A 57,671-nucleotide genomic window follows, 5' to 3' on the forward strand; every position below is an offset into this window, starting at 1 on the left:
GCTGATTTTGTACACGGCACTCTCATCCGCCTCATCGCTTACCTTGTAGCCAAGCGCATACAGATAGCCGTCCCGAGCATACATGCTGCCGACGCTCGAGTATCCGAGACCTTGCCCGTTGGACGTCCGGTTAATGAGGTAGGCGAATCCAGGCTGCCCGAACGCCTCCTTCTTGCCGGTCTTCAAATCTACTCGGCTCAGATTGTCTTCCATCTTGGCCATCGGATCGAAGTCCGTCAGGTACAAGGCTTCTCCCGATTTGACGTAGTGGATGATGCTGCGGGCATCGACGACTTTAACGATAGTTCCATTATCCACCCGGTATAACGTCTCTGATCCCACCGTCAAGTCTCCTGTATGCAGGATGATGTACAGGTCTTTATCGATCGTCTCGATGCCGGCAACCCAGCCATTCTCCGGCTTCCACGACGGCAGCTTGGCAACGGCATCGGATTTTCCGGAGGCAAGGTCATACGCATGCAGTTCTGCCGACTTATTAACGGTCGTCACATAATAAAGCTTTTGCCCGATGACTTTTGCTTGATCGAATACCGGATTTCCCGGCAGCTCGATGGCTGCCTCTTTTTGCCCGTCCGTTTTCCGGTATAGCTTCTGGATGATTCCGCTGCGCATGCGCTTGAAGTAATACGAGGTATTGCCATGCAGGCCAAGAGGAACGGTATCGCCATAATTGACCGGGCTGCGGGAATCGGCCAGCTGTTCCTTGACCTTGCCGCCGGCCGCGAGACTCCCGGGATCCTTCCAATCCACGATGTTGTCTCCGATGAGAACAAGGCCGTCATGCCAGTCGATCTTCTTGCCGATCGCTTCCGCCGCGCTTCGCAAAGGCAGCATGATCTGTCCGTTCACCTTCTGCGGCGCCTCATCCATGACGCGGACTTCGCCGTTCACGGTCATCGAAGTGCTGTTGACAGTGAACTTGACCGTTCGTTTGAGCTTGCTGCTGTGGAGAACGACCTCATCCGGCTTCTGCTGCTGCCAATTGGCTTCCCAGCCCTGCTGAAGGTCCGCCTGAGTCGCGAGATAGCTCATCAGGCGAATCGGCACGAGGACGCGCCCCTTTTTCTGCGTAAGCTTGAAATCGCCGTAGATGTCCGTCTTCTGTCCACGGATGAAAGCTTTGTTCTGATAGTCATAAGGAAAGACAATCATATTCCCGAACACTTCGGGCAATGGCTTGGCGGCTTCCGATGCCTGCGCCGGAGGGGCCAGAAGGCTCAGACAAAGACTTGACGCCAGTAGAAGCGAGGCTGCTTTCTTCATGTCGGCTCTCCTTATCAGATCATAATATGAACGTCTCTATAGACGCTCAAATCAGGAATATGTTTCCATATACCCGATGGGCCTTTGGCCAAGCGCCTTCCTCAAGTCTTTCATAGAATGAATGGATCTGAAACGAAACGGAGGGGCGAAACTTGGCCAAACCTGGAGTATCGATCGTGGCCTGCACGAACAGGCCCGAATTCATCCCGAACATTCTGAGCAACTATAAGCGGCAGCTCTATCCGAACAAGGAATTGATCCTCATCGTCAACAAGGACAAGGCCGATCTGAAGGCGATCCGGCGCATAGCCTCCGCTCACCGCCATGTCCGCGTCTACTCTGTCCCGGAGAGAATATCGCTTGGCCAATGCTTGAACTGCGGCATCTCCCGAGCCAGGCATCCTCTCATCGCCAAGCTTGACCACGATGATTACTATTCGCCTTATTATCTTCGGGAGCAGGTCAAGACGCTTGCCTTCAAAGGAAGCTCCGTCATCGGCAAGCATGCCTGCCTCGTCTATCTGGAGGGAAGCAAGCAACTCGTCATCCGCTCTCCCGAGGAACAGCATAAATTCGTCGATTTTATCCAAGGGGGAACGATCTTGTTCCGGAGGAGCGTGCTGAAGCACGCGCGCTTCGACGATATCTCCTTGGGCGAGGACGTCCGGTTTTTAAGGAAATGCAGAAAAAAAGGCTGCATCGTCTATGCATCCTCTCCCTACAATTACGTGTACATCCGCAGAAAAAACAAGAGCACCCACACCTGGAAGGTCAACGACCGATACTATCTGGCCAAAAGCCTTCCCATTGCAGTTACCGATAATTATACCGCCTACGCCAGGAAAAAAGCCTGATCGGAGCGAAGGATCGGCCGGCGAACCTGCAGCAGCAAGCTTTTTTCACCGGTCGCTCACGGGTATGGTGAGCAGGAAAGTCGTACCGATGCCCTTTTCGCTCTCGACTTCGATGACGCCCTTCACCTTGTCGATCGTGCTGTAGACCATGAGCATGCCAAGGCCGGTCCCTTCCGCTTTCGTCGAATAATACGGCTTGCCCAGGCGGGACATCTCCTCCTTGGTCATTCCGATTCCCGTATCTTGGATGCTGATGACGATATGCTGCTTTCTCTCGGCCACATCAATGGAGAGGATGCCGCCTCCCATCTCCTTCATCGCTTCAATTCCGTTTTTGTAGAGATTGATCAAGCATTGCTGGATCTGGTTCCGGTCATACCGGATTTGGAGGCTGTTGCTGAAGCTGAATTTCACCTCTACTTCATGGATCGATGCATAAGGCATGATGACATTTTTGGTATACTCCAGCTCATCGATCATGTTGGAGTAGACCATGTTTTCCGACTGCGGCTTGGCGAACGACAAGTAATCGCTGACGATCTTCTCCGCCCGGTTGAGCTCCTGCAGCGAAAGGTCCACGAATTTCTTCTCTTCCGGCGTAATCGTCACCGATTTCTGCAGCATTTGCAGGAATCCGCTCGTTACGGTTAGCGGGTTCCTGATCTCATGCGAGACGCTTGCCGCCAGCTCGCTGACGACATTCAACCGTTCCGACTGGATGATCCGCTCCCTGTTTTTGAAGTTGATCAGAATCTTCTCGATCAGAATCATGATCACGCTTGTCACTCCGACATAAGTCGTCAAGGCATTCAAGGAGAGGATCCGGAATTGCCGATCGGATCCGCCTACGATCAGGCTCAGAATCGCGAGGTAACACCCCATCGTCAGCAAAGCAATGGCGGCTGCCGCGGCAACACGGCCCCGGGAATCCAATTTCAAGAACGTTTTGCTGTAGCAAGGAATCAGAATGAATGCCGCGGTAGAAAACAGGAACGATTCGAGCATTCCTGGCCCCCCAACATAGAAGCGGCATGCGTTCAGGATGATGTACAACGGGAATACATTCTTGTGGCCTCCAAACAAAGCCACGATGATGAACGGGATATATCTTAAATCAAATATATATCCAATATCTAAAATAATTGGTTTTATGATACAAAGAATCATCGTGATGGCGGATAGAACAACAAGGATGTTGTTGTGATAAGGATGGGTTTTGTTTTCAAAAAAGATCAAAAACGTCAAAACTGGAACTAATAAAAACAAAAAATTCAAGAGCAAGGTCTCAAACAACGAATAACTTCCTTTCGATATTTAATGCAGCAAAGGAAATAAACTTCATTTGTAAGCTATATCCTGTCATTTTGCATTTCGTTACACCATTATAATCACAGATTGCTCAATTACTACATCTTCGGGGTAAATATTGACGGCCTTCCTGCCACAACGTATCCGGTGAATCTGTTCCTGATGCGTTCAAAGGGGGCAGGTTATCGGCGCGATTGTAAATTGCCTTCAAACTAACTTTGCCAATCTATCAAGTTGGATGATCCCGGCACAAGCAGCTGAAGTTCGCGATCCTTGTCTTCCGGACAAAGCTGCTTGGCCACCACGACGGCCGACAGGAGCAGCCGCACCCGCGCTTCCGGTTGTTCCGGATATGGCAGCGGCTTCGGTCATCGATGCACCAGTTACTATGGCCAAAACGAAACCCTGCTCCATGAATGAGCAGGGTTTCTTTGAATTTCTACTGTAAACGATGGAGTCGATATTAGTCGTCCCATTTCCTTCCCAGCCGAGCCGCCTTGGCCGCTCCGGAACATGCCCTGTCCATTCGAGCGGCTCCATAGTCGAAAACGCCGCATGGATGGCGGAGTGGCCCTGATTCTTCAGCCTCCGGCAGCTTCCTCGACCAGCAGCCTGTAGTCCTCGTAAGCCAGCTTCCACTCCTCCATGCGAGCTGTCGTTCTCCCGTCCAGCAAGGCGGCGATGACATCCAGACAGACATGCCAGCCGGCCAGATCCTTGGGTGTGTGGCCGGTCATTTTGCGAATCGTCTCGATCAAGACGAGGCGGCATCCGCCGGGCTCCGGATAAAGCTCGAAACGGACGCGGTCCTCGCCCCACGTGTATTCAAGGACAGCATGCTCCTGCAGCTCGAGGATCTCGAGCTCCTTGAACGTGCCGTCCTGCATGTCGAACCGGATCACTCCGCCTTCGCGAAGCTCGTCCACCCGCAGCTCCGGGAACCATTCCGCCAGCTTGTCGTTGGCTGTGAGCGACGACCAGACTTTCTCGGCCGGGTGCTTCAAGCGCCGCTCGAAGCGGGCTTCGTATCCTTCCGTTACAGGGGTTAATGACGCCAACATGATTGGACCTCCTCTATGGGAACGAGGGCCGCTGGCCCCGGCATCCCTGTTTTCGCGCGGACCGCCCTAGCGGTCCTCTTCGTCCAAGTGCTTCTCCAGCGCGTCCAGCTTGTCCGACCAGAACCGCCGATAAGGCTCGAACCAATGGTCGAGCTCCTTCAATGGCTTCGCGTTCAATCGATACCAATGGCTTTGCCCTTCTTTTCGTACCGAGACGAGCTCCGCTTCGCGCAAAATCCGCAAATGCTTCGAGATCCCGGGCTGGCTTAGCGACGATAAAGCAACCAGCTCTCCGACAGAGCGTTCCCGGACGCGCAGGGAATCGAGAATTTTTCTGCGCTGGGGCTCGGCGAGCACTTCAAACAGCTTGTCCTCATTCATGGCTTATATATTACCTTTCGGTTATATTTCTGTCAAGGCATGAAAAGCAGCCGACATACGGCGGGCTCCCTACCAAACAATGCGCTATTTCCATCGGTCTGGAGGTCGTGTACCCTAAAATTCCAAGTATGCTTCTTTGATAAATCCACTTTATAGCGATCGATAGGCCTTAGGCTGACCCATTCTTCCCCTTCGTGCCTTCATGATAGGCCTTAGGCTGACCCTTCTTCACCCGCATGGCGCCTCATATATATGCCCTGAGCTCAGCCTCAAGGCTTTTTTCTTTGGAGCGAATAAAGGAGGCCTCGCGGTGGAAATTTAATCCTTGGACTTGCGCCGAGATCGCCGATCCAACCGCTATTCACAGAACCTAACTCGCTGATGTCAGCGTTGAAGCGCCGGCTGGCTCATAAATTCCAGGTTCACGGCCCTGCATTTATGTTAAAATAGCTGTAGACAAGCATTGGCTGGTCCATTAGCCTTGCCATTCTCATTTTGCCCTCGGGCTCGAATGAGGAGAAACCATCTACAGAAACAGGACACTAGGAGGAGTTACAATGGCACTCGTTTCCATGAAGGACATGCTGAACAAGGCGCTTGCCGAGGGCTACGCCGTCGGCCAGTACAACATCAACAACCTGGAGTGGACGCAGGCGATCCTCGCTGCGGCACAGGAAGAGCAATCCCCGGTCATTCTCGGCGTATCCGAAGGCGCGGCCCGCTACATGGGCGGCTTCAAAGTCGTTACCGCCATCGTAGGCGCCCTGATCGATGAAATGAAAATCACGGTTCCGGTTGCCATTCACCTCGACCACGGCTCCAGCTTCGACAAATGTAAAGAAGCGATCGACGCCGGCTTTACTTCCGTCATGATCGACGCTTCCCACCATCCGTTCGACGAGAACGTCGAGACGACGAAGAAAGTCGTTGAATACGCGCACAGCAAAGGCGTTTCCGTTGAAGCTGAGCTCGGTACGGTCGGCGGCCAAGAAGACGACGTCGTTGCTGACGGCGTTATCTACGCAGATCCTAAAGAATGCTTCGAGCTGGTCAAGCTGACAGGCATCGACTGCCTGGCTCCTGCTCTTGGCTCCGTCCACGGTCCTTACAAAGGCGAGCCTAACCTCGGCTTCAAGGAAATGGCGGAAATCCGCGAGACGATCAAGCTTCCGCTCGTTCTGCACGGCGGCACGGGCATCCCTACGAACGACATCAAGAAATCCATCTCCCTCGGAACGGCCAAGATCAACGTGAACACGGAGAACCAAATCTCCTTCACGAAAAAAGTCCGCGAAATCGTGACGGCTGACCACGAAGTCTATGATCCGCGCAAATTCCTGGCACCAGGACGCGATGCGATCAAAGCGACGGTCATCGGCAAAATGCGCGAGTTCGGTTCTTCCAACAAAGCGTAAGACGCACGAAATCAAAAAGGCAAGGAGGACCTCGGTCCTTCCTTGCCTTTTTTTGCATGCCGAAATGGAACCGATCCTAAATGGCGCATAGCCTCGGGGAAGGCTGAGCCTTCTTGTCCGATCATCGGCTCCACCCGGCAGTCATGTCCCCGCAGCCTCTCTCGTACACTAGAACGAGAATGCTCGTACGAGACCGCTATCGGAGGGATGACGATGAAAATTACTTCCGGGGGAATGGAGGCCGTCTATTACGGCCGCGTATCCGCCTACGGCATGAGCCCGATTGAAATTACGCTGTCGGAGGAAAAGGACCCTCTGACCTTCCATTTCTGCATCGAGCACGATCCGCAGCGGGACGACATCGCGACGGATATCCAGCTGATCCGCTACAACGAAGTCCGAATTTCCTGCATCAACTATCCGCGGGGCAAGCCGACCGGCAATCAGGATCTCATCCATCTCGGCGTTCTCGACAACCGCAGCCTGTCCCTCCGCTATGAGACGACGATCCACTACGACCTGTCGGCTTGGGCGCTTGCCTTCACGTTCTACTCCGGCGAAGGGGGGCCGGGGGATGAATAAACTCGAGATCCAGGACCCCAAGGTCGCCAGCAAAATCATCGCCGCGAACGCGGAAAGCGACAAAAGGAAAGCCGAGCTCGGCTTCCTCGGAAGATTTTACGGCTCCGGCGAAAATGTCCGCCTCTATATCGTGGGCACGATCGCGCTTGGCGTCCTGCTCATCGCCCTCGTCTATACGCTGACGCCCGCATCGTACCGTTCCGCCGACTTCGGGCTGAAGGAGATGTGGACGCTCGTCGTCCTTCCGGTCGAATCGACCATCATCGGGTATTTGATCGGATCGCGTTCCAGGGATTCCGGAGGATGAAGCCGATTCAACAGCTCCAAGTCAGGATAAGCTCAGAGATGTTGCGGAAGCAGGCGAGAATCCTACCCAGTAAACCTTTATAGGAAGGGGCTTGCGATGCATGGAATGCATTGAAGCCCTTTTCCAGCATCTCCGTCCGGCACGCCTTCACTTTGCGATATTGAATGCCGACCGCCTTCCCGAACAACGCCAAGCAGCCGGCCCTTATTGCGGCGGGGCCATCTCGACGTCGATCAGCTTGAACTGCGTCACATCCGCCAGCCCCCGGTTCGTAATCCGGATTTCCGGAATGACCGGCAAAGCGACCAGCGAAAAGGTCATGTACGGAGCATTCAGGGAGCAGCCGATCGCCTTCCAGGCTTCCTCGAGCCCGGCCACCTCGGACACGACCTCCGGCAGGGATTTCTCCGACATCAGGCCCGCGATGGCCATCGGGACCTGCGCCAGCACCTTGCCGTCCCTGACTACGATCATGCCTCCGCCGATCTTCACGAGCTCATTGGCCGCGAATGCCATCTCATGCTCATCCACGCCCATGACGAGCAGGTTATGGCTGTCATGCGCCACCGTGGAGGCTACAGCCCCTCGGGTGATGCCGAAGCCCTGCACGAAGCCCAGCGACACCTCCCCCTTGCCATGATGCCGCTCGATGCAGGCCAGACGGATCGTGTCCTGCCGGATATCCGGCAGGATGACGCCGTGCTCCACGGGAAGCTCTGCGGCAGCCTTCTCGGTCCGCGCGCTGTTCTCGATAATGCGGATGACGTTGACGCGGGCGGCAGCCGCATCGAACCGGCTGGCGAGCCTGAAGTCCTCCGCCGCCAGCTCGCGCCCGACATGCATGGACTTGCGGATATGCGATGGATAAACGAACGCCGGGAAGCATTCCTGGCGCAGCTGTCCTTGATCGTAGACAACAACCCCGTCCGCAAGCACGGTCGACGGCACCATCCGCTCCAGATCGTCCAGCAGCAGAATATCCGCGCAGCGTCCCGGCGCGATGCTGCCGAGATCCTGCTCGCATTTGAAGTACCTCGCTACATTCACCGTCGCCATCTGGATGGCTGTGACGGGCTCCACGCCTTCTTCCATAGCCCGGCGGACGACATGATTGAGATGTCCTTTCTCCATCAGCGTCTGCGGACTGACGTCGTCGGTGACGAGAGAGATGTTGCCCGTCGGCACCTTGTCCTCTGTGACAACCTTGATGACTTCCTTGACGTCATGCCAGGCGGAGCCTTCGCGGATCATGAGATGCATGCCCATGCGCAGCTTCTGCAGCCCCTGCTCCCGGGTGACGGTCTCATGATCGGAGGTGACGCCAGCGGCGAGATAGGCTTGCAGCATGCGGTCATCCTCGCTGGGGAAGTGGCCGGTGACCGTCTTGCCGCTCTTGAGCGTGGCCTCGATTTCTCCGAGCATGACGGGATCCCCATAAACCACTCCAGGGAAGTTCATGACCTCCCCGAGTCCGACCACGTTGTCCCAGGCCAGTCCCTTGGAGATGTCCTCGACGCCCAGCCTGGCTCCGGCATCCTCGAGATCAAGAGTCGCCGGAACGCAGGAGGGAAAGGTCGTGAACACCTTGAGAGGGAGCTGCTGCCCCTCATCATGCATCAGCTTCACGCCTTCCGCTCCGAATACATTGGCGATCTCATGCGGATCCATGAAGATCCCGGTCGTCCCCTTGGCCAGAGCGGCCTTGGCGAACTCGGTCACGGACAGCATCGTGCTCTCCACATGCATATGTCCGTCCAGCAATCCGGGACAGAGGTACCTCCCCGCTGCATCGATTATTTTCGTGCCGCTTCCGATAGCATGCTCCGCGTTGCCCACATACGCGATCCGGCCGGATGCGATCGCAACGTCGACATGCTCCAGCAGCTCCCCGGTATGGACGTTGACCAGAATCCCATTCCGGATGACGATCTCGGCCTCGGCCTCGCCGCGGGCTACCTGGGACAGCAGCCGGCTTGCTTCATACAGCGGCGTTCTTTTTCTAGAGCTCATCCTGCTCCTCCACTCCTTCAATTGGCAATCCATTCTAAATATCTAGCTTAACACGATATCCGCCGCCCTATGCGACCCTCTCGGCCGGGCCCGCTTGGAGGCGCGGGGAGATCGCATGACGGCGGTAAGCCGGCATGCAGCTGCTCCATAGCCATGACGGGCAGCCCGTTCTAAGCCTCCAGCCGTCCCCGCAGATAGGCTGCCAGCTCGCGGGCAGCCTGTTCATGCGCCGCAGCGCCGGGATGGCTCCTTGCGCCCGTCGTCTCGTCCGTCATGGCGGGAAGCTGGAACACCGACACCTTCCGGTCGCCCGAACGCTTGATATAGGCATCGACAGCGCGGTAGATGGCCGGCATCATCGGCGTTCCCAGCATGCCGTAAGCCCAGACGATATGGGCATGCGGATTGCAGGAGCGGATCGTCGCGAGGAAGCTCTCCGCCGCCGCCTCGAAAGCCTGCAGATCCTCCTCGTTGAAGGTCCCGTCCTCGTTCAGACGCTGCTTGTAGGCCCTGCCGGTCTCCTCATCCTTCCACTCAGGCGAGTAGAACGCGCCTCCGTCGTTGGTGCCCAGATTCACGACCACGGCATCCGGCTGCCAGGAAGCGAAATCATAGTCGCGGAAGGCGCCGAGAGCCGCGTTCCTCTCTCCCGTTAGAAGGCCGCATACCTTCCGGTAATGCTGCGGAATATTGCCGTGCGGATTGTTGTCCCAGCTCGTCAGGACGCCCCATCCGCTTTGGGAAATAATCCTGCATTCCGCATTCAGCATTTCCGCCGCCAAGGCTGCATAGGTGCGCGTGCCGCTGAACCACATCGGGATCCAGTCCGCTTCCTCCCTGCCCCCGATCGCTCCCTCGCCGGAAGTGATGCTGTCTCCGATGAACTCGATCTTATAGGGCTTGTCCTCTACGGGCAGGAACTCCCCGTCGAACTTGACCGCATGGATGTGCAGGGAGCAGCGCGGATCGCCGCTCATCGGCTGCACGTCCTTCACGATGCGGACGTTCTTCGCCGTCTCTCCGTCCATGCCCCGGAACAGGCATACCCAGTGCCTGCCGGACGTGACCATTTGCCTGCCGACCGGCACCGAATTGATCAGAATCGTGATCCACGGCTCGTACTGGCCGTAATCGGCCTCCAGCTCCACCCATAGCTCGGACCCCTTGGCTTGGAGCTCAAGAGCGCTTCCGCTCCAGAAAAGAGTAAGCGGGGAGCGCTCTCCCGTCGTTCGGCCATGCACCTTGACATGCGGTAGATCGGATAGTGCCTGTACAGTCAATTCGTTCATCGTCTGATCCTCCATCTGCGGTTCCGTCGTTAGATCCAGTTTACTCCCGGACCCCGCCCGATGTCGCCCTGCAAAAAGGAAAACAACCGCAGCCTGCCCTAATCCGGAGATCACGCGAAGTGCATGCAGCTGCTCGCCGGGCCTGAAAAAACAGCCCCGTCATGACGACGGGGCTGTCAGCAAAGCGGATGCCGCGCCGCATTCGCGGCCGCGGCCATTTTCATCAACCTTACATGACCGGTTGAGGACTAGGGCTCAGTCCAAGCGTCCTTGCCGTGGACTCATGGATGTCGCGGATAAGCTCCGGATTGCCCATCAACGGCAAGCCGTACGAAGGAATCATTTCCTTGATTTTCGGCTCCCACGATTTAATATGCTGAGGGAAACATTTCGCCAATACTTCCAGCATGACGGGAACGGCGGTGGAAGCGCCAGGGGAAGCGCCGAGCAGGGCGGCGATCGAGCCGTCCGCGGCGTTGATGACCTCCGTGCCGAATTGCAGCGTTCCTTTGCCGGCTGCCGTATCCTTGATGATCTGCACGCGCTGTCCGGCTACGAGCAGGTCCCAATCCTCGCTTTTGGCGTTCGGAACGAATTCCCGCAGGGCGTCCATCCGCTTTTCTTTCGACTGCATCACTTCCTTGATCAGGTACGTGGTCAAGGATGCGTTCTTCACGCCTGCCGCCATCATCGTGACCAGATTGTGCATCTTGACGGAAGTGACCAGATCCAGCATGGAGCCGTATTTCAAAAACTTCGGCGAGAAGCCGGCAAACGGTCCGAACAGCAGCGATTCCTTCTTGTCGATGACCCTGGTATCCAGATGCGGGACCGACATCGGCGGAGCGCCCAGCGGAGCTTTGCCGTATACTTTGGCACGGTGATCGGCGACGATTTCCGGCTTCTGGCACACCATGAACAGTCCGCTGACCGGGAAGCCGCCGATGCCCTTCCCTTCCGGAATGCCCGATTTTTGCAGCAGATGGAGGCTTCCGCCGCCGCCGCCGATGAAGACGAACTTGGCCGTGCGGCGTTCGACCGAGCCGCTGTCGACGTTCCGCACCTTGAGTTCCCATAAGCCGTCGCTTGTCCGTTTGATATCGTCGACGTTCTGCTTGTATTTGATCTCGACGTTCCGGCTCTGCAGGTTGGCGAACAGCATGCGCGTTAAAGCGCCAAAGTTGACGTCCGTTCCGGATTCAATCCTGGTTGCCGCTATAGGACCCTTCGTTGTGCGGTCCTTCATCATCAGCGGAATCCATTCCTTCAGCTTCTGCGGATCGTCGGAAAATTCCATTCCGTCAAAGAGCGGATTGGCCGACAGAGCGTCGAACCGCTTTTTCAAAAAGGCGACATCCTTCTCCCCTTGCACGAAGCTCATATGGGGAACCGGCATGATGAAGTCCTGCGGGTTGGCGATCAGCTTGCTTTGGACCAGATAGGACCAGAACTGCTTCGATACCTGAAATTCCTCATTCACGCCGATCGCCTTGCTGATATCCATCGATCCGTCCGGCTTCTCGACCGTGTAGTTGAGCTCGCATAGGGAGGAATGCCCCGTCCCTGCATTGTTCCATTCGTTGGAGCTCTCCTCGCCTGCGGTCGCCCGCCTCTCGAGCACGGAGATGTTCCAGTCGGGCACTAATTCCTTGAGCAGCGCCCCTAAAGTCGCGCTCATGATGCCGGCACCAATTAAGATAACGTCTGTTTGGGTTTGTGTTTTACTCATTTTTACCTTCCTTACACGCTGATATTTGAAGAAAAAATGCAGCTCTTTCGGACAAATTGCATAGCAAGCAAGGCGCGACAGAGTCACACCGCTCTTTTGAACACGATGACCATGATTATCTGCAGATTAAGATATTTACTATTATATAATAATGGGAGGCGATAAGCAGGCCGCTAAATGTGGATTTTGCGGACGGTATTCCCCATCTTAGCTTAGTATTCCAACCCGGGCATTTGAATATTAGATCCCATGTTGGAAAGTTGGCATTGTATACAATTATACGGACTCTCCCAGTAGGAGTCGAGCATAATGTCTATAAAAGAATCCGGCTAATGTTGCAAAATAAGCAGCAGCTTGCAGCACAGCGGCGGGCGACGGCTCCTAATGCCCCGATTCGCGCCATTACGCGCCTCAATCGCCTATGGCTAACGGTCACTTCCTCCTTGCGCCGATAAGAAAAAAATCGCCTCCGCTGAACCAGCAAGGGCGATTGCATTCAGATATGGCCGGTGTGGCGGAGAAGAACCGATTAGAAAGCGGAAGTCCAGCCCGCATCGGCGGTGACGACCGTTCCGTTCAGGAAGCTGGAATCGTCGGAGGCCAGGAACAGAGCCACCTTGGCGATCTCCTCCGGCGAGCCCGCGCGGGGAATCAAGCCTTGAGACAGCTGGGAGCGGCTGATCCCGAACTCGTTCATGTTCTTCATCGAGGACTGGATGTTGGTCATGACCGCTCCCGGAGCGATCGCATTGCAGCGGATGCCCTTCTGCGCGTACATGAAGCCGGTGTTCTTGGTCAGGCCGACAACCGCGTGCTTGGATGCCGTGTAGGTCGCGCCCGCATGCGCTCCGTTGTATCCGCCGGTGGAGGCGGTGTTGACGATGACGCCCTTGCCTTTCTCCAGGAAGATCGGAATGGCTTTGCGCATAGCCCTCATGACGCTCTTGGTGTTGATGTCGAAGATCAGATCCCAACGCTCGTCGGTAATGTCGCCGGCCGGCTCGAAGCCGTCCATGATCCCGGCATTGTTGACGAGAATGTCCAGCGTGCCGTACTCGCTCACGGCGGTGTCGATCATGCCTTCAATGTCTTCCAGCTTGGCTACGTTGACTTGAAGGGCCTTGGCCGTGCCGCCCTGGGCGACGATTCCCTGGGCTACCTGCTCCGCGCCCTCGAGGTTGAGATCGGCGACGATGACCTTGGCGCCTTCCTTGGCGTACAGCTCGGCAATGGCTTTGCCCATGCCGGAGGCGGCGCCGGTTACGACGGCAACTTGATCGTGGAGTTTCATCACATGGTCGCTCCTTTTTATCTGCTAGGGTATCCGGTTGGCGGATGGGCCTATCCATCATTCGCGAATTTGTACACCACCAGTGTAGTCCTCTATAATTTAAGGATCAATATGCAAAAAGCTTCCCGACTGTCGAAAAACGGATGCCCGTCCCACGATCTGTTCATCTTCATGCGCGAAGCAGACATTTAGGCGGTGATCTGTTGCCAGTACCCAACCGGCGTGTGAGCAAGACCAAACGCGAGCTGAAGGACGCCTTGATCCTGCTCATGGAGACCAAGGAGTTCAAGCACATCACCGTCACGGATATCGTCACCCGGGCGGAGCTGAACCGCGGGACGTTCTACAAGCATTATCAGACGAAAGAAGAGCTTCTCGGAGAGCTCATGAGCGATGTCATGGAGGATCTGATCCGGGCTTACAACGAGCCCTATCTGCATACGGATAAGCTCGTGATCGGCGAGCTGACGACTTCCTCCGTGATCATTTTCAAGCATGTCGATTCCTACTCCGACTTTTACCGGATCATCATCAATTCCAATGCGCTGCCCGGATTCCAGGACCGGATCTGCGGGACGCTGAAGCAATTGGTCATGCAGGAACAGGACACGATGGGAAGCGGCGGCAGCAAGATCGATCCGGATCTGTTCGCCAGCTATATCGCCTATGCCCTCTTCGGGCTCATCGTCGAATGGGTCAAGGAAGGCTACAAATATACGCCGGATCATATGGCGGAGCAGCTGATCAGGATTCTGACGTATCCCTATGATCGAGCGGACGGCAGAGCCCCCAGGTTCTGAACCCGGCATGCAGGATCGGAATCCAACCCGAGCTTTCCGATTGAAGCTCGGCTCGGTCAAAATCAAACTCGCCTTCTGAAGAAGCGCCACGAGCCGCTCCTCTTCTGCCGTCAGGCCCATGGCCAGCTTGCGGTTTCTCGCCTAGAAGACGAAGCGGCCTCGTCGGCCAGCCATGATGATGCCACGCGCGTCTACTGAGGCAGTGCAAGCTGCCATGAAACGCCGAACTTATCCACGATCCAGCCGAATTTCCTGCTGAACGGATACTCGCCCAGAGGCATCAGAACCTCTCCGCCCTCCGACAGGCGCGCATAGACGCGGTCCACTTCTTCTTCGGTGTCGCAAGTAATAAACAGGGAGAACGACGGCGTGAACGTAAAGGCATGCTTGACAAAGCTGTCTATGCACATGATTTCCTGGCCCTTCAAGGAGAACACCGCCTGCTTGACGGTTCCCTCCGGGCCGGGTTCATTCGCTCCATACCGGGTGATGCTCTTGATTTCCGAATCCTCGATCACGGAGATGTATGCCTTCATCGCCGCTTCCGCGTTTCCTTCAAACATCAAAAAGGGTGAAACCTTTTTCATGATCCGTTCCCTCCTTATTTTCTTGCAGTCCAAAAGCCAAGACCATTCCTTCGGATCAGCATTCCAACCGCCAATCGATCGCTCCCTTAGTCTTCGCTGTTCATCTTTTATATATTTGTCAAGTATCGGATGAGGATGACTGAATGCCCCTGCCCCTTCACCGCTGAACGGCGACGGCTATAGATATTTGTTCAGGTTGTTCCACACGATGGCATATCCGCTGGGAAGCAGGTGGATTCCGTCAACGGAATACTCCTTCTTTAAGTTGCCCTCCGCATCGGCCAATCCCTCGTTCACGTCGATGAACGCATAACCATGCTTGGCCGCCAGCAGCTCGATGGCTTGGTTCGCTTCCCGAATCGCCTCGTTCGTCCGGTTGCGGAACACTTCTTCCATCGACTCTCGCGGCACGAAAGGAAACTCCGCCTTGGCATTCACGGGATAATAAGCCATGACGTATACTTGGCAGTCCGGCAATCTCCGGGCGATCCGAGTCAAAATCTCGTCGTAGCCGGCAAGCAGACGCTCCAGCTTGTAATCCGGCGCGCTGATGTCATTGGTTCCGATGTTGATGAAAATGTTGGAGGGCTCCAGCTCGAAGATGCATGCTTCCAACGACTCCAGCAGCTCAGCCGTCACGAAGCCGGCTATGCCGCGGTTATACAGGCAGCAGCTGCGATCCAGCGTTTGCTGCAGCTCGTTGATCGGGAAAAACTCCATCAACGACGACCCCGCAAACACCGTTTGCCCCTTCCGGGCCAGCTGGTTGAGCATCGAGTACTTTTTCGCCTTCTCCTTCTTCTCGTCCTGCGCTTCCGGCCGTACAGCCAACGAATCCGCCCACTGGTCGACAGAAATCACCTCTGCCTGGAGAGGGAACACTTTGTCGATTAAAACGCGATGGACTTCGGGATCGGCATCCAGGCATGCATCGGCAAGCACCTTAAGCACAAAGTCCTCGTCTGCCGCTTCCCGCAGCGTCGACAATACGACTCCGCTCGTGGCGATGCCGCTGAGAATGAGCGTATCGATCTCATTGGCGCGGAGGATGACTTCGAGGTCGCTCCCGGTGAATGCGCCGACCCGCAGCTTGGTCACGATCGGCTCGCCTGCCCGAGGCTGCAGCGAGGAGTGAATGTGCATAGCCGCTTCCGGAACGGCACCTCCGGACCTTCCCGCAATGCCGCCGAACATTTTATTGCGCGCACTGATCTCGGGATAGCCCTCTCGAAACGCCACCCGCACGAAAATAACGGGAATCGAGTGGCGGCGGGCGGTTTCAAGAGCTTTTTGGAACGGGAGCAGCTCATTCTCGTGTTCGATGTAACGCGATACGACGCTGTTTTGCATATCCATGACGAGCAGCGCGCTTTGGCTGCGTGAACTGTGCATGAGCTCGGCCTCCTTTTCTCCAACGTATCGAATTCAACCTGCCGATTGTATTTTCCTGCCCTCCGGGCGAAACGCGGATGCAGATTCAACATAAAGGACCATCCCCAGCCGGGAATGGCCCTTCTCCAATCATATGTTAGTTAGCGTTCTGCTGCTTCAGGTCTTCCAGCGCCTTGTCGATGTCGGCCGACAGGCTTGGGTCCAGATATTGCGGAGCCGAGCGTTTGGCCGGGGACGAGAAGTGGGCGAACGCCTCGGCCTGGGCTTCCATCAACAGCACTTTTTCTTCCACGCGGGCAAACCCTTTGGCGACATTTTCCGTTTGGAACGCGACGACGCTCTGGTTCATCTCCTTCAGCGAACCGGCGACATTGACCCGGGACGCCAGCAGCAGACGGCGATGGCTGTATTCCTCGGACTGGACGAGCAGCTGGCCGATCCTCTCCTCCAACAGCTTCGTCTGCTCTTGAATTGCGGCTTGCTGCGCCTTATAGACAGTCAGCTTTTTCTCCAGCAGCAGCTTCTCCTGCAGCGCCAGCCGGGCAATATGCTCCTCGCCCCTTGTCACGGCCAGCTTGGCCTGACGATCTCTTTTCTCCAGGCCGGCTTCGGTGTCGGCAATGAGAGCGGCTTGCCTTTTTTCAATGAACAGCTGGTTGGCATAAGCGCTCTGGCCCTTCGCCACCTCCTGCTCGAACTCGCGGATGTATTGATCGATCATGTGGAGAGGCTGCTCGAACCTATCCAAGAGCCCGTTCGTTTCCGCCAGAAAAGTGTTCTTGATCCGTTTGAAAATACCCATGTCAGTTCGACTCCTTTTTCGTTGTAGTGGTTTGGTTTTGTTCCCATTGGTCCAGGAATTCGGATGTGGAAGGAATTACGGGAGCAGCAAGGGCTGCGCGAGCTCCGGCTGGTCTCTTCCTTCTCTTGATGGCCCAGAGCAGCAATCCGGCTCCGAGAAGGGTTCCGCCGACAACTGCTCCGGCTCCCCAGCCATCATGCTCGCCGCCTTCGCCTCGCATTCCTCTGTCATGACGGCCGTTCGGTCCCGCGAACCCTTTCCCGCCGCCCTGTGCGGACATGAAGGATGTTCTTTCCTTCTGCTTTCCGTGATGATCGTCGGGCCTGTCCATTTTCGAGGCCAGATTGATGCCGACACCGATTACGGCGATGATCCCGGCTGCAAGCAGGATTTTCTTGATCCAAGGTTTACCAGATCTCATGCTTCATCCATCCTTTCGTTGCGTATTTCTTGTCTACATGGCTCACTATAGGCCCGAAAAGTATAAGTACGGTAAAATGAAAAAGAAAAAAGCACCCTTTCTCCGCCAGCCTGAGAAAGGGTGCCGCATTCAGTTGAGGGGGAATTTCACCGCAAAGGTGCTTCCATCACCTAGAGAGCTCTCGACCTCGATCGTCCCCCGATGGGCATCGACAATCCATTTCGCGATCGATAAGCCGAGGCCGGCGCTGCCTTCGTCCCGGGAACGATGCGCCTCCACCCGGTAGAACCGGTCGAAGATGCGCTGCCTGCCTTCCTCGGGAATGCCTATTCCGGTATCCCGTACGGTCAGCACCCATTGCTTGGCGCTGCTGCCCAGCGCAACGTCCACGGAACCGTTTTCCGGCGTGTACTTGATCGCATTGTCCAGCAGAATGTACACCAGCTGCTTGATGCGCTCGACATCGCCCGTGACCTCCAGCACCTCCGGCAGCTGGGCGGTCAATGAGATCCCGTTCTTGTGAGCCACAGCCTCAAACGCCGTCATCCATTGGCGGACCTTCGGCACCATGTTGAACGAAGCCATCTCGAACTCGACCGAGCCGGAGTCGGAACGGGCCAGCACCAGCAGATGCTGCACCATCCGGCTCATCCGTCCCACTTCTTCCTTCATATCCGACACGACTTCACGGGTGTAGACGGAAAAGTCCTCCCCGTTCTCAAGCTCGATGACATCCAGGGAAGTATTCATGATGCTGAGAGGGGTCCGAAGCTCATGCGACGCGTCAGCCAGAAATTGCTGCTGATGCCTGTATGCCCGCTGGATCGGAAGCATCGCTTTCTTGGACATGGAATAGCTCAGCCATACGGCGATGATGAAAAAGAGCAAAAGAATAAAGAGCAGCACAAGGAGCAGATTTTTGAGCACCTCAAGGTAGAAGGTTACATCTTTGGCCGCATAGATGACGACTGCCTGTCCGTCGGCGGTCATGAGCGGACGCGCGCCTACGAAGAGCAGCCGGTCGCTTTCCTTGAATTTCTTGCCGTCATGGCGGTCCCGGGACTCGGGCAGCCATTGCAGGCGGTATTCGGCCTTGCGCGGATGCCACCGGCCGATCTTCTCCAGGCTGGCGTCTCTGTTTTGCGGGAAGGCATCGCTGCCCGCGATCATTTTTCCGCCTTGATCCAAGATATAGAAGAAATACAGATCCTCCCCTCGGGAGTTGGACAGATCCGGGATCGCTATCCTTCCATTGTCCGTCGCGTACATCGTGGACTGGAGCGAATTGCGCTGCTCCTGATAAGCCATCCCCAGAAAGAAAAGGGAAGCGAGAAGCGAGAACAGAATGAGGAAGACGATGATCAGCCAGGCATAAGTGAACGTCAGCTTTTTTTGCGTTTGAACGAACAGATCGCTCTTTGGGCTTCTTTTATTTTTCAAACCGGTAGCCTACTCCCCTGACGCTGTGGATTCTCGCTTCTCCTTCCGCAGCCTCCAATTTGTCCCGAAGCATCTTGACCGTGACGTCCACATTCTTGTAGGACACCTCGCTGCCGAATCCCCATACGCGATCCAGAATGACCTCCCGGTTCAATACATGGCCGCTGTTCTGAACGAATACATCCAGCAGCTGGTATTCCCGCTGGCTGAGGAAAATCTCCTCCCCGCTCCTGAACAACTGGCGCGAGGTACGGTTCAACGTAAACCTCCCGAACGTCAGCACATCCGCTTGGATAGGGGCGAAATTGCGACGCGTGAGGGAACGGAGGCGCGCCAGCATCTCATCCATCTCGAACGGCTTCGTCAAATAGTCGTCCGCTCCGGCATCAAGCCCGAGCACTTTATCCTGCAGGGCGTCCTTGGCGGTCAACAGGAGGATGGCTTGGCCATAATTCGCGGCGCGCAGGCTCTTGCACACCTCGATTCCATCCGTGCGGGGCATCATCCAGTCCAGGATCAGGACATCATAGGAGGATTGCCTGGCATACTCCAGCGCATCCTCCCCTGTTTCGACCCAATCGACATGGTAGCCGCCTTTTTTCTCCAGCATATATTTCACTAGCTTGCCCAGTTTCTTGTCGTCTTCGGCAAGAAGAATGTTCATCTCGGTTTCACCGCCGCTTGGAAGATTACGTCTAGATTATCACAGAAAAAGTATAAACGCGGTAAAGAGAATGGGGATAGGCGTAAAAGGCTTTGCCCGCGCAAGGAGATAATTTGACGGCTCCGACCTCCTGCAGCGAACCCATCTCCTCCAGCTGCTGGATGTAATAGTCGCTCAGCGTGAAAGCGTCCTCCTCATGCAATCCGCCCTCGATCGTTGCCCGGCAGATAAGGGCGATGCCTGTTATCCGATGATGAATTCCATGGCAGAGGTCCTCATCCGCTCCCTCTCCCCGTTCCGTACGTAGTGCATCAGGACACGCTCATGAGCCAGATTCGCATGGAGCAGCCCGCTGCGGTTTCTACGCCAATATCGGAAGAACGGCCTTTCTTGATTAGAACTCCGCACCTCGAATCTGGCTTTGAACATCCTTTCTACATTATAGCTGCTATCGCCCTGTTCATATCGAACAAGGCTGCCGCTCCTTTGGTCATGCCGGTAACCGCATGTTTCGACGCGCTGTAAGCTACAGCTGTCGGCGCTCTCACCAACCCGCCAACGGACGAATTGAACACATTGCCTGGTGCATTAGTTAAAATGTGTTGAATTCACTTGGTAGCTGATATTATTCAAGACATAATTCGACTTATCATTCACCACTCTGGATTTGATTTCCTAGACACAGCAAATCCCCTTCCAAGGTAGATTTGAATGCTTCTACCTTAGAAGGGGATTATTTGAAACTCCACTATTCAGCTCATTTATTTAGGCTTTGTTCAATTTATCAATCAGAGCTTCACGTGCTGATCGTATTCTCCCTGCTCCTGTCGCATAAGCCCCGTCGAACTAATGTCAGGTCACAGTTCCTGCGTGCTGAATTTCTGAAATGGTCTTCGATGTTCATCATAATACTCTTGATACTTTCCATTCGTGTAGGAGTTGACCAAACTACGCCAAAACGCCTGTGCCTTATAATTGTTCCACATTTCGTGAATGAGCCAGTTCCCAGGAAACATATCGAATATGCTCTTGGCCACAGCCTTACCAACACCTTTTCCCCCGAACTTCTCCATCACAAAAAACTCACCAATTTGATTTGGTTCATCAACGGTTCCCTTGATAACGAGTACAAATCCTGCCAATTCCCCATTAACACGTAGAATGAATGGTTCACGATTCGGGTTATCCCAATATTCATCAAGATCGGGAAGCCCATCATAAAGTCCGCTGTGTTCTTCCAACATGATTGCAGGCATATATTTGCTAAACTCGTACAAATAAAACTGTGACAGATTGTGTACGATAGGTTTCTCCGCTAAGAGTGCTTTGGTTAATTCAATGTGCAATCATAACACCTTCCTGACTGTAAATAGAAAAGTCCTCCATATCTTAGTGTCGTGGTACCTTGTGTTGCGCTATCGTCTCCCGTTAATTGAACCATCACTCCGTTTTTCGACGGTATCCCTCTTCAAGGATTTGTTTCAAACCTTCAATTCTTTTTCCAATAAACATATTCCAAAATGTTTTACCTTTTTCAGCCAGTTCTGTGTGTGAATAAATTCCTTCTTCAAACTTTCCCCAGCAACCATCCTGAGTCAGTTTATCCCACCCTAAGTAATCTGCATAAAGGCGGTTTTCGGATGGTATGTCTGAACCCATTGCATTGGTTGTAACCAATTCTGGACAAAGCCACATAGCTGTACAAACGGACAATAAACCACCGTGCATTTCGTTTAAGCCTTGTAAACCTGCCGCTTCGACCGCTTCTTCCCATGCGAGATGATTATTATGGTTTGCGGTAATCAAGATTATCTGAGGATATTTGTAATTAATTTGCTTGACGAAGGCTCCCTCCCAATAGGAACCGCCATGTCCAGTACAGACCAAAAACTTCCTGAATCCTTGTCTTATTAGGTTGCAAATAATTTCCTCCAACATGGCTGTTAAAACATTAGGGCTTACCGTAACTGTCCCCTTGAAATGAGCATGTTCTTCAGAGGTGTTAAACGGAATTGTAGGCAACACGTAAGCATTTAGCTCTCTTCCATAAGCATGGGCATAAAGCTCTGCTATTAGCGTATCCAGATGCATTGGTAGGTACGGTCCAAACTGTTCCGTCGCTCCTACCGATAGAACAGCTGTATCAATCCCACTTTCTGAAAGTTCCATTGTCGTGTTCTTATAACTAAGCATACTTGCACTCCTTAAAAGGCTTGATTTTTTAAATTGTACCATTATTGGATGGTGGAAAACGGCTATAACTAAACTATTCAGACGATTTGTAATTAAACTCTACTGTCCTTTAGCTGAATGCCCTTGCACACCTTAGTTAGCAAGGACAGATCGAGTCGATAATCTTTGACATGCTATAATCAAAATTTTCAATGTATTTCTCTCTGGGAAAGTTGTGGAGGCGTTGCTGAAATCTGTGCCAGTAACAGATCTTGCTGTGAGTGTACGTAATCCAGAGAAAGCTGAAGGCTTGCGGGCAAGGGGAGTCGAAGTTCGGCATGGAGATTTTGATCATTCAGCAGGCTGGTGTTAAATTTATTGCTTATACCAGCATGCCGAATGCAAAGGAAAGTAAGAATCTTTTGGTTCCGACTCATCCAAAGAAGTTTCCGTACAACAGGTGGATGACGCTACTTATGCTAACATCATGAAGGATGCAGGATTACCCGATTTTGTAGTCCGTATCTTCGTAGCCAGCCAACAGGGTATTCGAGAGGGGACATTGGCAATCGAAAGCAATGATTTTGAAAAAGTGCTCGGTCGTCCACTAATGCCAATCAACCAAGCACTTCGTCAAATCATTGGCGAACTTGGGAACAACCGAAAGCTTTTAGATTATGCGAAACAAGCGTCCGATGTTCATTCTGACGCCATCTACATCCAAGCGTTGATTCACCTCCAAAAAATAGAAAAGGCTATTGATGTATGTCTTTATACACCAATAGCCTTTTATGTTTGATTCCTATTCATTTTTTTGTCTCATCCTTCCTGCTCACGACAGTTATATAATAATGTCGTGTGTATTATCATTCCTAAAAACGTTGGATTTTTTATGGCTATCATAGGTTTGGTCAAGGGTTGTTTTTCTGTCCTATCGCGCCTTTCCACTGGTAGGAACCAATTTGCGCATGGTTCAATTGTTCCCATATATTTCCTCGATATGCGAGTCACTTGAGTGTGACAATTATTATGAATCATTGTATACTTTTCTGAAAGTACACACTTATTTGTAAGATAGTATCTTAATATATACTGATAGGGGGTTAAGACTTGGGTGACCAACAATTTAAATCCTCCGTGGAAATGACACTGAAAGTAATCGGCGGCAAGTGGAAGCCGGTTATTCTTTGCCATCTTACCGAGGGAGCCAAAAGATTCGGAGAGCTTCGCCGCGATATGCCGGCCATCACACAAAAGATGTTGACTCAACAATTAAGGGAGCTTGAAGATGATGGCATCCTGAACCGAAAAGTATATACGCAGGTGCCTCCAAAGGTGGAATATAGCTTGACGGAATATGGTCTTACCTTGAAAGAAGTATTGAATGTGATGGCGAAATGGGGTCTACAGCATTTGACAACCGTTACAGACCAGCATGATTTACCACCAACGGAACATTCATAAAAATTGAACAAAAAACTCAAAATAAGAACCTTGGGAAACCGAGGTCCTTTTTTATTTCATCACAGTTTCTTTTTTGACACTACATTCTTTTTAGTGCTTTTTTTGATCGTTAGGTTTAGAATGAAGTCCGATTTACTTAAAACCAACACCAAGGAGTGGCAGAGCATGGAACTTCAATTAGCGCTGGATCTTGTCGACATCCCTCAAGCCAAAGAGGTTGTAAAAGAAGTCGAAGCTTACATTGACATTGTGGAGATCGGCACGCCGGTCGTTATCAATGAGGGATTAAGAGCCGTGAAGGAAATCAAAGACGCTTTTCCCCATCTTAAAGTCCTTGCCGATTTAAAGGTCATGGATGCAGCTGGCTACGAGGTCATGAAGGCTTCCGAAGCAGGAGCAGATATTGTTACGATTCTTGGCGTTGCCGAGGATATGACGATCAAAGGAGCCGTTGAAGAAGCTAAGAAACAGGGAAAGAAAATTCTCGTCGATATGATCGGCGTAAAAAACCTTGAGCAGCGGGCTAAAGAAGTAGATGCCTTTGGTGTGGACTATATTTGCGTCCATACCGGTTATGATCTGCAGGCCGTCGGGAAAAACTCTTTTGAAGACCTTCAGACAATCAAACGAGTAGTCAAAAATGCGAAAACCGCTGTAGCCGGAGGTATTAAATTAAGCACGCTGCCGGATGTCGTCAAATCCCAGCCGGACCTCGTCATTGTCGGCGGCGGCATTACCAGCGAAAAAGATAAAAAAGCTGCCGCTGCAGAAATGCAAAAAATGGTCAAGCAAGGCCCCTCTGTATAATGCAGACCGTACAGTACCTTGCTCACATCCGCAATGAGCTGAACTCAGTCGCGGATGTAATTTCCGATGCTGAGGCAGAGGCACTGATCTCGACACTTCTTCATGCGCGGAGAGTTTATGTAGCCGGTGCTGGCCGCTCAGGCTTGATGGTGCGTTCCTTTGCCATGCGGCTTATGCATTTGGGCTTAGAAGCTTACGTCGTTGGGGAAACGATAGCTCCAGGCTTAGCCCAAGGGGATCTGCTTCTTATCGCTACAGGCTCAGGGGAAACAAAAAGTTTGATTCCCATGACTCAAAAAGCAAAGAGTCTTCAAGCTTCTGTAGCGGCTGTTACCATTTCTCCACAATCGACAATCGGCAAATTGGCGGACATTACGGTAACTATGCCTGGTTCACCCAAAGAGCAACAGGGGAACCAAACCATTCAACCGATGGGATCCCTGTTTGAGCAAACCCTGTTATTATTTTTCGATGCTGTCGTATTACGAATTATGGAGATCAAATCTATAGATTCTCAAACCATGTTAAGTCGCCATGCGAATCTGGAGTAGATCGGACAAAACAAGGCGCTGAAATAGCGGAAATTAGATTTTTTATCAGGGTAAAATGTCGTCAATTGTGATGCATTTTACCCCTTTTTTGCGCATGTCATCTCTGGGACACGGTTTTATGATTTTTGTCTAAAGCATAAAATTTGATTTTGGATGTAAAGTAAAGTAATATAGAGATATCGCAAATTACCAATATCCTTTTGTTCGATTAATTTATACGCATTCCAAGCAAAATAGACTTTAATAAGATCAGAAAGGGGCGGGAACCGTTGAATCGGGAATCAACAATGATAAATGACGAACAGGCAGTCGAAATTTTCAAGGCTCTGTCAAATCAGATAAGAGTAAATATTCTGCAAATGTTGAAAGAACCTGATCATAATTTTTCCCCGCAGGCCCATGTCATCAAAGAAAAAGACTTTGATGGCGGGGTTTGTGTTAGTGATATTCGCAGCAAAGTAGGACTATCACAGCCCACCACCTCCCAGTACTTGTCTATTTTATTGCAAAGCGGGCTGGTGGAAATGAAACGAATCGGACAATGGACTTATTATCGACGCAATGAGGAAACCATTAAACAATTTGAAAAATATATAGGCATAAAAATATAACCTTTTAAGGAGGACCATGAGTGAGTTTTCAAAATCATCGTGCCTATAACAGCATGTACCGGAAAGACAAAATGACACTTGGATTTGTCCTCCCGACTGCCAGGATGTCTAAAAATCCGATTATGGAGAATCAGCTGGAGCTTGCCCGTAAAATTGAGGAATATGGCTTTGCTTCATTATGGCTCCGTGATACTACGATGCAGAATTTGAATATTGATGATAACGGCCAAATGTACGATTTATGGATTTATTTGACGTATCTTGCTGCCTATACGAAGCACATTGCGTTAGTGACAGGAAGTATAGTTCTCCCTTTGCGCCACCCCGTCAGGGTAGCCAAGGAAGCTGCATCAATCGATCGATTGTTTCCAGGTCGATTGATTATGGGAGTGGCATCCGGGGACAGGGAAAAGGACTTTATAGCTTTAGGGATATCCAAGCAAGAAAGCGGTCCGTTATTTAAAGAAAATTTCGAAATTCTCGACCGCCTGTTGAAAGAGGATCAGCCTACAATTCACAGTCACGCCGGGCTGATCGATGGTACAGATATGAGGTTGATTCCAAAGCCAGTATCTTCGATTCCTACCATGGTGACTGGATTTAGCAATCAGTCAATCGATTGGATAGCCAGGAATGGGGATGGGTGGCTTCAATACCCAAGAAGCATTATTCAACAGGCGCAGCTTATTCATGATTATCGTGCTTTAACTGAAGTTCATGCTCCAGGGGATTTCAAACCCTTCTCTCAAAGCTTGTTCATCGATTTATCGGAAAATCCCGATGAACTGCCCGTCCCCATACCCTTAGGCTATTCCGTGGGAAGAAACCGTTTAGTTGATCTCCTTCATCAATTTCAAGAGATTGGTGTCAACCATTTGGCGTTTGTTCTGTATTTTTCCAAGCGCCCTCCAGAGGAAGTAATCGAGGAACTTGGAGAATTTGTCTTACCTCACTTCCCAACCCATAAAGGTACAGGCCAGTTTTAAAAAATTAAATTGTATAAAAGGAGGAAGAATGATGACAAAGAAAATAGAACTTTCAGTACTAGATCCCTCCCCAATTGTCGAGGGAGGATCAGCCGAACTTTCCCTTCAAAACACGCTTGATCTTGCAAAGAAAACAGAGCAATGGGGATATAAACGGTTTTGGCTTGCTGAACATCATAATTGGGCAGGAATGGCGAGTTCAGCATCCCCGATCGTAATTGGACGAGTAGCCTCTGTCACGGAAAAAATGCGTATTGGATCAGGCGCAATGCTTCTTTCCCATTATTCTCCTCTTTCCGTCGCTGAGCAATTTGGAACATTAGAAACCTTCTTCCCTGGCCGGATCGACCTTGGATTGGGGCGGGCACCAGGCACCGACCAATATACAGCAAATGTATTGCGGCAGCGGGTTGCTGGTGAACCTGAATTCGATGCCCGGCTTGAGGAGCTTATCGCATATCTTTATGGTACAGGAACAACCACTAAGAATGGTTCATTTAGCTTTCACGCCATTCCCGGCGAAAAAACAAATGTGCCAATTTGGCTGTTAGGTTCAGCGTTTTACAGTGCACAATTGGCTGGAATACTGGGGTTGCCATTCTCTTTCGCTGGACATTTTGCTCCCGGCAACATGATGGAGGCCATAAAACTGTACCGGGATTCTTTTCGTCCGTCTCAATTTTTGGAGGAGCCTTATGTACTGTTAGCCGTTCAAGTGGTGGCTGCTGATGAGAAACAGGAGGCACAAAGGCTTGCCACTTCGATGTATCAAAAATTTCTTTTGTTAACCCGCGGACAGTCATCGCCCCTTTTGCCTCCTGTTGATAATATGGACGAGCTTGGGAACGATAATGAACGGAGGGCGGTTGAAGAACAGCTTTTCACTTCCATCATCGGGGACCCTGCAGGTGTGAAGCAGCAGCTCCATGAGTTAATAGAAAAAACTGACGCTGATGAAATTATGGCTCATACAGAGATTTTTGATCATAAGGCACGGCTCCGCTCTTATGAAATTTTGGCTCAGGCTGCAGTAAATTAAACGTGTCCAGTCTAATAAAGGAGGTATTTCTGCAGATATTAAATCACTTAAATTATAGGTTTGAACCGACGTAATTTTTAAAGAAAGAAGATGAGCATATGCCTGAAAATAATACAAAACAAATTACGGATATTCCATTCTCGGTCCTGGATCTCTCTCCAATTGCAGATGGAAGTACGCCGGCTGATTCTTTTCGCAATACTTTGGAGCTGGCCCGGCTCGCTGAAAAGCTGGGGTATAACCGATATTGGCTCGCTGAGCATCATAATATTCCATTTATCGCCAGCTCTGCAACATCGGTAGTCATTTCCCATGTTGCAGCAGGAACGTCAAAAATCCGGGTAGGTTCAGGCGGCATCATGCTGCCGAATCATGCACCTCTTGTTATTGCTGAGCAATTTGGCACTCTGGAATCATTATATCCAGGACGTATTGATCTTGGCTTGGGCCGTGCACCAGGCACTGACCAGCTTACCGCACGTGCTTTAAGACGTGACTTGAGAAGTTCAGGAGAAGATTTCCCTGAGCAGCTGGCTGAGCTCCGGAATTACTTTGACCCTTCTCTGGCACAAGGACATAGTCATGTTAAAGCAATTCCGGGTGAAGGATTAAACATACCTGTTTGGCTGTTAGGTTCAAGCGGATACAGTGCCCAGCTGGCAGGAGAGCTTGGACTGCCGTTTGCATTTGCGAGCCATTTCTCGCCGCATAACACACTGCCGGCTATCCAGCTGTACCGCAGTTCGTTTAAGCCTTCTAAAGTACTGGACAAGCCGCATGCAATGGTAGGGCTTAACATCATTGCAGCCGACACAGATCAAGAAGCTGAGCGGCTCGCTACAACATTGCAGCAGCAGTTCTTGAATTTGATGCGCGGGAAGGAAGTCCCATTGCAGCCGCCAGTGGATAATATTAATAATTTAGCGAGAGACTATGAAATAGCTGCCCTTGAGAATCAATTAGGAACTTCGATTGTCGGCAGTCCTCAAACCGTAAAAGAAAAACTGGAAAAGTTTTTGGCTGAAAGCCAAGCCGATGAAATCATGGCAATCGCCCAGGTATACGATCATAAGGCCCGCCTCCATTCCTATGAAATATTGGCAGAAATTACTCAGCTAAAGTAGGTCAAAACTGGCCGATGTTTATGGCGAGCTTTACCCTGTAACAAAACTTGATGTAAACAAAAGGAGAAAAAAGATGAATCCAAAATATGAACCTGCTTTTAAACCATTTACCTTCCGTTCTGGAGTTGAAATAAAGAACCATATTACAATGGCACCCATGACCAATACGGCGTCACATGAAAATGGTGAAGTATCAGACGAAGAAGTTGCGTATTATCAAGAACGTGCCGGTGGTGTAGGAGCGGTAATCACCGCATGCACATACGTCACCAGGAATGGAAAAGGTTTCCCGGGCGAATTTGGTGCCGATTCCGATTCCCTAATCCCTAGTTTAAAACGTGTGGCGACAGCTATACAGGAAAAAGGTTCAAAGGCGATTTTACAAATTTTTCACGGTGGCAGAATGTGCCCGCCTGAAGAATTGCTCGATCGTCAACCGATTGCTCCGAGTGCGGTAGCAGCGGACCGAGACGATGCCGTGGTACCTCGGGAAATGACAGCAGACGAAATCGATGAAATTATTAAAGCATTTGGTGAAGCAACCAGAAGAGCAATCGAAGCTGGGTATGATGGAGTTGAAATCCATGGTGCCAACACGTATTTGATTCAGCAATTCTTTTCTCCCCACTCCAATCGCAGAACTGACAAGTGGGGTGGAACACTGGAAAAACGTATGTCCTTCCCGCTTGCTGTAGTTGACGCTGTTAAAAAAGCAGTTTCTGACCATGCGACAAAACCTTTTATCGTCGGCTATCGGTTATCGCCTGAAGAAAGAGAGAATCCTGGCATCACCATGGAAGATACGTTGCAATTGGTGGACAAGTTAGCGGACCAGGACCTGGATTATCTCCATATTTCTGTCGGCGCCTTTTGGAACGGATCAGTCCGTGATAGTAACGATCAGACATCCCGAGTTGTTATGATCCATGAGCGTATCGGTGATCGTGTTCCTGTGATGGGTGTTGGCATGCTGCGGACACCCGAGGAAGTGATGAAAGCATTTGAAACAGGTGTGCCTTTGATCGCTTTAGGCAGGGAATTGATAATGGAACCTCAGTGGGTACAAAAAGTACAAGCCGGTGAAGAAGACAAAATCCGTACAACTTTATCTAAAAAAGATCAAAAAGAACTGGCCATTTCTGATAAAATGTGGGAGTACTATACAGGCTTCCCTGGCTGGTTTCCTATTGTATAAGGAGTTCGATTCCATCTCTGCTTCTTGAATTGTTCAACAAAAAATGGAATCGTGATGGTTATTGTCCTTGCTCAGCAAGCATAAGAACAACCTTATAAACTTTAAAGAGGCTGTCCCATAAGTGAGCTTATGGGCAGCCTCTTTGCTATCTATCGATTGTACTTTTTGCGTGGATGCCAACAAAAAAGGCAGCTCCCTGATGAGGGATAGCTACCTTCGTTTAAGATTATTATGAACAGGTAGGAGCAGGGCATTCATCAATTCTCATACGAAGTAAACCATATGGTTTTTCCCGCAGGTCTCTTCCATAATGAAATCTCGCCTGCCGATGTAATTGATTCACAATGACATATAAGTATTGATCGGGGCCAATAGAAAAAGTATCCGGCCATAAAATTCTCGGGTCATGTGCGATCGTTTCCATTGTGCCATTCGGCAATATCTTCCGGATACTGTTGTTTTCATAGTCTCCCGCATAAACGGTTCCTTTTGCGCCGGTGATCATTCCATCAGACGCACCTTTTTCCCCCCAATACTGCACATATTGGGATAAATCCATGTCCGGTATCCTTCTGTCTCTTAAGGCTTCTGTTGAGATCGAGAACAGCTGACGGCTTGTTAGCGGAGCGTAAAATAAAACCTTTCCATCAGGAGAAATCGCTAAACTATCGGAAGCCAATCTAAATGGGGAAGTCGAACCGTCCGGGTATCGATTCATCAAGATTTTACCTTCTACTTTCGGTAACATATAGGGATCAGGTGATGTTGACATTGCCCCATTTAACCGCCTAAACGCATTCCCATTTTCTAAATCTACGACGATAACAGCCCCTGGCCCCCTGGTAGAAGAATCCGTTATATATGCATAGCCCGCTCTTCCAACCCGGAAATCCAAACGGACATCATTCAGATAAGTTGTTGGCAAGACAACATCTTCTGTAAAGGTATATACTCTCCTTATTGTATTCGTGCTTAAATCAACAGCAACTAATTTTGCTCCCCCTTGAATAGGTTCAGAAAAATTCGGTGCCCCTGTATCCAGTACCCAAAGTGTTCCTCTTCCATCAGCAACGATACTTTGGACACTGACGAAAGACTTCGTAATATTTTCAGGATTAACCAAATTGGTTTCTAAATTGGGATAAGGCCGCAATTCACCCTCGACAATTTCCGCCACAGTAAATTGAACGTCGTCTCCCCATTTCGGAAAGCATACAAAAATACGACAGGTTTCGGAAACGCTGACACCTGTGGGCATAGCCCCATAAAAAGCATGCACCAGTTCAAACTGTCCAAAATATTTTTCCATAGATAACATAGGTTGCATGATATCCTCCTCATCAAATCCGAACGGATATCACCTATATATGATGAGAATTTTTTGTAGTGCCTGGTTCTTGATAATTTTTCACGGTTTCGCTCGTCGTGGCAAGTGCTCGAATACGCCCCCGTCCCAAAGCAGGGCCGTTAATCACATCGTTTTCCTGTTAGCGCACATAAAAAGAGCAGGTTGCTAGGAGGCGACCTGCTCTTTGTTTATTGAGTTATATGTTCTACACGGTAAATTTGTTTCATTTGCTCCACGGATACTTCCCGAGGGTTGGATGGCGTACAAGGGTCCTCAACGGCTCCCGCTGCCATCTGATCCAAATGCTTTTCGAAGTCCGTGCTTGTCCGTATCGCCGGGCATTAGCCAAGCCGTGCGGGATTTTAAAAATCGCTCCGCTTTTATGAGATAAGCTGTGCACAATCCCAAAAAATCTACCCCTGGTTAATCAATTCACGCATTGCCGCAGCTGCAGCTTTCTTATCCGCCTGGCCAGTAATACCGCCGCCTACAATCACCAGATCCGGCTGAGCTTTAACGACTTCCGGCAGTGTGTCGAGCTTGATGCCGCCTGCAACTGCAGTTTTCGCGTTTTTCACCACACGTTTAATGGTTTGCAGGTCATCGAAAGAATTTTGACCAACAGCTTGCAGATCATAACCGGTGTGCACACAAATGTAATCTACGCCGAACGCATCTACTTCTTTTGCACGTTGTTCCAAATTTTTAACAGCAATCATATCAATCAGGATTTTTTTTCCTTGTTTTTTAGCCTCTTCAACGGCACCTTTAATAGTCATATCTTCAGCCGCACCGAGGATTGTGACGATGTCTGCACCCGCCTCGGAAGCTTTCATCACTTCGTAGCCAGCAGCATCCATTACTTTAAGGTCCGCCAGCACTTTCAAATTCGGGAATGCCTGCTTCATTTCTTTAACGGCCCGAAGACCTTCGTTGATGACAACTGGAGTGCCGATTTCTACGATGTCCACGTATTGCTCTACTTCCTTGACAAGTGCAATACTTTCCGGGATGTTTACTAGATCCAATGCTAATTGAAGTTCCATGTGTTTCGCTCCCATTCCAATATTTCAATTACGCCAGAGTGTAATTGTTTTCTTTACAGTTACTATTCTAATACGTACAAATCATTTTCGAAAGTACGTACTTTAATCATACATAGTGTTTATAAAGTTATATAGTATCTTTAACCATACTATTAGGGAGCTGCTTGTGCTCGTCTAGAGTTAACTTGCGATAAAATAGGTATGGGGGTGAGAAAATGCAACGTGGTTCACATAAAGAGTTTAATTGCGAAAAGGAATTGACACTCTATGTCATTGGCGGAAAATGGAAAATGAATATCTCTTATCCCGGATATCACACAAAAAATGCTGGTCAATTACCTGCGCGAACTGGAAGAAGACCAGATCGTTCATCGAGGGATCGCATTGATTACTACCATATTAAAGGGTTAGAAAAGCATGTGATATTCCCTCTACTCCGTATGGTTTCCCCGCGCTGTTTGTAACGGCTAACAGTGTTTTAATCATTACCTTACAAAGGGTATACTAGTTAAGGAAAGGATGTGGTTTATTATGGCTACAATGAAGGCGGTAGGACTAACCCGATACCTTCCAATTGAAAATCCAGAAAGCTTAGTAGATGTAGTTGTGGAGAAACCAAGAGCGGCGGGTCGTGACATCTTGGTCAAAGTTATCGCTATATCGGTCAATCCGGTTGACACTAAGGTACGTGCGCCTAAAGACAGAGTTGAAGAAGTTCCAAAAATTTTAGGTTGGGATGTTGCAGGAATTGTTGAAGAGGCGGGACCGGACTGCTCGTTGTTCCGTCCGGGGGATGAAGTTTTTTATGCGGGCAGCATTGCACGACAAGGCGGAAATAGTGAATACCATCTGGTTGATGAACGGATTGTAGGGCGCAAGCCAACTTCCTTGAATTTCGCGGAAGCGGCCGCTCTTCCTTTAACCTCTATCACAGCTTGGGAAGCATTATTTACTCGAATGTCGATTTCTCAAGATTCGGGCGCCAACGAAGAAAAATCCCTGCTGATCATCGGGGCAGCTGGGGGTGTAGGGTCCATTGCCATTCAGCTTGCAAAACAAGCGGGGCTCATTGTAATCGGGACTGCTTCCCGGCCGGAAACCGTCGATTGGGTTAAATCCATGGGCGCCGACTATACCATTAATCACCATGACCCGCTCCTTCCGCAGCTTGAAGCAATTGGGTTTTCAAGCGTTCCGTATATTTTCTGCCTGAATGCTTTGGAAAAACACTGGGCCGGCATCAGCGAAGCCGTTTCTCCCCAAGGAGTCGTTTGCGCAATTGATGATCCTACCTCTCCGCTCAACCTCAATTTGCTTAAGCAAAAAAGCGCCACCTTCGTGTGGGAGTTTATGTTTACACGCTCGCTTTATGAAACGGATGATATGATCGAGCAACACTTACTGCTCAATCGGATAGCTGATGCTGTAGATAATCAAAAATTGAAGACAACGCTCGCCGAAGTACTTGGACCGATCTCAGCAGAGAATCTTCGCCAAGCCCACAAGCTATTGGAGAGCAATAGGACGATTGGCAAGGTTGTTCTAGAGAATTTTGTTTAAACACCTGTTCTTGGAAAGCACACAATAGAATTCCCTTGCCCAATAAGCAGGTGATACGTTTATTCGCAAGAAGAAATAAGTTAGAGCCGACTGCGGTTTGTAGTCGGCTACAATTTTGCTATAAGAAAAACTTGAACATATTTATGATACGGTTCTTCATATCATGTATGTTTGAAGCGAAATTGTTAAGTACCCTTGAAAGGGTTCCATATAGGTTTACCGCACGTGCAAAGCACCATTTACTTACTTTTTTCCTTTAACCAACTTTCAAATTCGGAGGCTACAATGCGTTCCCCCGTGATGCCCTCCGCTTCCTGCGAAGCCAAAAAGACAATAGGCTCCGCCATGACCTCCGGCTGCATCAGCCGGAATTTCGCCTCGATCTCGCTGCGCAGATCATCCGGAATCATTCCCGTCGCCGTTGCTCCGCCCGGAAGCAACATGTTGACCGAAATTCCAAATTCCCTTAGATCCTCCGCCATGATTGCCGACAGCGATTCTGTTGCGGCGCGCGACGGACCGTACGGAACAAAACCCTTTCTTTTCATGGTCTCATGATTCATGGAAATGTTGATGATTCGTCCTTTTCCTTGTTCGATCATGAGTGGGGTAAATCCTCGCGCTACCAGAAAATAACCGGTGAGATTGGTTTCGATAAGATCGCGGAACCCTGCCGGCGTCACCTTGTAAAAGGGCTGCGGCTCCGCCAGAAAACGCGGGTTAACCGTTCGCATCCCGATGCCGGCATTGTTTACAAGGACATCAATTTTGCCCCATTCAGTTTTTACCCATTTCACCGCATCTTCTACCGATCCCTCTGATCTTACATCCAGTGGAAGCTCAAAAACAGTCGTATATCCCTTTTCTTTAAGTTTTTTTACGGCTTCTGTTAATTTTGACCCTGGACGGGATGCTACCGCTACTTTTGCCCCTTTATCAAGAAGGGCTTCTGCCATGGCATAACCTAAGCCGTCGGAGGCACCGGTAATGACAACATGTACATTTTCTAATGCTTTTACCATTCTTTCACCTCATTCAAAGGATTAGAGCGCACTCCACTTGATTATAAACAATTATGTGATGAAATCTCCTGTTCCGTTAAACTCTCGTTAATAAATCCCTGCATTTTCAAACCTGACATTCCCCCATTTTCAGTCCTGACCGCCGATTTTCTTTCCGTGGAACAATTTCAAAAACGTTCGCATCGTTTTCGAAAGAGCCGTTTTTCGTTTTTCTCCTTGAGAGCAAGAAAAGAAGCGGAATTTTACCCGCTCCATTCATGGATATACGAATGCCTATGATGACGGGATCGATGCATACCTAAATCGTATGATTCATATCATGTATCGAATCAGTCGAGAGGGAGAGGACGCAGATGGTAAAAATCACTCTGGAAGTCGCCAAAGTGTTGATTCACGCAGCGGAACTCCGGGCAAGGGAGCTCGGGATCGCGGAAGTGATCGCCATCGTAGACGATGGCGGGAATTTCGTTGCTTCTCATCGGATGGACCACGCTTGGCTGGCCAGTGTCGATATCGCCCATAATAAGGCATGGACGGCGGTCGCGCTAAAAATGCCCACGGCGAGCCTTGCTCCGATGGCGGTCCCGAGCGGGGAGCTGTACGGGATCAATACGACCAACCACGGACGCGTGGTCGTGTTCGGAGGGGGGATTCCGTTGTTGTTCGAAGGGAGAATCGTCGGGGCGGTCGGCGCAAGCGGCAGTAAGGTCGCAAACGACATTGAGGTTGCGAAAGCAGCGGTGCGGGCTTTCGAAACCTATCCGAAGGCGCGGATCGGGTCTTCCGGGAGCTTGCTGTAAACCTGCGGTTTTAGCCCTATAACGAAACTAGCTCCCGCCATTATTGACGAAAAATCGGCTAAACACATGGGGCTGTCCCTCAGGGTACAATACCCCGTGGCACAGCCCCTCTTTTCATGCCATTATTTAAGGCTTCAGGACGAATTTAATGCATTCGTCCGCATGGTTGTAAAAGGTATTGTACGCGTTATGCGCCTGATCGAGCGGCACTTTATGCGTGATGATCTCCGTCGGATCGAACTCGCCTGCCATAATTTTTTGGTACAGCATCGGCATGTAATGAATCACGGGCGCCTGTCCCATGGTCAGCTTCACGTTTCGTTCCCAAATGTTTCCGAACATGAACTGGTTGTATTTAGAACCGTATACCCCCGTAATCTGAATCGTGCCGAATTTCCGCACCGCATTCATCGCAATGTTGATCGGGCTGAGCGTTCCGCCAACCAGCTTGGCCTTCTGCTCTTCCTCCTCCAATGGCGTCTTCTTGCCGTCCATTCCGACGCAATCGATGACGACATCCGCACCCCCGCCTGTTATTTCTTTTATATGCAGCCCCATGTCTGTGTAATCTTCAAAGTTGAAGATTTCGACGTTATTCATTTTTTTGGCATGGTTCAGCCGGTACGGGATATTGTCGATCGCGATGACCCGTTTGGCCCCTTTCATCCAGGCGAATTTTTGCGCCATCAAGCCGACGGGGCCGCAGCCGAGCACCACCACCGTATCCCCCTGCTTCACGCCGCCGTTGTCCACGCTCCAATAGGCCGTCGGCAGCACGTCGGACAGGAACAGGAGCTTCTCATCCTCCAATTCGCATGACTCCGGAATAACGAACGGCATGAAATTGCCGTACGGCACGTAAAGCAATTCGGCTTGTCCGCCCGGATAATTTCCGTAACGTTCGGTAAACCCGAAGTAACCTCCCGTATCCACTTGGGGATTGGGGTTGGAGTTGTCGCATTGGCTCTCCATATCATGCTGGCAGTAATGACAGCTGCCGCACGAGACATTGAATGGGAGCACGACCCGGTCCCCTTTTTTGACCCTTGTCACCTCAGGGCCCACATCTTCGACGATGCCCATCGGTTCATGTCCGACCACGTATCCGGGTTGGGCTTGAATCGCCCCTTGGTATATATGGAGATCGGAACCGCATATGGCGGTCGAGGTGATCCTGACGATAATCCCGTCTTTTTTCTGAATCGTCGGATCAGCGACCTGCTTCACTTGCATGTCCTTCATGCCATTGAAAGTTACAGCCTTCATAATCACCCTCCTGTTATGGCATGCCTTGAATTTGCATGCATGCTTCTATTATGGAATTGGAGAGTGAGGATCATACATTCGATGAACGGTGTTTTCGACGAATATGCCAGTGTAGCGAATTTCTGCGCTGTTCATTCGTTCCAATTCATTTAATAGACCCTAAAGCACTGCTTTGTTTTACTATTCTTCCTTCATCACTTTTTAACAACAGGGGCAGTAATGCTTCTGTGATAAAAAATGGCGCGAAGGTGTTTACTTCGAATGCACACCAATGGCATGAATACCTTCGTTTTGCAGTCTACTCGCAGCTTGAAAGCGGGCTTTCCATACGATTGCATTAAAAAAGGAGGGGACGGTACGGGTCTGGGGCTTCTAGGAGAACTAGTAAACGATAGTGGAACGGATAGTTTGACCCCCATACAAATGGCTGGCCTTAGCGAAGGCGTTTCGGTTGCGGGCGGTCAATTTCACCGGATCGCTTCACGCTCGGGGAGACGAGTTGACGGTTCAAGTCGGAACCGACTCCTGGAACATTGGTATCTGGCCGCAGATTCGATTACGGATTATCCGGTCGTCAACGATTCCGTCGTCTTACCGTCCGTTTCAAAGTAAAGGCTGATGCTTCTTCGGGGCCTCATACCTTTACTTTGATAGGAACGAACGCTGACATTAACATGCTGGATTCCAATTTCAAAGTCTATCAAGTGCCATCCATCTAATCTGAACAACCTGCTGCGTTGCCTCCGAAGACGACAACAATCACGTAACGGGCAGAGTGAATATTAGCGGGATCACGCCGGTGGACAACGCCATCGTGGAAACCGGCGGTTTCGGATATCTCGTCACGGGGATTACCGGCTTGAACTTTACAGTGGATCCTAAAAGTCTTGCAAAACGCAAATTCATTCGGAAGCGTCTGCAAAAAGTATCGAACGATTACAGTAAGAACAGCCCCATGATCACAACGACGACAATACCGACCAGACCTTGAACCAATGTCGCCATGGTTTGGGCGCGATATGCGGTATTCAGGTTCATCCCGGAGAACTGGGATACAACCCAGAAGTAGGAATCGTTAACATGGCTCACGACCATCGCACCGCATCCAATCGCCATTACCGTCAGCATTTGCCCGATCGGCACCGATCCCATCATCGTATCGAGCCCCAGTGACGGAATCATTGGCATGACGAGAGTCGATGTGATAACCAGTGCGGCCGTCGAGCTGCCTTGAGCCGTCTTGAGGAGAGCAGCGATAATGAAGACGAAGAGAAGTGCTCCCGCACCGACCATTGCGCTGTTGCCGTCAATAAGCGTCTTAACGTAATCCGCAATCGGGGTTGCGCGGATGACTGCGCCCAATGCGCCGCCTGCTCCCGTAATCATGATGATGATCGCGGAGTCCAGAAGGCCTTCGCTCATCCATTTGGTAAGGGTTTCTTCATTGCGCTTCGGAAGAAGCCAGAACATGGCGAGCAGCAAACCGATAAAGAGAGCGTTCACGGGTGCGCCGGCAAAAGTAAAGAACGTATGGGCAAAACCGCTCATCATCAATTCTTTGTTGCCTTCGGCATCCGTTCCCACAGGGAAGTTGGCGAATGAACCGAGAGCCAGCAAAATGATAGGGACAATCAAAGGAGCGAACGCTGCCGTTGCCGACGGCAGTTTGCCGAAGCGCTGCTTGTACTCTTCGAATGTTTCCGTTGCTTCATCAAGGTTAGAAGGCAGCTTGGAAGCAACTGTACGGGCCCATATGTGGCCTGCCAATGCGACCGGAATGGAAACGATAAGACCGATTACGATGACCCAGAATAGTCCGTCCGGACCGATTCCGACATTCGTTGCGGCCGCGATTGGGCCTGGAGTAGGGGGTACAAGCGTATGAGTGGCGTATAAACCGGTTGACAGTGCAACGCCCAGCGTAACGACACTAACTCCCGTTTTCTTCGCCAACGATTTCTTCAGGGAAGAGAGGATAACATATCCGGAATCGCAAAAGACGGGAATGGATACGATCCAGCCGATAATGGACATTGCAACAGCCGGATGGCGGTCACCCAGCAGCCTAAGGACAACGTCGGCCATTTTCACCGCTGCGCCAGACTTCTCTAGAATTTTTCCAATCATCGTTCCGAAGATGATGACGAGACCAATGCTTGTTATAATTCCGCCGAATCCGCTGGTCAGAGTAGCCCCGATGTCTTTGATCAGAGGACCCTCTATACCGTTCAATTTGGCGACCAGATTCGTGCCTAAGGCCAAGATGTACGTAGCGGCCACGATGGAAATGAAGGGATGGAGCTTCCATTTCGCTGTCGCGTATACAATGAATAGAATACATACGAGTAGAAGGCCTAGTAGAATAGGTCCTAAATTTATTGCTTCTTGAGTAAACCCCTCAGCTCCCACTGATATTACCTCCCGATAGTGTAGATACGAATAAGTTGTTCGGCTTGTTTTTCAAGCAGCTCGGCTGCTTGTTCCATTGCTTCTGAAAGAGACATAGGGCGGTTCATGATGCTGACTACCGCATGGACGCCTTCTTGATACAAGGCATCGATACCCTCGCCTATAGAACCGGAAAGGACGACGACAGGTACGCCGTATTTTCGGGCGATTCTCGCAACACCGCATGGCGTTTTTCCCCGGGCGGTTTGAAAGTCGGTCTGTCCTTCACCTGTAATAACCAGGTCGGACCCTTGTACATATTCTTCGAGGTTGGTCGTTTCAGCCACGATATCGAAGCCCGACTGAAGTTTGCCGCCAAGGACAGCTATGATTGCGCCAGCCACACCTCCGGCTGCACCGGCGCCCGGAACATCGTGGATCGCCACACCGGTAGACGATTTCAAGATGTCGGCGTAATGATGAAGATTGCGGTCGAGTTCGTCTACCATTTCGGCATTGGCGCCTTTCTGCGGCCCGAAAACATAGGAGGCGCCATTCGGACCGATAAAAGGATTATCGACATCGCAAGCTACCGTAAAGGTCGATTCCTTCAGCCGCGGATCCAGATCCGACAAATCGATATGCGCCAAACGCCCTAAACTTCCACCGCCATAAGGCAGCTCTTTGCCGTCCTTGTCGAGCAATTTTACGCCCAACGCCTGCAACATACCGGCGCCGCCGTCGTTGGTCGCGCTTCCGCCGAGTCCGAGTATAAATTTCCGGCAGCCAGAATCAAGACCTGCACGAATCAATTGACCGAAACCATAGGTGGTCGTAAGCATCGGGTTGCGTTCTTCTTCACCAATCAAGAACAGACCGGATGCCATAGCCAGTTCGATGATGCAGGTAACCGTGTCGCCTGAAACTCCGAAGCCCGAACGTATCTCCAAGCCTAATGGATTCAAGACGGTAACCGATACCGTAGTACCGTTCGTCTGCTCGACCAAACAATCCATGGTGCCCTCGCCTCCGTCAGCCATAGGCGTGATGAAAATAGCGCTTTCAGGAAGGACTTTGCGAATCCCTGCTTTTATGGCGAATGCGGCTTCTTTTGCCGACAGGCTGCCTTTAAATGAATCGGGCGCGATGATAATTCTCATTTGATGTCTCCTTGATCCAGTTCCTCCATCAGTTGTTCAATATGCACAACATGTTTGGCGACATCCTGTAGGGCTGCCGATTGATCGTTAGCCGTTAGTTCATTCGCTTTAACTTGCTTCTCGATGTTGCGGAACATAGTTTGCACTTGCGTAAGAGTGTGTTGAATCTCTTTTACGGATTGCTGACTCTTTGCGGCCAGCTTGCGTATTTCGGATGCCACGACCTCAAATCCTCTTCCTGCTTCTCCGGCTCTTGCGGCTTCAATAGCGGCATTCAGGCCGATCAGATTGGTTTGGTCCGCGATTTCATTAATTATCCCGAGAACCTGACCAACATTGTTGATATGCTCGCTGCCAGTCCGTACCTCTTCAGAAGCGGCGGCACTAGCTGTTACGAAGTCCTCTGAGCTTGCTGTGATTTCTTCGATGGAGGCAGCCATATTTTGCAGCAGCGAGAAGGCGTTGGAAGAAGTCCTGTTTCGCGTGACAGCTTGCTGATAATTCCGAAGCCATAGAATAACAGTTCTTACGGCAACTCTAACCACCGGGCGCACTTCTTGCGGATTGCCCGTCATTCCGATGACACCCACACGATTACCATCGAACTCAATGGGGAGATTGCATCCGGGTCGGACGCCCTCCATTCGAAGTGCGTCTTCTTCCGTTATCATAGCTTCATTCAGGAGGCCTTCCATAATTTTTTTGGCGCCTTCATGAACCGTCCCTTTTCTTTCAGGTCTCGTCGTGGATAGAATAACACCCCCAGCACCCATCAGATTAACGTTTTGTCCGGTTTCTTCATGAAGTATCATCACGATCTCATCCAAGAAGCCTTCTTGCTGTGACAAATCATAAAGATTCATACAATAACTTCCTTTCTAATCCGCTGCTCAATTTCATTATAGAATGTGCTGATTTTGTTGCAATATATAGAATATACAAAGAAGTTAGCGCTTTCAATCCAATATTTTATACATTTTGTATGAAAAGTGGTTGCTGATCATTCTTTGAATTAACCTTATTTCATGCGTACGAGAAGAAGCGCCACATGCATCTGGGCCGCTTGATCGAAGTTTCTAGGATTGTTGCTCGATATCTCTTTGATTCGATCCAATCGATACAGCAGCGTATTTCTATGAATGCAGAGCATCTTCGCCGCAGAAGCAATATTTAAGCTGCAGTTGAAAAATGCGTACAACGTCTCCATCAAATCCGGGAAATCGGGAAGAGCGCCCAGCGATCGTTCAATAATATGTGCCCTCGTGGAGGCTGCTGTTTCGGCACACATGAGCTCAAGACCGAGATCGTAAAAATGCTTTACGGCGGCGTCCTCAGGAAACAGCCTGTTTATTTTCAAAAGGGTTAGAGCCTCTTTGTAGGAAACATGCAGGGCAACTGCGCCCGGTGCCTGTCGTCCTACCGTAAGATAAGCTTTGGTGCTCATCCTCTCCGAGATCAATTTCCGGATTTGGTTCGAAATCGACTCAAATCTGCTTCGATCGGCCAAAGGCTGCATTTCCGTAATGATAACCCAACGGTTCCTTTGTACCCGGGAGCACAAGATTTGCCGGGGGTTCGGAAACAGGTTCGATATTTTGCGGACGAGCGATCGATGAATCTCTAACGTGTCTGCTTGTTTATCGGTATTTTCGGTTTGGATAACCCATGCACTCCTTGGAACGGTAAGATCAACGCCAAGAAGCTGGCCTCTGGCTATCACCGCATCGAGCCCACGGTCGATCTGCCCGGCGATTAAATCCTGTACCAGAAAGTCACGCGCCTTCTCCTCGTTGCCGACCTGTTCACTCAGGAAGGCTTGCTGCAGCATGAGTTCCGTCATCATTTGAACCGCTTTACCGAAAGGCTGCACTTGATCCGGGTCGCCGGTTATACCGATGACGCCTATTACTATATCGTCAAAACGTATAGGCATGTTTATGCCTGGTTTGGTTCCTATCATCTTCTGATAGATCTCTTCGGTTATGATCTGGTCTACACCGTTCTGGATAGCCTTTGAGGCTCCTTCGTGAAAGGTACCTATTCGCTCATGATCGCTGGAGCTGATGATAATACCATTAGCGTCCATGACGTTCATATGCAATGCTGTTAATTCCTTTGTTTTCTGAACAATATTATTGGCAAGAGATCGAGTAAGAATCATCAAATATAACCTCACAAGTTGTATCTTGATTTTTACTAATTCCATATACCTAAAAGCAATATTTCAATTTTGTTGACCATTTGCTGGTCGGAAGGTAACCTAAGTCCTAATGGCGGGATTAAACTAGTATCGGCGCATCTACTTCGGCACGAAATCCGCTTGTTGTAGGCGCACCAGTAATTGATTATACAACAAATATTAACATTGCAGGAAGCAATACATAACTTTTAGGATTACTGCTTTTCAATTCTGTGAATCCATCGTTATTTTTAATTTTGAAATACGAGAGGCACGTAGATCACGCACTTTTCAACTCACAGGGTCTACCAGTCGGGTTGATTATTGACCCGAACCTCAGATATTCCGTATACTAACTCACCTCAGCCGGAGTTGGCAAACGCAGTAACATCATATAAGAACTCTCGTTTATCATCACCTGTATTTCCGTGCCATTCTTTTGGACCGCGGTTGAACTCATTCTTATTACAAGTATCTTTCGATCAAAGAGCAGGTAACCTGGTGTGTTACCTGGTATCACCGGGTCTTAGTATTTGGAGAATCGGCTCGACAAAAAACCAATCGGCACACTGTGAAGTGTGTTCGATTGGTTTTTTGTCGAGCGCAATTTTGATGGGAGCGCAAGGTTTCGATGAACGAACGGGCGGAATAACCCAATAAACAAGATATACGGAGAGGGAAACGGAGTCAGCCGGTAAATTCTTGCACCCACTCGCCTTTGAAGTAAGCAATACCGATTTTGGTAAAGCTGCTGTTCAAGATGTTCGCTTTGTGCCCTTCGCTGTTCATCCAATCGTTCATGACTTGCGAAGGACTTGGTTGGCCTTTGGCGATGTTCTCGCCTGCTGCGCTATAAACGATCCCGAACTTGCCCATCATTTCGAACGGGGACCCGTATGTCGGAGACGTATGATCGAAATAATTGTTATTGAACATATCCTGAGCCTTGGCCATAGCCATTTTGGACAAATTGCCGTCCATGCCAAGGGGACTCAGACCTGCCGTAGCTCTTTCTTTATTCACCAATTGCAGAACTTGCTGCTCAAATTGGGATGCATCTACGGTCTGTTCCGCGGGATTCCCTGCCGGCTTTTCCTCGCCTATGAGCCATTTTGGAGCTGCAGCAGGCGCTTGTTTAGTTGATATAGATGTTCTCCGTGTCCCAGGAGCAGCTATTGACGACGCCTGTGTCACGGTAGGTGCCGGTGCAGCAGGATCGGCGGGAGTCTCAACGCGCGCTTGTTTGGGAACCGTTTGATGGTGGGTCATGTTATGATTGGCCGCGCAGCCCGTTGCCAGCAATAGCCCTGCTAATACGATATATTTTTTCAATGTATCCACACCCTCGATGCCGTGATAAACTGATGACGGACAGAACACCTGATCGTTTATTCTGCAGATCCTCAGTTTCCTAGATTATTATTCCCCGGGTTACATTGCCGCTATTCATTATCCATGAGCGTGTCGGCGATCGTGTTCCTGTGATGCTATGTTTAACCATTATGGCTGTCTTTCCTTTCAAGAAGAAGGACAGTTGTGTTTGACTCCTTCCCTGTCTGAATCTGCTTGGTGAGCTAATACGGCCATTTCACAATAATAGTACGATTATGCATAAAATCGTCCGTAAGCGATCATGCTACTTGCTAGTGCTCCCGTGAGCGCTTCAATTACCAGGAGGCGATAAACTAATGGCAAAACCGGATAATCGAGCAGATAATGTTGAGCATTTACAGCAAAGTATTCAAAATACACAGCAAAACCTGAATGAAGCTGAAGGATATTTAAACGAATTTTCCTCTGAAATCAGCAGCGAGGAACGTAACCAAATCGAAGAAAAAAATGAACGCCGTAAAAAAAGTATTAAAGGTTTTCAAGAGGAAGTTAAGGACGAAGCAGAATATAATCAAGAGTAAGAAAACTACGGCGATTCAACCCCACAAATTCAAATGGGGCTGAATCGCCGTTATAACTTTGCAAACTTAGTAAGACACTACTGTACTGACGGTCGAGGTGCTTATCGAACAATATACCGATCTGATTCGGTATTTTCGTTGGAACTGGTTTTGGCAGCCAGTACGACACACTCCTAAATGTGGGGCTATGCAGAAGAAAAAGGGAGGCCTCTTAAGGGCCTCCCTTCCTTTCGCTTGTCATGATTCACTGAGCTGGTCCGGCAAATCAAGCGCGTTCGCTGACGCGTATTTCTCGACATAGACAGAAGACCCTCGACATTAGTGAGCCTGTCTCCACTTGTATCCGAAAAAGAAGGAGAAATCTCTGCCAAGCCTATTTGAGCCAAGACCGTTTTATTGTTGGTCCGGCAGATGTAATGCGTTTGCTGAAGTTTGCGCTTGATCTAAAAATTCCTCTGCTTGGGTCAATTGCTGCCGGGCCGTCTCCAAAGCTTGTGAATTTGTTGCCGCATTAGATTCACTTATCGAGCTTATCGCCTGATTCAAAGCCGTTTGCACCTCAGAAACCGCGTTGGATGCATGCTGCTCCAGCGTATTGCCGCTCGAGTTAAGTGCGCCTTCTGCCGGTTTTTTTGCATTTTCGGTGGCTAGAGCAATTTTTTTTTCATTTGGCAAAGCTAGTCCTCCTCCCTTGAGCAAAGATCATTATTTTTAACAGAAATAAGTATGCGCTTGAGATTTTGTTTATATTCCTGCGACTGCATGGGAATATCCGAATCCCCCATTTCCGGCAATCAATGTATAAAATCCGATGCGTCGGAAAATCTAACGTTGATGAAAAAAAAAGGAGTTGATTTCTCTATGAGTACGCCAACGCTAGCGCCGCACGAATCGATGGAACTGCATGAAGCGTTGAACTTTAAAACGCTCTGCCTCGCTAAGTCAAAACTTATGCAAGGCTTGGTCTTTGACCAAGAGCTAAAAGCTTTAATGCAGAAAGACGTCATTCAATCCACACAACAGATCGCCGAGCTGCAAGCAATCTACGCAAGAGCTCCTTTTCAAGCGCCTGTTCCGAATAGCCCGACACCTATAACACATTAAAGGGGAATGCAAATGAATACCGATTATCTAGACCCGATTAATTCATTAAATATGCCGGAGATGGCAGATATGACTTTTGCAACGGACTTCCTTCTTCGGGCCAAGGAGGGTGTGCGAAATTTGTCCGTCGCCCTGACGGAAACGGCTTCTCCGGATGTAAGAGTGCTGCTGCGCAATCATCTTAAGCAGGGGATTGCAATGCACCAAGAAATCACAGAGCTCATGATTCGCAAAAAATGGTTCCATCCTTATGAGCTGAACGAACAGTACCAGCTCGACCAGCTTTCGGCGAAAAATACGGTGATGATCGGGCAAATGAATTTGTTCCCGGATGATACGTCGCGTAAAGGGATGTTTGATCGGACCCCAGATGAAAATATTGGAGGACATAAAGCATGAAGGCGGTAACGTATCAAGGGATTAAAAATGTCCTGGTCAAAGAGGTGCCGGATCCGAAGATTGTGAAACCGGACGATATGATCGTCAAGATCACCAGTTCCGCCATTTGCGGTTCCGACCTTCACCTTATTCACGGCATGATCCCTAACCTTCAGGAGAACTACGTCATCGGGCATGAACCGATGGGGATCGTAGAAGAGGTAGGCCCCGGCGTGACAAAGGTAAAGAAAGGCGACCGTGTGATCATCCCGTTCAACATCGCATGCGGAGAATGCTTTTTTTGTAAAAATCAGCTGGAAAGCCAATGTGACAACTCAAACGATAACGGGGATATGGGCGCATATTTCGGCTACTCCGGAACGACCGGCGGATACCCTGGCGGGCAAGCCGAGTATCTACGAGTCCCATTCGCAAATTTTACCCACTTCAAAATTCCCGAAAGCTGCGAACAACCGGACGAAAAGCTAAGCTTGATCGCCGATGCCATGACGACGGCATTCTGGAGCGTAGATAACGCCGGCGTAAAGAATGGAGATACGGTCATCGTGCTCGGCTGCGGTCCAATCGGACTTCTGGCCCAGAAATTCTGCTGGCTGAAAGGAGCAAAGCGGGTCATAGCCGTCGACTATGTCGATTACCGCTTGCAGCATGCTAAGCGAACGAACAAGGTTGAGATCGTAAACTTCGAACAGGATAAGAATATCGGCAACAATCTCAAGGAAATGACCAAGGGCGGCGCCGATGTCGTGATTGATGCAGTAGGAATGGACGGCAAGATGAGCGATCTCGAATATCTAGCCAGCGGTTTGAAACTGCAAGGCGGCACCATGAGCGCATTTATCATCGCGTCTCAGGCTGTCCGTAAAGGCGGGACCATCCAAGTCACTGGGGTATACGGCGGACGCTATAACGGATTCCCGCTCGGCGACATCATGGAGCGCAACGTAAATATCCGTTCCGGACAAGCTCCGGTCATTCACTACATGCCGTATATGTACGAGTTGGTTACGTCGGGCAAAGTGGACCCTGGAGACATTGTCACGCACGTCATTCCTCTCAGCGAGGCCAAGCGCGGCTATGAAGTGTTCGATACGAAAACGGACAATTGCATCAAAGTCATCTTAAAGCCTTGAATATGGATAGATACATGGGAGGACAATCCGAATGAATTCCAATTACGCTTTGCATGAGATGCTGGAGGTTCATGAAATGGCTGCGTTCAAGACGGTTTGCATGACCAAAACCAAAACCATGCAAGCTCTGGTAAGCGACCCGGAGCTCATGCAAATTTTGCAGCAAGACACACAATTATCACAGCAGCAGCTTCAGGAGCTCGGTGGAGTGCTGTCTAAATCGACCCTATAGGAGATAAAAACATGAACACAATAATAGAACACATGACAGGGCTTAATTCGCTGACCGATGACGTGATCGCAATGGACTGTTTGATGAACGCCAAGAGCGGAGTCAGAAACTACGCCATGGCCGTGACCGAATGTGCCACTCCCGAAATCAAGCAAATTTTGATGAAACAGCTCGACGAAGCCATAGACTCCCATGAAAAGATAACAACCTACATGATGCAGCGGGGTCTATACCATCCCCACCATATTTCAGAGCAAATTCAGCTCGATCTGAAAAACATTCAGACCGCTATGAACATTCCGTACTGACACCGTATTCGTCCCGACAAAACGCGCAAAACCACCATGGTTTAGCGCGTTTTTGTTTTAACCGAGGGAATTTACTGTGGATCTCTGCTCTCACGTCTACCCTTCTCTATAGGCATTCTTATGTTGCCGATCTTTGCAGATAACGACTGATTTGTGATTTTAAAAATACTCAATCCCCGCGGCATTCTGTAGAATTAATTGAACTATTCTGCGCAGCGAAAAGTGCAAAGAGACTGCCGCGGCAGTCCCCTGCTTTGATGCTTATTGTTGCATTGAAACTTCAGTCTCTCTTGCACCCTGCGCTTTGACGATCTCCGCAACGATTTCGTAGGAGTGCAGGCGCGCCTTATGGTCGGACATGTGAGCGATGACCATAACTTCATCAGCCTGGGTATCGTCCAGAAAGGATTGCAGCTTTTCTTTCACAGTAGTCGTGTTGCGTAAAGACCCGGCTGGACTGCCGCCCGCGACAATCGGGGACAGATCAAGCACAGAGAAGGGGACGTCGCTCAGCCGCTTGTTTGTTTTAATTTCAGACATGTCATCTTCCTCATTTCAGTTGACGACATTGAAGATTTGGCCCCCCACTTAGCCGTTTATGATCAATTCTTGATCCTTTATGTTGGCTTTCGGCCCCAAAATTTCCGGATTAAATTCCCGCAGAGGCTGCCCTGCCGCGATTAGCTTGGGCCAGTCATGATTAGCAAGCGCTCCTTTACCCAAGGTGATAAGATCAGCCTCGCCGCGTATCAAGAGCTGCTCCGCTTTTTCAGGATCTTCGAGATTGCCATTCGCAATTACCGGAACAGTACTGAATTTCTTGGCCAATGCCGCCAGCGTATGTTCGGTTCCTTCAAATGCCGGTTGTGTCGCATCATATTCGGTTACATGGATATAATCCAATCCTACTCTACTCAAGCTTGAAAAAATGATTTCAGCATCCTTTTCGGCTCCGGCCCATTTATGATGGTAATCACTGACTTTCCCTTGCGAGATACGGATTCCTACGACAAAATCAGTCCCAACCGCTTCACGCACAGCGTTAGCGACCTCGATAAGAATACGGACCCGGTTCTCTGTTGAGCCGCCGTATTCATCCGTTCTTTGGTTCATATAATCCGTCAGGAACTCGTCAAGCAAGTAGCCGTTGGCTCCGTGGATTTCTACTCCATCGAACCCTGCTGCTTTTGCTCGCTTGGCAGCTTCCGCAAAACCGCGAACGACCTCTTGGATGTCCGCTTTTGTCATTGGTTTTGGGTTTTTGTAAGGCCCCTCCCCGACATAGAACGGAAGCTGTTCACCTTTTGCTCGTACGTCAGAGGGCGCGATGATCTCACTCTTGTACCAATTTCCTTGTGATTGGGCTCCTGCGTGCATCAATTGGACGATGATTTTGGATCCGGATTGATGTACCGCCTCCGTTACTTTTCTCCATGCAGCGATATGCTTCTCATTTGCAATTCCCGACTGATTCAAATACCCTTGGCTATACGTTTCATCGGGATAGGCACCTTCCGTGATCAAGAATCCAAAACCGCCCTGTGCAAAGCTTTTATAATAGTCCATCATGATTTGGGTTGCTTGGCCATCTTCAGTAGCGCTTATTCTGGTCATCGGCGCTAAGCCGATACGATTTTTTAATGTCAAATGGCCAATCCGAATGTCAGTGAAAAGACGCGAAAACTTTTGTTGGGTATTAGTTGTCAAGTTGATTTCTCCTTTTAACTCGGCTGGTATTGTTATACAAATTATGCACTATGCCTCGAAAAATTATGTTTATATCTATGTATCTGTATTTATATATGGATGATATCCAAGTAGGGTATTCGCCATGAATGTCGGCATCCGGACTATAATTCACCTCTTATATAAAGAGCCAATTCCTGAATAGCCAAGCAGCAAAAGATACTGTGAAACGGTCGATTGAGGTAAGCCTGCCTTTTCCTGAATATGGCTGACACAAACCCCGTTTTTTTACTGGCACCGCCTTCTTGGGTGGGAAAGTTCCATGACGTAGATTATATCGATAAATCCCGATATGTCAATGTTAAGGCTTAGCCTACTCAAGTATAATTTGCGAGTAGGCCCTACTATTTTTCGAAAACGAAAACTTTCTTACTACTCTATGTTGTACTGGAACTATACATCTGTTTCAGATTATAACTATTCAACTCCCCTGCCTGTGCAAGAAACTCCTTGCACTTCCGTCAAAGCGCGTTCCCAGACCGCACAAGCCCGCCTATGTAATGATCTTTCCTCTGATTGTCCACCCCGTCCCCCTTCGGGCATCTTTCCGAGCACCTTGAGTGGTTAATACCAAAAATTTCGCCTCATTTGTGATACGGTTCAGCTTAACGGGTCTATCGGCGAAAAAATCGATGCCTCCTGTCCAGAGTTTAGACCTGACGCATGTAAACTCTACGGGTGCTCCATTCGCTACAAGGCGACGGCATCAGCCAAAAAAAAGCTCTTCGAAGCCCGCCTGCACGCGAGAATTCGAAGAGCATTTCTTAACTCCCTCTCAGGGCATGCTCGATTCGCTTATCCGGCACGAACCAGATCACGGCAACGAGTACGAAAAAGAAGCCGGATATCCAAGGACTCACATACGCGGTCAAGACCGCGATCAAGTAGAGCAAAGGAGATAATTTCCCCTTCCAATCTTTTCCCATCGTAACCATGAATGAGGAATCGCCGGAATGCTGGTTAATAATCGCGCGCTGAAGCAGCCAGTACGAGAGCGCCGCAAGCATTAGAATAATACCGTACAGCGCCGTTGGAGTGGCTGCAAAATGGCTTTCCCCCATCCAAGCTGTCGTGAACGGAATAAGGGATAGCCAGAAGAGAAGCAGCAAATTGAGCCACATTAACCGCCCGTTCATCGTTCGAACCATGTGCAGTAGATGATGATGATTGTTCCAGTAGATGCCGACATATACGAAACTGAAGATATAGCTAAGAATTTTCGGGCTAAGCTCGATTAAATCATACCAATCATGGCCTTCCGGCACTTTGAATTCCAGCACCATGATCGTAATGATAATCGCCAGGACGCCATCGCTGAATGCTTCCATCCGATTCGCTTTCAAAGTATTTCACCTTTTCTCGCTTCTCGCGCTCTTTCAACCCATTTGATACCAGTAAAATCGCATAAAGCCCTTCATCTCGTCAAGAAAAACTTTCACGCATTCAAACAAAGCCGAGATCACTCGCAGGGTCAAGGGGTAATGGTCGACGCTGGATAAATGACCGAAAAAGGGCCGGAAACAAAGATAAAGGAGGCCATCCTTAGCTGGACAGCCTCCTTTTATATTCCGATCCGGTGTTTTTACTTTATGCGTTTATTTAATAATAATCGGATCTTCAGAATTTTAATCCATTGTTATACATAATCTGACCATACGCACCAACAAATATATATTTTCCGTGCGCTTTAACACCGTCCTTCATCATTTCATTGCCGTTGATTTCAATTGAATATTTTTTTGGAACAGGAACCTCATTCCACTTAACGCCGTCTTTCGAAACATAATAAGAATTATATGTGACATAATTCCCGTTTACTTCCGCAAGAGAATCGTTGAAGGCGAAGAAATTTCCGTCAAACGACGTAACAAATTCAAACCGGTCATTTTGGTCCAGATTAACTGCAGACTTCGACCATGTCTTGCCATCCTTCGATACCCACATTTTCGTTGCATCATACGGATAGACGGCCATGTAACGCTCACCGTTCCAAGCCAGATCGGCTTGCTTAACAGCCAGATTCGCCAACTCCGTCCACACCGTTCCGTTCGTGGACTGCATAATTTTCGTATACTGCTTGCCGTTGTTATAAATCTGGAATGCGGCCAACACCCGTTTCCCATCCGACACCATCGAGGTGAGCCAATAGCCCGATTTACTAACACTATCCACTTTAGTCCAGGTAAGTCCGTCCTTGGAAGTATACACACCATACACTTGATCAGACGCGATGAAGAACTTCCCTGTCCATAGTATTTTACTTAAACCTCCGTATTTATCTTTAAATGTCACCTTTGCCGGCTTCCAACTGATTGCATCGGAAGATACATTGACTCCACCGTTGCCGACCGCAACAAATTTATTCGCGCCCCACGCGACATCGAACAAATTCGATCTCCCTAAACCCTCTTTGTATGAAAAAGGATTCGCGCTTTTCCACTGCGTTCCATTATCCGTATAAATGATGCTCCCTTGCAGGCCCACGGCTACCGTTCTTTTCCCACTGGTAGCTACTGCGTTAAAATCCCCGCTTCTGGATGTTCCTGCTAACCGGTAGCTCCATTTAACCCCGTCGCTCGTAGAGATAGCGTAGGTGCCGTCAGGATGACCTTCCATCTTCTTAGAACCAAACCCGGCATACCCGCCATCGACTGGATACATCGTATAGACCGTAACATGGAGATTGGATAAGTCATGCTGCTTCCAATTCACCCCATCGTTAGAGGTATAAGATACTTGCCGGCTGGAAGTGTTAGTTCGGACATCTCCAACTGCGATGTAAGTTTTCCCGTTTGTAAATAGCGATTGCAGCTTGACGTTACTCGGTGATTTACTTTGTTTATTCCAAATCAACCCGTCTTTCGACGTATAAAACCCATTTCCGACCCCCAGGTAATGATCCTTGACCCATATCATAGCTTTAATATTGGCTTTAGTATCTAGAGTATTGCTTGTCCAATTCAGCCCATCCTTAGAGGTATAGACCTTCTTTTCTTCATAACCATAAATAAAATAGGTATTGTTAACATATTCAATCGGATGCGAGCCATACTTAACCCCAAGCGTGAGGGTCTTGGTCCAATTCTCCCCGTCACTGGAAGTAAATACATGCTCCCGTCCCACAGCCACAAAATTGTTTTTTCCCCAAGTGAGATAATGAATCGCTTCACCCGGCTCAAAATCGATCTTCTTCCACTTTAGTCCATCGGTAGACGCAAATACCTCGGAAGACGCATATTGCGCTTCTCTTTCATATTGCGTGTTTGAGCCAAACATAACATATTTCGTTCCATCCCAAGCGATGGTTGTGAGTTGATAGCTTCCAAACTTCGACAAAGCCTTCCAATTCCGTCCGTCCGTTGACCTCATCACGCTTCCATAGGGACCAACGGCAACATATTCCTTATCGCCTTTCGCTAGAGAGTAAGGCGGATTAGAGCTGTATGATGACTCCATAGTCCATCCTTCGCCTATTGAGTAAGGCGCCTCCTGCAGCGTGATAGTGTCAATGCTTTCATAAGATGATGCAGCCGATACTTCTGAATTCACTCTCAAAAAAGGCCATACCAATGCGACACAAATGATCATTACAACCGCTTTTTTCCAGCGCATAGCTTCCTCCTAGTTGTTATCCCACGATGTTGTATTGGGTCAATCCAAAAAAATGAACCTTGTTTAAGGTTCATAAATATTGATCTGAGTCCCTGTCCCCATTATATGCCTTTAGAACCAATTGATTTAATAGGTCCAGAAGACTATATATTAAATAATGGGAGTTTAAATTCGGAGGCTGATATTAATCAGGTGTTGGAGATCAAGGTCCACCCTGTACTATGCGGGAAGTGATTATTCATCGCCGTCCACTTCCTTTGCCATGCCATACTTTTGTATTATATATCGCTATCTGTGGAGGTTGTCTCCAATTGAATTCTGTCCGAACACTGAATCGCACAGGCTGGACTGGATCGCTATCACTACGAACAATTCCGCCTTGAACTTGAAAGGACCACCGACAACGCAAAAATTTCGACTTCACTTATGATACGGTTCACCGCGCTGTCTGAAACGGCAAGTTATTTTAAAAGACCATCGGGACTTGCGTGGGTCTTATTCCGTCTCGACAGGGATAGATAAAAGGCACCTATCGTCCTATAGGACAAAAGTCTTAAAGATATCTGTTAAAATTGACCATCTACCTGTTATTATAGAAATAGAAATGTGCAACTTGTTGCCTATCTATTCCATTCATCATAGGGGTTGCTTCTATGCTTCTAAGAAAAAAGCTGCTGCTTTTTACCACTCTCATGACGCTGATCGGACTCTTCCTAGTGGTTATGGGCTTGAACCGGATCCTGCTGCATCGTTTCTCGGCATTGGATGAAAGCGCCCTCCGTTCGGATATGAATAATATTCTCTATTCCCTATCGGATGAACTTCAGATTATCCAAACAAACATGGTGAATTACTCCGCATGGGATGAAACGTATCGGTTTGTACAGCAACTGCCTAATCCGAACGCCTATGAGGATTCCTACATTCAAAGCAACTATACCAGTGAAACCTTCAGCATTAACAAAATGGATATGATTGCTCTATTGAACGCAAACGATCAAGTTATTTATGGTAGACAATATGATTCCGTATCTAACCAACAAATTTCTCTCTCCGCTGAATTTGCGAACCTGTTTCTCTCAAACAATGCGTCTTTATTGCAATTTTCCGGGCCTCTCGACTCTAATAAGGGTATTGTTCTTGTGGGTGGCGCTCCCATGCTGATCGTATCGTTACCGATCGTCACAACGAATCTTGAAGGCTCTATTCAAGGCACGATGATCGTTGGCCGAATGCTGGATCAAGAGCAGATCGACAGAATAAGCGAACGCAGCCAATCGGAAATCCATGTACAGGACATTTCCGCATTAACGAACGAGAATAGCGGCAACCAGAAAATTTGGTTCCTTAAGCAACCCCGCAATCAAATACAGGTGTTTGCATCCGTAGAGGATATTTTCGGCAATCCAGCCCTCGTCATATCCACGGAGAAACACCGAACAGTTTACGAGAGCGGCCGAGAATCCGTGTATACTTTTGCCGCATTACTCTTTGTATCCGTTATTATCGCTGCGATAATTGGAATCGCCTTTATTAATCGTTCCATCTTGAGCCGAATCACGGCGCTTGTAGAGAACATTCGCAATATCGGGAAAGAGAAGGATTTCTCCCTACGGATTCAAGAGAAGGGGAATGACGAATTTACCGCCCTCGAGAATGAATTTAACCGCATGATGACATCCTTGGAAGATGCTCATGCGGTCTTAAGAGAACGCGCTATCGTCGATCCGTTGACTGGGCTCTACAACCGTTCGTATTTTTACGATAAATTGAATGCAGCGATAGAAGATGCCAAGACCAGGGAGCATCATATAGCCGTTTTATTCATCGATCTGGACAATTTCAAATCCGTCAACGATAAGTGGGGACACGATCATGGCGACGACTTGTTGATTGAGGTAACCAGACGAATCGTATCCTGCGTCAAGCCTTCCGACATCGTTTCCCGCTTGGGAGGAGACGAATTCACCATATTGCTGTCTGCCAACACGACACACGAACGCTTCGTCGATCAGGCCAAACATATTCATCAAGCATTGGCATTCACTTATCCGATCCAAAGCCACCTTATCCCTATTTCCGCTAGCATGGGAATGAGTATATATCCCAATCATGGCGCGGATGCGGAAGAACTCGTTAATAATGCGGATACGGCCATGTTCCATGGCAAAAAAACGGGACGAAAATCAATGTTCACGTTCTCCGATCTTCTAGTGGATAATATGAAGAAAAATACGATTCTGGAGAAGCAACTTCTATCCGCTGTTTCCGTTGGAGAATTCGAAATTCATTATCAACCTATCGTAACCTGCATATCGAACATCCCCATGAAGCTCGAAGCTTTAATTCGGTGGAACAATCCGAGCTTCGGACTCGTACCGCCATCGGAATTCATTCCGCTTGCCGAATCCACAGGCACGATAGGCGATATTGGTGCTTGGGTAATCAACCGGGTATGCTCGGATTTGCGTATTTTCCATGAAGAAGGCATAAAGTTGAAAGCCGCCGTCAATATATCCGTACTTCAGTTGGAACAGCAAGACCTCTTGAATGTTTTTCTGCAAGCAACAACAGAACATCAGATTGATCCCGAATGGATCGAGCTAGAGATCACGGAAACCACCTTGATGTCCAGCGAGAAGGCCTTAACCGTACTACGGCAACTCAGAACGCACGGCTTTGCAGTCTCGCTGGATGATTTCGGGACAGGTTATTCTTCCCTAAGCTATCTAAGGCGTTTTCCCGTTGATACGATTAAAATCGATCGCAGCTTCATTTCGGAATTGGATTATCATCATTCCGACAAAACGCTTGTCAAGACCATCATCGATTTAGGTCACAATCTAGGTTTAAAAGTCGTAGCCGAAGGAGTCGAAGATTCCAAGCAATTAGAGATTCTGAAGCAGCTTGGATGCGATCTGATTCAAGGTTATTTTATCAGCAAACCAATGAATATGAATGAGTTAAAACCGGTTCTCCTTAGATACATGAGTGGAACCCATTCTGGGAAACCCTACTTGGTTTAAAAACCTCCAGATCGTCATCATCGTTTTTTCCCATGATCATGGAAGGACGAAAGATATGCGTATGTTCGAATTCCAGTCTTGACGGTGCCTGCTTTCCAAAACAGATAAAGATCGCAATCCCCTCGGCCAAGATGGTCTTAGGGAATACGATCTTTTATTTTGAGAGCCAATAAAGGGCGGCCTTTTCTCACTATGAATTTATTCTCACCTTACTTGCTCTTCTGAGCCAGCATATTCAACAAAACTGTTACAGCCTCTGCTCTTGTCGTATGAGCTTGCGATACAAATGGATTATTGCCTTTTCCTTGGACAATGCCTGCTTGTTTAGCATAAGCAACACTGCTTCTTGCCCATGCAGGAATAGCTGCATGATCTGCGAAGCCAGTTGTAGCATTCGCTTCTATAGCCTGATTCGAAGCATTAGCAAGACTTACTGCCATCTCTGCGCGTGTAATCTTTGCAAGGTATGAAGTCTTCCTTTTCCCACTTCTTATGCCCCTGTTGCATACCAAGTGAAACATGTATTTCGGAACCTTCGTATGGAGTCTCAAAAATATACGGGGGAAACGGAGCCCCGTTGTGGAGAGTGTTACTTCTTTGATTATAGATTTTCTTTAAAAGTAGAGCTAAATTCTGTTCATCGATCCTGCCGATTTCAGGCCGAGAGGATTCCTCCTGCGCGAACAGTCTTCCCCTGAGCAGGCTCAAAACACCCCTGTCATCTATGCAACTTCTCGACTCGGTAATTGGTTAATGAGAGAAATTTTTTGCCGTCACTTATGATACGGTTCAGCTTAACGGGTCTATCGGCGAAAAGTGCGCCTAAGTGTGCCGCGCGGCGGAGTTTCGAGCTTCAAAGCGAACTTGCGTTTTGTAGTTCGGCTCTGCAACATAAAGCTTACCAAACTACTGCCAGAAACCACGTAAACTGCCAAAAAGTGAATCGTACCTTCAGGATCAAAAGATTGCTTGAGAAGATCCAGTATCCGTTGTTACTTTTCCTTGGTGCCCGCAAAGGGCGACCAAGCGGATCTTGATCCACCCGTTCGGCCACCGCCTTTAGTGTTTCGATATTGGTAACATCGACGATTACCGGCTCGATATTTTTGCGTTTGATTTTGTCGGCGTCTTCCTGACGACGAACCCCCGCCAAAACGTGAAATCCTTCAGCGGCCAGCTGCTCCGCGGTAGCCCTACCGGTGCCGCTGGACGTACCTGTGACCATGACCAGTTCTTGAGTTTTGAATGACATAGTAACCCTCCTAGGTTTGATAAGATTGGATCACGGTATAGCACTGCTATAAAAATATTATAGCGCCGCTATACAAAGTTTTCTATAGCGGTGCTATATATTTTACGGAGTGTTGTCATGCGGCTAGAACATCGTTTTGGCGGGCGTTGCGTGATGCACTCGGCGCTCACGAAGTACCATGGCGGGAGGGGTTGAGATTTATCGTTGCGTTGAACTTATGGAAAGAAATGGTAGTCAGCCTCTTCAGCGCAAAGTCTGCCACAGTTCTCCAAATACTTGGCACAAATCCAAAAGGACTAGTGCTCGCATCCTCCAAACATAAAAAAGATCGCCATCCTCCTGGAGGTCCAGGTTGGATAGGCGATCTTTCTTTTACGTCTTCTAAATTAGGGCTATGCCTGAAGTCTCCAGGCTCTGTCATCGAATCCCTCATTTTGAATCGGCGCTCGGCCTTTGGATCAAAATGATCTGCATTACGCTTTCCCGAATGAGATCAACGACGTCGGGTTGGGGTGGGGGTGCCTTACGAATCTGGGCCGTCACATACAGCCAAGAGGCCGTATTGGCGGAAGCCCAGACCAGATCTGCCGCAGCCTGGGCTGACACAGCCA

At 49.5% G+C, this 57,671-nt stretch carries 56 protein-coding genes and 3 pseudogenes (2 of these 59 only partly in view); 25 read left to right on the forward strand and 34 right to left on the reverse strand.

Features of this window, described 5'->3' with window-relative positions; genetic code table 11:
• Positions 1-1,284 carry the 5' portion of a stalk domain-containing protein gene (locus tag AC06G8_RS22110; protein WP_480283984.1) on the reverse strand. It extends 474 nt beyond the left edge of the window, so the window shows 1,284 of its 1,758 coding nt (coding positions 1-1,284); the start codon lies at positions 1,282-1,284; its stop codon lies off the left edge, out of view.
• Positions 1,285-1,436: 152 nt separating this feature from the next.
• On the opposite strand from AC06G8_RS22110, the gene AC06G8_RS22115 reads away from it, so the two are divergent.
• Positions 1,437-2,138, forward strand: coding sequence for a glycosyltransferase family 2 protein (locus AC06G8_RS22115; protein ID WP_447663288.1), 702 nt, complete (start codon positions 1,437-1,439; stop codon positions 2,136-2,138).
• 45 nt (positions 2,139-2,183) lie between these two features.
• Here AC06G8_RS22115 and AC06G8_RS22120 read toward each other — a convergent pair whose 3' ends face one another.
• The 3 genes from AC06G8_RS22120 to AC06G8_RS22130 form a co-directional block, all read right to left on the reverse strand.
• Positions 2,184-3,431 carry an ATP-binding protein gene (locus tag AC06G8_RS22120; RefSeq protein WP_480283985.1) on the reverse strand — a complete coding sequence of 416 codons (1,248 nt, stop codon included), beginning with the start codon at positions 3,429-3,431 and terminating at the stop codon, positions 2,184-2,186.
• 596 nt (positions 3,432-4,027) lie between these two features.
• The gene (locus AC06G8_RS22125) at positions 4,028-4,507 is read right to left on the reverse strand and encodes an SRPBCC family protein (protein ID WP_447663290.1); all 480 of its coding nucleotides are present in this window, start codon (positions 4,505-4,507) and stop codon (positions 4,028-4,030) included.
• A gap of 66 nt (positions 4,508-4,573) precedes the next feature.
• Entirely contained in the window at positions 4,574-4,888 is a 315-nt protein-coding gene (locus AC06G8_RS22130) for an ArsR/SmtB family transcription factor (RefSeq protein ID WP_480283986.1), read from the reverse strand.
• A 557-nt stretch (positions 4,889-5,445) separates the two neighbouring features.
• Here AC06G8_RS22130 and AC06G8_RS22135 point away from each other — a divergent pair.
• From AC06G8_RS22135 to AC06G8_RS22145, 3 genes are all read left to right on the forward strand, one after another.
• Positions 5,446-6,303: a class II fructose-bisphosphate aldolase gene (locus tag AC06G8_RS22135; protein WP_048747599.1), complete on the forward strand. Its 858-nt coding sequence runs from the start codon at positions 5,446-5,448 to the stop codon at positions 6,301-6,303.
• A gap of 213 nt (positions 6,304-6,516) precedes the next feature.
• Entirely contained in the window at positions 6,517-6,885 is a 369-nt protein-coding gene (locus AC06G8_RS22140; protein WP_447663292.1) for a DUF6864 domain-containing function, read from the forward strand.
• Positions 6,878-7,192 carry a hypothetical protein gene (locus AC06G8_RS22145; RefSeq protein WP_447663293.1) on the forward strand — a complete coding sequence of 105 codons (315 nt, stop codon included), beginning with the start codon at positions 6,878-6,880 and terminating at the stop codon, positions 7,190-7,192. Before AC06G8_RS22140 ends, AC06G8_RS22145 begins: the two co-directional genes overlap by 8 nt.
• 204 nt (positions 7,193-7,396) lie before the next feature.
• Here AC06G8_RS22145 and ade read toward each other — a convergent pair whose 3' ends face one another.
• The 4 genes from ade to AC06G8_RS22165 all read right to left on the reverse strand — a co-directional run bounded on the left by ade (position 7,397) and on the right by AC06G8_RS22165 (position 13,511).
• Entirely contained in the window at positions 7,397-9,202 is a 1,806-nt protein-coding gene (ade, locus tag AC06G8_RS22150; protein WP_480283987.1) for an adenine deaminase, read from the reverse strand.
• A 170-nt stretch (positions 9,203-9,372) separates the two neighbouring features.
• Positions 9,373-10,491 carry an SGNH/GDSL hydrolase family protein gene (locus AC06G8_RS22155; RefSeq protein ID WP_480283988.1) on the reverse strand — a complete coding sequence of 373 codons (1,119 nt, stop codon included), beginning with the start codon at positions 10,489-10,491 and terminating at the stop codon, positions 9,373-9,375.
• Between the two features lie 229 nt (positions 10,492-10,720).
• A complete protein-coding gene (locus AC06G8_RS22160) occupies positions 10,721-12,262 on the reverse strand; it encodes a malate:quinone oxidoreductase (protein WP_480285487.1) in 1,542 nt (513 codons plus the stop codon).
• Between the two features lie 487 nt (positions 12,263-12,749).
• Positions 12,750-13,511 (reverse strand): SDR family oxidoreductase, encoded by a 762-nt coding sequence (locus tag AC06G8_RS22165; RefSeq protein WP_480283989.1) that lies wholly within the window; start codon positions 13,509-13,511, stop codon positions 12,750-12,752.
• Positions 13,512-13,714: 203 nt separating this feature from the next.
• On the opposite strand from AC06G8_RS22165, the gene AC06G8_RS22170 reads away from it, so the two are divergent.
• On the forward strand, positions 13,715-14,311 hold the full coding sequence (locus AC06G8_RS22170; RefSeq protein WP_447663297.1) for a TetR/AcrR family transcriptional regulator: 597 nt from the start codon (positions 13,715-13,717) through the stop codon (positions 14,309-14,311).
• Positions 14,312-14,502: 191 nt separating this feature from the next.
• On the opposite strand, the gene AC06G8_RS22175 is transcribed toward AC06G8_RS22170, so the two are convergent.
• The 9 genes from AC06G8_RS22175 to AC06G8_RS22215 all read right to left on the reverse strand — a co-directional run bounded on the left by AC06G8_RS22175 (position 14,503) and on the right by AC06G8_RS22215 (position 21,810).
• Positions 14,503-14,898, reverse strand: a complete 396-nt coding sequence (locus AC06G8_RS22175) for a VOC family protein (RefSeq protein WP_447663298.1) — start codon at positions 14,896-14,898, stop codon at positions 14,503-14,505.
• A 177-nt stretch (positions 14,899-15,075) separates the two neighbouring features.
• A complete protein-coding gene (locus tag AC06G8_RS22180) occupies positions 15,076-16,290 on the reverse strand; it encodes an isochorismatase family protein (RefSeq protein WP_480283990.1) in 1,215 nt (404 codons plus the stop codon).
• Between the two features lie 136 nt (positions 16,291-16,426).
• Entirely contained in the window at positions 16,427-17,092 is a 666-nt protein-coding gene (locus AC06G8_RS22185; protein ID WP_447663300.1) for a PspA/IM30 family protein, read from the reverse strand.
• A gap of 1 nt (position 17,093) precedes the next feature.
• Positions 17,094-17,513 carry a hypothetical protein gene (locus AC06G8_RS22190; RefSeq protein WP_447663301.1) on the reverse strand — a complete coding sequence of 140 codons (420 nt, stop codon included), beginning with the start codon at positions 17,511-17,513 and terminating at the stop codon, positions 17,094-17,096.
• 129 nt (positions 17,514-17,642) lie between these two features.
• A complete protein-coding gene (locus tag AC06G8_RS22195) occupies positions 17,643-18,953 on the reverse strand; it encodes a sensor histidine kinase (RefSeq protein ID WP_447663302.1) in 1,311 nt (436 codons plus the stop codon).
• Complete coding sequence (locus AC06G8_RS22200; RefSeq protein WP_447663303.1) at positions 18,943-19,617, reverse strand: response regulator transcription factor; 675 nt, start codon at positions 19,615-19,617, stop codon at positions 18,943-18,945. The genes AC06G8_RS22195 and AC06G8_RS22200 overlap by 11 nt, the downstream gene beginning before the upstream one ends.
• Before the next feature lie 434 nt (positions 19,618-20,051).
• Positions 20,052-20,192: an SDR family NAD(P)-dependent oxidoreductase gene (locus AC06G8_RS22205; RefSeq protein WP_447663304.1), complete on the reverse strand. Its 141-nt coding sequence runs from the start codon at positions 20,190-20,192 to the stop codon at positions 20,052-20,054.
• A gap of 282 nt (positions 20,193-20,474) precedes the next feature.
• Positions 20,475-20,963 (reverse strand): GNAT family N-acetyltransferase, encoded by a 489-nt coding sequence (locus AC06G8_RS22210; RefSeq protein ID WP_447663305.1) that lies wholly within the window; start codon positions 20,961-20,963, stop codon positions 20,475-20,477.
• A 94-nt stretch (positions 20,964-21,057) separates the two neighbouring features.
• Positions 21,058-21,810, reverse strand: a complete 753-nt coding sequence (locus AC06G8_RS22215) for a creatininase family protein (RefSeq protein ID WP_447663306.1) — start codon at positions 21,808-21,810, stop codon at positions 21,058-21,060.
• Between the two features lie 175 nt (positions 21,811-21,985).
• On the opposite strand from AC06G8_RS22215, the pseudogene AC06G8_RS22220 reads away from it, so the two are divergent.
• The 9 genes and pseudogenes from AC06G8_RS22220 to AC06G8_RS22260 form a co-directional block, all read left to right on the forward strand.
• Positions 21,986-22,441 (forward strand): annotated as a pseudogene (locus AC06G8_RS22220) (Rossmann-fold NAD(P)-binding domain-containing protein); the annotation flags it as partial.
• A 491-nt stretch (positions 22,442-22,932) separates the two neighbouring features.
• Positions 22,933-23,253: a winged helix-turn-helix transcriptional regulator gene (locus tag AC06G8_RS22225; protein ID WP_447663423.1), complete on the forward strand. Its 321-nt coding sequence runs from the start codon at positions 22,933-22,935 to the stop codon at positions 23,251-23,253.
• A gap of 165 nt (positions 23,254-23,418) precedes the next feature.
• On the forward strand, positions 23,419-24,060 hold the full coding sequence (hxlA, locus tag AC06G8_RS22230) for a 3-hexulose-6-phosphate synthase (protein WP_447663307.1): 642 nt from the start codon (positions 23,419-23,421) through the stop codon (positions 24,058-24,060).
• Complete coding sequence (gene hxlB / locus AC06G8_RS22235; protein ID WP_447663308.1) at positions 24,060-24,611, forward strand: 6-phospho-3-hexuloisomerase; 552 nt, start codon at positions 24,060-24,062, stop codon at positions 24,609-24,611. The genes hxlA (AC06G8_RS22230) and hxlB overlap by 1 nt, the downstream gene beginning before the upstream one ends.
• 287 nt (positions 24,612-24,898) lie before the next feature.
• A complete protein-coding gene (locus AC06G8_RS22240; RefSeq protein ID WP_447663424.1) occupies positions 24,899-25,222 on the forward strand; it encodes an ArsR/SmtB family transcription factor in 324 nt (107 codons plus the stop codon).
• A 20-nt stretch (positions 25,223-25,242) separates the two neighbouring features.
• Complete coding sequence (locus AC06G8_RS22245; RefSeq protein ID WP_447663309.1) at positions 25,243-26,208, forward strand: TIGR03571 family LLM class oxidoreductase; 966 nt, start codon at positions 25,243-25,245, stop codon at positions 26,206-26,208.
• Between the two features lie 31 nt (positions 26,209-26,239).
• The gene (locus tag AC06G8_RS22250) at positions 26,240-27,247 is read left to right on the forward strand and encodes an LLM class flavin-dependent oxidoreductase (RefSeq protein WP_447663425.1); all 1,008 of its coding nucleotides are present in this window, start codon (positions 26,240-26,242) and stop codon (positions 27,245-27,247) included.
• A gap of 98 nt (positions 27,248-27,345) precedes the next feature.
• Positions 27,346-28,371, forward strand: coding sequence for an LLM class flavin-dependent oxidoreductase (locus AC06G8_RS22255; protein ID WP_480283991.1), 1,026 nt, complete (start codon positions 27,346-27,348; stop codon positions 28,369-28,371).
• Between the two features lie 73 nt (positions 28,372-28,444).
• Positions 28,445-29,566, forward strand: coding sequence for an NADH-dependent flavin oxidoreductase (locus tag AC06G8_RS22260; protein ID WP_480283992.1), 1,122 nt, complete (start codon positions 28,445-28,447; stop codon positions 29,564-29,566).
• 229 nt (positions 29,567-29,795) lie between these two features.
• Here AC06G8_RS22260 and AC06G8_RS22265 read toward each other — a convergent pair whose 3' ends face one another.
• Complete coding sequence (locus AC06G8_RS22265; RefSeq protein WP_447663312.1) at positions 29,796-30,893, reverse strand: L-dopachrome tautomerase-related protein; 1,098 nt, start codon at positions 30,891-30,893, stop codon at positions 29,796-29,798.
• A gap of 434 nt (positions 30,894-31,327) precedes the next feature.
• Positions 31,328-31,960 (reverse strand): 3-hexulose-6-phosphate synthase, encoded by a 633-nt coding sequence (gene hxlA / locus AC06G8_RS22270; RefSeq protein WP_480283993.1) that lies wholly within the window; start codon positions 31,958-31,960, stop codon positions 31,328-31,330.
• 215 nt (positions 31,961-32,175) lie between these two features.
• Here hxlA (AC06G8_RS22270) and AC06G8_RS22275 point away from each other — a divergent pair.
• Positions 32,176-32,341 (forward strand): annotated as a pseudogene (locus AC06G8_RS22275) (winged helix-turn-helix transcriptional regulator); the annotation flags it as partial.
• 150 nt (positions 32,342-32,491) lie between these two features.
• On the forward strand, positions 32,492-33,520 hold the full coding sequence (locus tag AC06G8_RS22280; RefSeq protein WP_447663314.1) for a zinc-binding alcohol dehydrogenase family protein: 1,029 nt from the start codon (positions 32,492-32,494) through the stop codon (positions 33,518-33,520).
• Positions 33,521-33,759: 239 nt separating this feature from the next.
• On the opposite strand, the gene AC06G8_RS22285 is transcribed toward AC06G8_RS22280, so the two are convergent.
• Positions 33,760-34,542 (reverse strand): SDR family NAD(P)-dependent oxidoreductase, encoded by a 783-nt coding sequence (locus AC06G8_RS22285; protein ID WP_447663315.1) that lies wholly within the window; start codon positions 34,540-34,542, stop codon positions 33,760-33,762.
• A 353-nt stretch (positions 34,543-34,895) separates the two neighbouring features.
• Here AC06G8_RS22285 and AC06G8_RS22290 point away from each other — a divergent pair, with 353 nt between their 5' ends.
• Positions 34,896-35,342, forward strand: coding sequence for a GlcG/HbpS family heme-binding protein (locus tag AC06G8_RS22290; protein WP_447663316.1), 447 nt, complete (start codon positions 34,896-34,898; stop codon positions 35,340-35,342).
• A gap of 126 nt (positions 35,343-35,468) precedes the next feature.
• Here AC06G8_RS22290 and AC06G8_RS22295 read toward each other — a convergent pair whose 3' ends face one another.
• Entirely contained in the window at positions 35,469-36,608 is a 1,140-nt protein-coding gene (locus AC06G8_RS22295; protein WP_447663317.1) for a zinc-dependent alcohol dehydrogenase, read from the reverse strand.
• A 322-nt stretch (positions 36,609-36,930) separates the two neighbouring features.
• Here AC06G8_RS22295 and AC06G8_RS22300 point away from each other — a divergent pair.
• Positions 36,931-36,984: pseudogene (locus AC06G8_RS22300) on the forward strand (hypothetical protein); the annotation flags it as partial.
• 560 nt (positions 36,985-37,544) lie between these two features.
• Here AC06G8_RS22300 and AC06G8_RS22305 read toward each other — a convergent pair.
• The 5 genes from AC06G8_RS22305 to AC06G8_RS22325 all read right to left on the reverse strand — a co-directional run bounded on the left by AC06G8_RS22305 (position 37,545) and on the right by AC06G8_RS22325 (position 43,667).
• Positions 37,545-38,972, reverse strand: coding sequence for a GntP family permease (locus tag AC06G8_RS22305; RefSeq protein ID WP_480285488.1), 1,428 nt, complete (start codon positions 38,970-38,972; stop codon positions 37,545-37,547).
• A gap of 50 nt (positions 38,973-39,022) precedes the next feature.
• Positions 39,023-40,156: a glycerate kinase gene (locus AC06G8_RS22310; protein ID WP_480283994.1), complete on the reverse strand. Its 1,134-nt coding sequence runs from the start codon at positions 40,154-40,156 to the stop codon at positions 39,023-39,025.
• Positions 40,153-41,019, reverse strand: a complete 867-nt coding sequence (locus AC06G8_RS22315) for a methyl-accepting chemotaxis protein (RefSeq protein ID WP_480283995.1) — start codon at positions 41,017-41,019, stop codon at positions 40,153-40,155. Before AC06G8_RS22315 ends, AC06G8_RS22310 begins: the two co-directional genes overlap by 4 nt.
• A gap of 155 nt (positions 41,020-41,174) precedes the next feature.
• A complete protein-coding gene (locus AC06G8_RS22320) occupies positions 41,175-42,317 on the reverse strand; it encodes a CdaR family transcriptional regulator (RefSeq protein ID WP_447663320.1) in 1,143 nt (380 codons plus the stop codon).
• Between the two features lie 705 nt (positions 42,318-43,022).
• The gene (locus AC06G8_RS22325) at positions 43,023-43,667 is read right to left on the reverse strand and encodes a CAP domain-containing protein (RefSeq protein WP_480283996.1); all 645 of its coding nucleotides are present in this window, start codon (positions 43,665-43,667) and stop codon (positions 43,023-43,025) included.
• 356 nt (positions 43,668-44,023) lie between these two features.
• Between AC06G8_RS22325 and tlp the strand changes: the two genes are divergently transcribed.
• Positions 44,024-44,248: a small acid-soluble spore protein Tlp gene (gene tlp / locus AC06G8_RS22330; RefSeq protein ID WP_480283997.1), complete on the forward strand. Its 225-nt coding sequence runs from the start codon at positions 44,024-44,026 to the stop codon at positions 44,246-44,248.
• A 393-nt stretch (positions 44,249-44,641) separates the two neighbouring features.
• Here the strand turns inward: tlp and AC06G8_RS22335 are convergent, their stop codons facing one another.
• Positions 44,642-44,923: a hypothetical protein gene (locus AC06G8_RS22335; RefSeq protein ID WP_447663323.1), complete on the reverse strand. Its 282-nt coding sequence runs from the start codon at positions 44,921-44,923 to the stop codon at positions 44,642-44,644.
• A gap of 186 nt (positions 44,924-45,109) precedes the next feature.
• On the opposite strand from AC06G8_RS22335, the gene AC06G8_RS22340 reads away from it, so the two are divergent.
• The 5 genes from AC06G8_RS22340 to AC06G8_RS22360 are packed head-to-tail and all read left to right on the forward strand — an operon-like array spanning position 45,110 to position 47,424.
• A complete protein-coding gene (locus AC06G8_RS22340) occupies positions 45,110-45,352 on the forward strand; it encodes a spore gernimation protein GerQ (RefSeq protein ID WP_447663324.1) in 243 nt (80 codons plus the stop codon).
• 12 nt (positions 45,353-45,364) lie between these two features.
• Positions 45,365-45,751, forward strand: a complete 387-nt coding sequence (locus AC06G8_RS22345) for a spore coat protein (RefSeq protein ID WP_447663325.1) — start codon at positions 45,365-45,367, stop codon at positions 45,749-45,751.
• The gene (locus AC06G8_RS22350) at positions 45,748-46,884 is read left to right on the forward strand and encodes a zinc-dependent alcohol dehydrogenase (protein ID WP_447663326.1); all 1,137 of its coding nucleotides are present in this window, start codon (positions 45,748-45,750) and stop codon (positions 46,882-46,884) included. The genes AC06G8_RS22345 and AC06G8_RS22350 overlap by 4 nt, the downstream gene beginning before the upstream one ends.
• A 31-nt stretch (positions 46,885-46,915) precedes the next feature.
• Positions 46,916-47,116 carry a hypothetical protein gene (locus tag AC06G8_RS22355; protein WP_447663327.1) on the forward strand — a complete coding sequence of 67 codons (201 nt, stop codon included), beginning with the start codon at positions 46,916-46,918 and terminating at the stop codon, positions 47,114-47,116.
• Between the two features lie 11 nt (positions 47,117-47,127).
• A complete protein-coding gene (locus AC06G8_RS22360) occupies positions 47,128-47,424 on the forward strand; it encodes a spore coat protein (protein WP_447663328.1) in 297 nt (98 codons plus the stop codon).
• 261 nt (positions 47,425-47,685) lie between these two features.
• Here the strand turns inward: AC06G8_RS22360 and AC06G8_RS22365 are convergent, their stop codons facing one another.
• From AC06G8_RS22365 to AC06G8_RS22380, 4 genes are all read right to left on the reverse strand, one after another.
• Complete coding sequence (locus AC06G8_RS22365) at positions 47,686-47,964, reverse strand: hypothetical protein (RefSeq protein WP_480283998.1); 279 nt, start codon at positions 47,962-47,964, stop codon at positions 47,686-47,688.
• A 48-nt stretch (positions 47,965-48,012) separates the two neighbouring features.
• Positions 48,013-49,131 carry an NADH:flavin oxidoreductase gene (locus AC06G8_RS22370; RefSeq protein ID WP_480283999.1) on the reverse strand — a complete coding sequence of 373 codons (1,119 nt, stop codon included), beginning with the start codon at positions 49,129-49,131 and terminating at the stop codon, positions 48,013-48,015.
• Positions 49,132-49,934: 803 nt separating this feature from the next.
• Positions 49,935-50,513 carry a TMEM175 family protein gene (locus AC06G8_RS22375; protein ID WP_480284000.1) on the reverse strand — a complete coding sequence of 193 codons (579 nt, stop codon included), beginning with the start codon at positions 50,511-50,513 and terminating at the stop codon, positions 49,935-49,937.
• Positions 50,514-50,787: 274 nt separating this feature from the next.
• Positions 50,788-52,782 (reverse strand): hypothetical protein, encoded by a 1,995-nt coding sequence (locus AC06G8_RS22380; protein WP_480284001.1) that lies wholly within the window; start codon positions 52,780-52,782, stop codon positions 50,788-50,790.
• Positions 52,783-53,435: 653 nt separating this feature from the next.
• Here AC06G8_RS22380 and AC06G8_RS22385 point away from each other — a divergent pair.
• Positions 53,436-55,808, forward strand: coding sequence for an EAL domain-containing protein (locus AC06G8_RS22385; RefSeq protein ID WP_480284002.1), 2,373 nt, complete (start codon positions 53,436-53,438; stop codon positions 55,806-55,808).
• A 209-nt stretch (positions 55,809-56,017) separates the two neighbouring features.
• On the opposite strand, the gene AC06G8_RS22390 is transcribed toward AC06G8_RS22385, so the two are convergent.
• The 3 genes from AC06G8_RS22390 to AC06G8_RS22400 all read right to left on the reverse strand — a co-directional run.
• On the reverse strand, positions 56,018-56,248 hold the full coding sequence (locus AC06G8_RS22390; RefSeq protein WP_480284003.1) for an S-layer homology domain-containing protein: 231 nt from the start codon (positions 56,246-56,248) through the stop codon (positions 56,018-56,020).
• Between the two features lie 458 nt (positions 56,249-56,706).
• The gene (locus AC06G8_RS22395) at positions 56,707-57,060 is read right to left on the reverse strand and encodes an SDR family NAD(P)-dependent oxidoreductase (RefSeq protein WP_480284004.1); all 354 of its coding nucleotides are present in this window, start codon (positions 57,058-57,060) and stop codon (positions 56,707-56,709) included.
• A gap of 429 nt (positions 57,061-57,489) precedes the next feature.
• Positions 57,490-57,671 carry the 3' portion of a TetR/AcrR family transcriptional regulator gene (locus tag AC06G8_RS22400; protein ID WP_480284005.1) on the reverse strand. 394 nt of this gene lie beyond the right edge of the window, so only the last 182 of its 576 coding nucleotides appear in the window; its start codon lies beyond the right edge, outside the window — the gene reads right to left on this strand; its stop codon occupies positions 57,490-57,492.

This window comes from Paenibacillus sp. SJS-P3, from assembly GCF_056711585.1.

Bases quoted from the DNA above. Each gene is read 5' to 3' on its own strand.
- AC06G8_RS22125 (WP_447663290.1), bottom strand. From the start codon at position 4,507: ATGTTGGCGTCATTAACCCCTGTAACGGAAGGATACGAAGCCCGCTTC.
- AC06G8_RS22130 (WP_480283986.1), bottom strand. From the start codon at position 4,888: ATGAATGAGGACAAGCTGTTTGAAGTGCTCGCCGAGCCCCAGCGCAGA.
- AC06G8_RS22135 (WP_048747599.1), top strand. From the start codon at position 5,446: ATGGCACTCGTTTCCATGAAGGACATGCTGAACAAGGCGCTTGCCGAG.
- AC06G8_RS22140 (WP_447663292.1), top strand. From the start codon at position 6,517: ATGAAAATTACTTCCGGGGGAATGGAGGCCGTCTATTACGGCCGCGTA.
- AC06G8_RS22145 (WP_447663293.1), top strand. From the start codon at position 6,878: ATGAATAAACTCGAGATCCAGGACCCCAAGGTCGCCAGCAAAATCATC.
- ade (WP_480283987.1), bottom strand. From the start codon at position 9,202: ATGAGCTCTAGAAAAAGAACGCCGCTGTATGAAGCAAGCCGGCTGCTG.
- AC06G8_RS22155 (WP_480283988.1), bottom strand. From the start codon at position 10,491: ATGAACGAATTGACTGTACAGGCACTATCCGATCTACCGCATGTCAAG.
- AC06G8_RS22165 (WP_480283989.1), bottom strand. From the start codon at position 13,511: ATGAAACTCCACGATCAAGTTGCCGTCGTAACCGGCGCCGCCTCCGGC.
- AC06G8_RS22175 (WP_447663298.1), bottom strand. From the start codon at position 14,898: ATGAAAAAGGTTTCACCCTTTTTGATGTTTGAAGGAAACGCGGAAGCG.
- AC06G8_RS22180 (WP_480283990.1), bottom strand. From the start codon at position 16,290: ATGCACAGTTCACGCAGCCAAAGCGCGCTGCTCGTCATGGATATGCAA.
- AC06G8_RS22185 (WP_447663300.1), bottom strand. From the start codon at position 17,092: ATGGGTATTTTCAAACGGATCAAGAACACTTTTCTGGCGGAAACGAAC.
- AC06G8_RS22190 (WP_447663301.1), bottom strand. From the start codon at position 17,513: ATGAGATCTGGTAAACCTTGGATCAAGAAAATCCTGCTTGCAGCCGGG.
- AC06G8_RS22200 (WP_447663303.1), bottom strand. From the start codon at position 19,617: ATGAACATTCTTCTTGCCGAAGACGACAAGAAACTGGGCAAGCTAGTG.
- AC06G8_RS22215 (WP_447663306.1), bottom strand. From the start codon at position 21,810: ATGCTTAGTTATAAGAACACGACAATGGAACTTTCAGAAAGTGGGATT.
- AC06G8_RS22225 (WP_447663423.1), top strand. From the start codon at position 22,933: ATGACACTGAAAGTAATCGGCGGCAAGTGGAAGCCGGTTATTCTTTGC.
- hxlA (WP_447663307.1), top strand. From the start codon at position 23,419: ATGGAACTTCAATTAGCGCTGGATCTTGTCGACATCCCTCAAGCCAAA.
- hxlB (WP_447663308.1), top strand. From the start codon at position 24,060: ATGCAGACCGTACAGTACCTTGCTCACATCCGCAATGAGCTGAACTCA.
- AC06G8_RS22240 (WP_447663424.1), top strand. From the start codon at position 24,899: ATGATAAATGACGAACAGGCAGTCGAAATTTTCAAGGCTCTGTCAAAT.
- AC06G8_RS22250 (WP_447663425.1), top strand. From the start codon at position 26,240: ATGACAAAGAAAATAGAACTTTCAGTACTAGATCCCTCCCCAATTGTC.
- AC06G8_RS22255 (WP_480283991.1), top strand. From the start codon at position 27,346: ATGCCTGAAAATAATACAAAACAAATTACGGATATTCCATTCTCGGTC.
- AC06G8_RS22260 (WP_480283992.1), top strand. From the start codon at position 28,445: ATGAATCCAAAATATGAACCTGCTTTTAAACCATTTACCTTCCGTTCT.
- AC06G8_RS22265 (WP_447663312.1), bottom strand. From the start codon at position 30,893: ATGCAACCTATGTTATCTATGGAAAAATATTTTGGACAGTTTGAACTG.
- hxlA (WP_480283993.1), bottom strand. From the start codon at position 31,960: ATGGAACTTCAATTAGCATTGGATCTAGTAAACATCCCGGAAAGTATT.
- AC06G8_RS22280 (WP_447663314.1), top strand. From the start codon at position 32,492: ATGGCTACAATGAAGGCGGTAGGACTAACCCGATACCTTCCAATTGAA.
- AC06G8_RS22285 (WP_447663315.1), bottom strand. From the start codon at position 34,542: ATGGTAAAAGCATTAGAAAATGTACATGTTGTCATTACCGGTGCCTCC.
- AC06G8_RS22290 (WP_447663316.1), top strand. From the start codon at position 34,896: ATGGTAAAAATCACTCTGGAAGTCGCCAAAGTGTTGATTCACGCAGCG.
- AC06G8_RS22295 (WP_447663317.1), bottom strand. From the start codon at position 36,608: ATGAAGGCTGTAACTTTCAATGGCATGAAGGACATGCAAGTGAAGCAG.
- AC06G8_RS22310 (WP_480283994.1), bottom strand. From the start codon at position 40,156: ATGAGAATTATCATCGCGCCCGATTCATTTAAAGGCAGCCTGTCGGCA.
- AC06G8_RS22315 (WP_480283995.1), bottom strand. From the start codon at position 41,019: ATGAATCTTTATGATTTGTCACAGCAAGAAGGCTTCTTGGATGAGATC.
- AC06G8_RS22320 (WP_447663320.1), bottom strand. From the start codon at position 42,317: ATGATTCTTACTCGATCTCTTGCCAATAATATTGTTCAGAAAACAAAG.
- tlp (WP_480283997.1), top strand. From the start codon at position 44,024: ATGGCAAAACCGGATAATCGAGCAGATAATGTTGAGCATTTACAGCAA.
- AC06G8_RS22340 (WP_447663324.1), top strand. From the start codon at position 45,110: ATGAGTACGCCAACGCTAGCGCCGCACGAATCGATGGAACTGCATGAA.
- AC06G8_RS22345 (WP_447663325.1), top strand. From the start codon at position 45,365: ATGAATACCGATTATCTAGACCCGATTAATTCATTAAATATGCCGGAG.
- AC06G8_RS22350 (WP_447663326.1), top strand. From the start codon at position 45,748: ATGAAGGCGGTAACGTATCAAGGGATTAAAAATGTCCTGGTCAAAGAG.
- AC06G8_RS22355 (WP_447663327.1), top strand. From the start codon at position 46,916: ATGAATTCCAATTACGCTTTGCATGAGATGCTGGAGGTTCATGAAATG.
- AC06G8_RS22360 (WP_447663328.1), top strand. From the start codon at position 47,128: ATGAACACAATAATAGAACACATGACAGGGCTTAATTCGCTGACCGAT.
- AC06G8_RS22365 (WP_480283998.1), bottom strand. From the start codon at position 47,964: ATGTCTGAAATTAAAACAAACAAGCGGCTGAGCGACGTCCCCTTCTCT.
- AC06G8_RS22380 (WP_480284001.1), bottom strand. From the start codon at position 52,782: ATGCGCTGGAAAAAAGCGGTTGTAATGATCATTTGTGTCGCATTGGTA.
- AC06G8_RS22385 (WP_480284002.1), top strand. From the start codon at position 53,436: ATGCTTCTAAGAAAAAAGCTGCTGCTTTTTACCACTCTCATGACGCTG.
- AC06G8_RS22390 (WP_480284003.1), bottom strand. From the start codon at position 56,248: ATGGCAGTAAGTCTTGCTAATGCTTCGAATCAGGCTATAGAAGCGAAT.
- AC06G8_RS22395 (WP_480284004.1), bottom strand. From the start codon at position 57,060: ATGTCATTCAAAACTCAAGAACTGGTCATGGTCACAGGTACGTCCAGC.